The organism is Lactobacillus helsingborgensis (genome assembly GCF_003173695.1).
In the GTDB taxonomy this organism is placed as follows: Bacteria; Bacillota; Bacilli; order Lactobacillales; family Lactobacillaceae; genus Lactobacillus; species Lactobacillus helsingborgensis.
On sequence record NZ_CP029544.1, the window covers coordinates 1 to 57,671 of the forward strand.

47 protein-coding genes, 1 tRNA gene and 1 pseudogene (1 of these 49 running past the window's edge) are annotated in these 57,671 nt (G+C 36.7%); 40 read left to right on the plus strand and 9 right to left on the minus strand.

What is annotated here, in order from left to right; translation table 11 throughout:
* Window positions 1–571 precede the first annotated feature (571 nt).
* From dnaA to DLD54_RS00065, 13 genes are all read left to right on the plus strand, one after another.
* Window positions 572–1,939 (plus strand): chromosomal replication initiator protein DnaA, encoded by a 1,368-nt coding sequence (gene dnaA, locus DLD54_RS00005; RefSeq protein ID WP_038520426.1) that lies wholly within the window; start codon window positions 572–574, stop codon window positions 1,937–1,939.
* A 172-nt stretch (window positions 1,940–2,111) separates the two neighbouring features.
* On the plus strand, window positions 2,112–3,242 hold the full coding sequence (gene dnaN, locus DLD54_RS00010; RefSeq protein WP_046326469.1) for a DNA polymerase III subunit beta: 1,131 nt from the start codon (window positions 2,112–2,114) through the stop codon (window positions 3,240–3,242).
* A gap of 224 nt (window positions 3,243–3,466) precedes the next feature.
* Window positions 3,467–3,676 carry a S4 domain-containing protein YaaA gene (yaaA, locus tag DLD54_RS00015; RefSeq protein ID WP_109917805.1) on the plus strand — a complete coding sequence of 70 codons (210 nt, stop codon included), beginning with the start codon at window positions 3,467–3,469 and terminating at the stop codon, window positions 3,674–3,676.
* Window positions 3,677–3,682: 6 nt separating this feature from the next.
* Window positions 3,683–4,822 carry a DNA replication/repair protein RecF gene (gene recF / locus DLD54_RS00020; protein WP_109917806.1) on the plus strand — a complete coding sequence of 380 codons (1,140 nt, stop codon included), beginning with the start codon at window positions 3,683–3,685 and terminating at the stop codon, window positions 4,820–4,822.
* A complete protein-coding gene (gene gyrB / locus DLD54_RS00025) occupies window positions 4,812–6,776 on the plus strand; it encodes a DNA topoisomerase (ATP-hydrolyzing) subunit B (protein WP_109917807.1) in 1,965 nt (654 codons plus the stop codon). The genes recF and gyrB overlap by 11 nt, the downstream gene beginning before the upstream one ends.
* Window positions 6,777–6,785: 9 nt before the next feature.
* Complete coding sequence (gene gyrA / locus DLD54_RS00030) at window positions 6,786–9,272, plus strand: DNA gyrase subunit A (RefSeq protein ID WP_109917808.1); 2,487 nt, start codon at window positions 6,786–6,788, stop codon at window positions 9,270–9,272.
* A gap of 205 nt (window positions 9,273–9,477) precedes the next feature.
* A complete protein-coding gene (gene rpsF / locus DLD54_RS00035; protein WP_034978626.1) occupies window positions 9,478–9,771 on the plus strand; it encodes a 30S ribosomal protein S6 in 294 nt (97 codons plus the stop codon).
* Window positions 9,772–9,825: 54 nt separating this feature from the next.
* Window positions 9,826–10,335: a single-stranded DNA-binding protein gene (gene ssb, locus DLD54_RS00040; protein ID WP_038520442.1), complete on the plus strand. Its 510-nt coding sequence runs from the start codon at window positions 9,826–9,828 to the stop codon at window positions 10,333–10,335.
* Between the two features lie 22 nt (window positions 10,336–10,357).
* A complete protein-coding gene (gene rpsR, locus DLD54_RS00045) occupies window positions 10,358–10,597 on the plus strand; it encodes a 30S ribosomal protein S18 (RefSeq protein WP_038520445.1) in 240 nt (79 codons plus the stop codon).
* 282 nt (window positions 10,598–10,879) lie between these two features.
* Window positions 10,880–12,901: a DHH family phosphoesterase gene (locus tag DLD54_RS00050; RefSeq protein WP_109917809.1), complete on the plus strand. Its 2,022-nt coding sequence runs from the start codon at window positions 10,880–10,882 to the stop codon at window positions 12,899–12,901.
* Between the two features lie 12 nt (window positions 12,902–12,913).
* Window positions 12,914–13,369, plus strand: coding sequence for a 50S ribosomal protein L9 (gene rplI / locus DLD54_RS00055; RefSeq protein ID WP_038520452.1), 456 nt, complete (start codon window positions 12,914–12,916; stop codon window positions 13,367–13,369).
* Between the two features lie 36 nt (window positions 13,370–13,405).
* The gene (dnaB, locus tag DLD54_RS00060) at window positions 13,406–14,785 is read left to right on the plus strand and encodes a replicative DNA helicase (protein ID WP_038520455.1); all 1,380 of its coding nucleotides are present in this window, start codon (window positions 13,406–13,408) and stop codon (window positions 14,783–14,785) included.
* 169 nt (window positions 14,786–14,954) lie between these two features.
* Entirely contained in the window at window positions 14,955–15,113 is a 159-nt protein-coding gene (locus DLD54_RS00065; RefSeq protein WP_109585634.1) for a CsbD family protein, read from the plus strand.
* 78 nt (window positions 15,114–15,191) lie between these two features.
* Here DLD54_RS00065 and DLD54_RS00070 read toward each other — a convergent pair whose 3' ends face one another.
* Both DLD54_RS00070 and DLD54_RS00075 read right to left on the minus strand, forming a co-directional pair.
* Window positions 15,192–16,391, minus strand: coding sequence for a DUF2974 domain-containing protein (locus DLD54_RS00070; RefSeq protein WP_109917810.1), 1,200 nt, complete (start codon window positions 16,389–16,391; stop codon window positions 15,192–15,194).
* A 116-nt stretch (window positions 16,392–16,507) separates the two neighbouring features.
* Complete coding sequence (locus DLD54_RS00075; RefSeq protein ID WP_109917811.1) at window positions 16,508–17,209, minus strand: MgtC/SapB family protein; 702 nt, start codon at window positions 17,207–17,209, stop codon at window positions 16,508–16,510.
* Between the two features lie 154 nt (window positions 17,210–17,363).
* On the opposite strand from DLD54_RS00075, the gene DLD54_RS00080 reads away from it, so the two are divergent.
* The 5 genes from DLD54_RS00080 (at window position 17,364) to DLD54_RS00100 (ending at window position 21,280) form a co-directional block, all read left to right on the plus strand.
* Window positions 17,364–17,436, plus strand: a tRNA-Thr gene (locus DLD54_RS00080).
* A 1,295-nt stretch (window positions 17,437–18,731) separates the two neighbouring features.
* Window positions 18,732–19,784: a Fic family protein gene (locus tag DLD54_RS00090; protein WP_233559179.1), complete on the plus strand. Its 1,053-nt coding sequence runs from the start codon at window positions 18,732–18,734 to the stop codon at window positions 19,782–19,784.
* A gap of 223 nt (window positions 19,785–20,007) precedes the next feature.
* Window positions 20,008–20,346 carry a hypothetical protein gene (locus DLD54_RS08950; protein ID WP_233559180.1) on the plus strand — a complete coding sequence of 113 codons (339 nt, stop codon included), beginning with the start codon at window positions 20,008–20,010 and terminating at the stop codon, window positions 20,344–20,346.
* Window positions 20,346–20,531: a hypothetical protein gene (locus tag DLD54_RS08955; RefSeq protein ID WP_233559181.1), complete on the plus strand. Its 186-nt coding sequence runs from the start codon at window positions 20,346–20,348 to the stop codon at window positions 20,529–20,531. The genes DLD54_RS08950 and DLD54_RS08955 overlap by 1 nt, the downstream gene beginning before the upstream one ends.
* Before the next feature lie 485 nt (window positions 20,532–21,016).
* Window positions 21,017–21,280 carry a hypothetical protein gene (locus DLD54_RS00100; protein WP_109917812.1) on the plus strand — a complete coding sequence of 88 codons (264 nt, stop codon included), beginning with the start codon at window positions 21,017–21,019 and terminating at the stop codon, window positions 21,278–21,280.
* A gap of 94 nt (window positions 21,281–21,374) precedes the next feature.
* On the opposite strand, the gene DLD54_RS00105 is transcribed toward DLD54_RS00100, so the two are convergent.
* Window positions 21,375–21,950: a hypothetical protein gene (locus DLD54_RS00105; RefSeq protein ID WP_109917813.1), complete on the minus strand. Its 576-nt coding sequence runs from the start codon at window positions 21,948–21,950 to the stop codon at window positions 21,375–21,377.
* 243 nt (window positions 21,951–22,193) lie between these two features.
* Between DLD54_RS00105 and DLD54_RS00110 the strand changes: the two genes are divergently transcribed.
* The 5 genes from DLD54_RS00110 to DLD54_RS00130 all read left to right on the plus strand — a co-directional run bounded on the left by DLD54_RS00110 (window position 22,194) and on the right by DLD54_RS00130 (window position 27,065).
* Window positions 22,194–24,140, plus strand: coding sequence for a M13-type metalloendopeptidase (locus DLD54_RS00110; protein ID WP_109917814.1), 1,947 nt, complete (start codon window positions 22,194–22,196; stop codon window positions 24,138–24,140).
* A gap of 127 nt (window positions 24,141–24,267) precedes the next feature.
* Window positions 24,268–24,483 carry a hypothetical protein gene (locus DLD54_RS00115; protein ID WP_109917815.1) on the plus strand — a complete coding sequence of 72 codons (216 nt, stop codon included), beginning with the start codon at window positions 24,268–24,270 and terminating at the stop codon, window positions 24,481–24,483.
* 16 nt (window positions 24,484–24,499) lie between these two features.
* Window positions 24,500–24,913, plus strand: a complete 414-nt coding sequence (locus tag DLD54_RS00120; RefSeq protein ID WP_338033546.1) for an NAD(P)-dependent oxidoreductase — start codon at window positions 24,500–24,502, stop codon at window positions 24,911–24,913.
* 76 nt (window positions 24,914–24,989) lie between these two features.
* A complete protein-coding gene (locus tag DLD54_RS00125) occupies window positions 24,990–25,241 on the plus strand; it encodes a helix-turn-helix transcriptional regulator (protein WP_109917817.1) in 252 nt (83 codons plus the stop codon).
* Between the two features lie 252 nt (window positions 25,242–25,493).
* Window positions 25,494–27,065, plus strand: coding sequence for an ATP-binding cassette domain-containing protein (locus DLD54_RS00130; RefSeq protein WP_109917818.1), 1,572 nt, complete (start codon window positions 25,494–25,496; stop codon window positions 27,063–27,065).
* Between the two features lie 90 nt (window positions 27,066–27,155).
* On the opposite strand, the gene lacZ is transcribed toward DLD54_RS00130, so the two are convergent.
* Together lacZ and DLD54_RS00140 are read right to left on the minus strand one after the other, a co-directional pair.
* On the minus strand, window positions 27,156–30,188 hold the full coding sequence (gene lacZ / locus DLD54_RS00135; RefSeq protein ID WP_109917819.1) for a beta-galactosidase, LacZ type: 3,033 nt from the start codon (window positions 30,186–30,188) through the stop codon (window positions 27,156–27,158).
* 76 nt (window positions 30,189–30,264) lie between these two features.
* Complete coding sequence (locus DLD54_RS00140; protein WP_038520491.1) at window positions 30,265–31,815, minus strand: MFS transporter; 1,551 nt, start codon at window positions 31,813–31,815, stop codon at window positions 30,265–30,267.
* Window positions 31,816–32,191: 376 nt separating this feature from the next.
* Between DLD54_RS00140 and DLD54_RS00145 the strand changes: the two genes are divergently transcribed.
* From DLD54_RS00145 to DLD54_RS00180, 8 genes are all read left to right on the plus strand, one after another.
* Window positions 32,192–34,675: a hypothetical protein gene (locus DLD54_RS00145; RefSeq protein WP_109917820.1), complete on the plus strand. Its 2,484-nt coding sequence runs from the start codon at window positions 32,192–32,194 to the stop codon at window positions 34,673–34,675.
* Between the two features lie 26 nt (window positions 34,676–34,701).
* A complete protein-coding gene (locus DLD54_RS00150) occupies window positions 34,702–35,619 on the plus strand; it encodes an ROK family protein (protein ID WP_109917821.1) in 918 nt (305 codons plus the stop codon).
* A gap of 119 nt (window positions 35,620–35,738) precedes the next feature.
* Entirely contained in the window at window positions 35,739–37,427 is a 1,689-nt protein-coding gene (locus DLD54_RS00155) for a polysaccharide lyase family protein (RefSeq protein ID WP_109917822.1), read from the plus strand.
* Window positions 37,428–37,454: 27 nt separating this feature from the next.
* A complete protein-coding gene (locus DLD54_RS00160; RefSeq protein ID WP_038520502.1) occupies window positions 37,455–39,005 on the plus strand; it encodes an MFS transporter in 1,551 nt (516 codons plus the stop codon).
* Between the two features lie 8 nt (window positions 39,006–39,013).
* Complete coding sequence (locus tag DLD54_RS00165) at window positions 39,014–40,537, plus strand: SGNH/GDSL hydrolase family protein (RefSeq protein ID WP_109917823.1); 1,524 nt, start codon at window positions 39,014–39,016, stop codon at window positions 40,535–40,537.
* Between the two features lie 27 nt (window positions 40,538–40,564).
* The gene (locus tag DLD54_RS00170; RefSeq protein ID WP_109917824.1) at window positions 40,565–41,509 is read left to right on the plus strand and encodes a phosphatase PAP2 family protein; all 945 of its coding nucleotides are present in this window, start codon (window positions 40,565–40,567) and stop codon (window positions 41,507–41,509) included.
* An 18-nt stretch (window positions 41,510–41,527) separates the two neighbouring features.
* Window positions 41,528–43,048 carry an alpha-N-arabinofuranosidase gene (locus DLD54_RS00175; RefSeq protein ID WP_109917825.1) on the plus strand — a complete coding sequence of 507 codons (1,521 nt, stop codon included), beginning with the start codon at window positions 41,528–41,530 and terminating at the stop codon, window positions 43,046–43,048.
* A 40-nt stretch (window positions 43,049–43,088) separates the two neighbouring features.
* Window positions 43,089–44,117, plus strand: a complete 1,029-nt coding sequence (locus tag DLD54_RS00180) for an aldose epimerase family protein (RefSeq protein ID WP_109917826.1) — start codon at window positions 43,089–43,091, stop codon at window positions 44,115–44,117.
* Between the two features lie 34 nt (window positions 44,118–44,151).
* On the opposite strand, the pseudogene DLD54_RS08960 reads toward DLD54_RS00180, so the two are convergent.
* A pseudogene (locus DLD54_RS08960) lies at window positions 44,152–44,259 on the minus strand (LPXTG cell wall anchor domain-containing protein); the annotation flags it as partial.
* 193 nt (window positions 44,260–44,452) lie between these two features.
* Between DLD54_RS08960 and DLD54_RS00190 the strand changes: the two are divergent.
* The 3 genes from DLD54_RS00190 to DLD54_RS00200 are packed head-to-tail and all read left to right on the plus strand — an operon-like array spanning window position 44,453 to window position 47,701.
* Window positions 44,453–45,571 (plus strand): ABC transporter permease subunit, encoded by a 1,119-nt coding sequence (locus DLD54_RS00190; protein WP_109917828.1) that lies wholly within the window; start codon window positions 44,453–44,455, stop codon window positions 45,569–45,571.
* Entirely contained in the window at window positions 45,568–46,830 is a 1,263-nt protein-coding gene (locus tag DLD54_RS00195) for a tellurium resistance protein TerC (RefSeq protein WP_109917829.1), read from the plus strand. Before DLD54_RS00190 ends, DLD54_RS00195 begins: the two co-directional genes overlap by 4 nt.
* A 1-nt stretch (window position 46,831) precedes the next feature.
* Complete coding sequence (locus tag DLD54_RS00200; protein ID WP_109917830.1) at window positions 46,832–47,701, plus strand: ABC transporter ATP-binding protein; 870 nt, start codon at window positions 46,832–46,834, stop codon at window positions 47,699–47,701.
* Window positions 47,702–47,703: 2 nt separating this feature from the next.
* Here the strand turns inward: DLD54_RS00200 and DLD54_RS00205 are convergent, their stop codons facing one another.
* Window positions 47,704–48,540 (minus strand): helix-turn-helix domain-containing protein, encoded by an 837-nt coding sequence (locus tag DLD54_RS00205; protein ID WP_109917831.1) that lies wholly within the window; start codon window positions 48,538–48,540, stop codon window positions 47,704–47,706.
* A gap of 141 nt (window positions 48,541–48,681) precedes the next feature.
* Here DLD54_RS00205 and DLD54_RS00210 point away from each other — a divergent pair, with 141 nt between their 5' ends.
* From DLD54_RS00210 to DLD54_RS00230, 5 genes are all read left to right on the plus strand, one after another.
* Window positions 48,682–50,280, plus strand: coding sequence for an ATP-binding cassette domain-containing protein (locus DLD54_RS00210; RefSeq protein ID WP_109917832.1), 1,599 nt, complete (start codon window positions 48,682–48,684; stop codon window positions 50,278–50,280).
* On the plus strand, window positions 50,270–50,548 hold the full coding sequence (locus DLD54_RS00215) for a DUF2087 domain-containing protein (protein WP_162542251.1): 279 nt from the start codon (window positions 50,270–50,272) through the stop codon (window positions 50,546–50,548). Before DLD54_RS00210 ends, DLD54_RS00215 begins: the two co-directional genes overlap by 11 nt.
* Before the next feature lie 446 nt (window positions 50,549–50,994).
* The gene (locus DLD54_RS00220) at window positions 50,995–51,636 is read left to right on the plus strand and encodes a hypothetical protein (protein ID WP_109917834.1); all 642 of its coding nucleotides are present in this window, start codon (window positions 50,995–50,997) and stop codon (window positions 51,634–51,636) included.
* A 779-nt stretch (window positions 51,637–52,415) separates the two neighbouring features.
* Window positions 52,416–53,177, plus strand: coding sequence for a hypothetical protein (locus tag DLD54_RS00225; protein WP_046326505.1), 762 nt, complete (start codon window positions 52,416–52,418; stop codon window positions 53,175–53,177).
* A 15-nt stretch (window positions 53,178–53,192) separates the two neighbouring features.
* Window positions 53,193–53,885: an ATP-binding cassette domain-containing protein gene (locus DLD54_RS00230; RefSeq protein WP_109917835.1), complete on the plus strand. Its 693-nt coding sequence runs from the start codon at window positions 53,193–53,195 to the stop codon at window positions 53,883–53,885.
* 273 nt (window positions 53,886–54,158) lie between these two features.
* On the opposite strand, the gene treC is transcribed toward DLD54_RS00230, so the two are convergent.
* Complete coding sequence (gene treC, locus DLD54_RS00235) at window positions 54,159–55,811, minus strand: alpha,alpha-phosphotrehalase (protein ID WP_109917836.1); 1,653 nt, start codon at window positions 55,809–55,811, stop codon at window positions 54,159–54,161.
* Entirely contained in the window at window positions 55,808–56,539 is a 732-nt protein-coding gene (gene treR, locus DLD54_RS00240; protein ID WP_109917837.1) for a trehalose operon repressor, read from the minus strand. The genes treC and treR overlap by 4 nt, the downstream gene beginning before the upstream one ends.
* Window positions 56,540–56,747: 208 nt before the next feature.
* Here treR and DLD54_RS00245 point away from each other — a divergent pair, with 208 nt between their 5' ends.
* Window positions 56,748–57,671, plus strand: partial view of a PTS sugar transporter subunit IIABC gene (locus DLD54_RS00245; RefSeq protein ID WP_109917838.1) — the beginning only. Its footprint extends 1,056 nt past the window's final position; only the first 924 of its 1,980 coding nucleotides appear in the window; the start codon lies at window positions 56,748–56,750; the stop codon falls past the right edge of the window.

A 57,671-nucleotide genomic window follows, 5' to 3' on the forward strand; every position in this document is an offset into this window, starting at 1 on the left:
ATAAACAAGGAATATAACTTATATCTTATTTAGCATTTTCTATAGTTAAAAAAATTGCAGACTCTAATACTAAAGTTATACGAAAAATAACTTATAAGCTATTAGTTATTAAAAGCAGCAATAAGCTTTTAAATTAATGATTATTACCTTTACTTTTCCCTCCGAACTAAAAGTTAATCTTTTTATGTTATGACAAAAGATTTTGTTCTTAATAGGCTAACTATTTTGCACTAAGTCTGTTTACATTTTCGCTCTAAAAATTATCCACATTTTGCAATTAACATGATTTTCCACACTTTTATCCACAATCTACACGCTGTTTAAAATTTTATGCACAGTATGTGGATATATTGTCACCCAATAATGCTCTTTTACTGTCATAGCAGTATAAAATTTCCACAAATTTATTGTACATAAATAATTAATTAGCAAAATTCAGCATTTTTTTGTGCATTTTCGCTTTTAATCTATCCACAACTTGTTAATTCTGAATTAATGTTGTTCACTTGTGGAAAACATTTTTATTAGATGGTAAAATATGTGTTGCTCAACGTAAGCGGAGGGAAATATTTTGTTTGATATTAATAAATTTTGGCATCATTTTATTAGCGAAATGCACGAACATTTTAATGAGGTAGCTTATAACGCCTGGTTTAAAAACACCAGGCCTCTTTCCTATAATAAGGAAACTCATGAATTGAAAATTGCAGTCCAAAATCCTGTAACTAAGGGATATTGGGAAAAAAATTTGGCGTCGCAATTAATTCAATCTGCTTACGGGTATGCCAATATTGAAGTTATGCCAGTTTTTCAAATTGAAGGTGATAAAAGTACAGAAAGACTAGTAACTCCAAAAGTGCAAACTCAAGTAGTTTCTGAGAATACCCGCCCACAAACAGATAATGCATTTGTGCGCAGCCTGAAACTCAATGAAAAATATACTTTTGACAACTTTGTTCAAGGTGAAGGAAACAAATTAGCAGCAGGTGCTGCCTTGGCAGTAGCTGACAGTCCCGGTAGCTTTTATAATCCCCTTTTTATTTTTGGTGGTGTCGGTTTAGGAAAAACGCACCTGATGCAGGCTATTGGCCATCAAATGCTGGCTGAGCGCCCCAATGCAAAAGTCGTTTACATCCAAAGTGAAACTTTCGTTAATGACTTCATTAACTCAATTAAGAACAAAACTCAGGATCAGTTCCGCGCTAAATACCGCACATGCGATTTATTATTAGTTGACGATATTCAATTTTTTGCAAAAAAAGAAGGTATTCAGGAAGAATTTTTCCATACGTTCGAAACGCTTTACAATGACCAAAAGCAGATAGTCATGACAAGCGACCGGCTTCCAACCGAGATACCAGATCTGTCCGAACGTTTGGTATCAAGGTTTACCTGGGGCCTACAGGTTGAAATCACCCCACCCGACTTAGAAACCCGAATTGCAATTTTACGCAAAAAAGCTGAAGCCGAAAACTTAACTATTGATGACAATACTTTAGACTATATCGCTTCTCAAGTTGATACCAACATCCGTGAACTTGAAGGTGCTTTAGTAAAAGTCCAAGCACACGCCACAATTGAACATGAAGACATTAATGTCAATCTAGCGCGTGAGGCGCTGGCTGATCTCAAATTAGTCCAGAAAAATCAGGGCTTGCAAATCTCTAAAATTCAAGAAGTAGTTGCAAATTATTTTCAAACTTCAACGCACGAACTAAAAGGAAAAAAGCGTGTACGCCAAATTGTGGTACCACGACAAATAGCAATGTATTTGTCCCGTGAATTAACTGATTCCAGCCTTCCTAAAATTGGCCAGGAATTTGGTGGTAAGGATCACACAACCGTTATGCATGCTTATGAAAAAATCAGCCGGGAAATAAAAACTAATTCCGATATTAAGACCGCTGTCTTTGATTTAAAGCAGATGCTTGACCGTTAAAAGTTATTCACTGTGGAAAAATAGCGGAGTTGTGCACATTTTCTTAACCGCAATAATTACGTTATTTTAAGGCTGTGATAACTTTTCAACATAAATCACAGGACCTACTAATACTACTAATTAAATATATAATTAATATAAAGGAACTAGACAAAATAACAGGAGGCTCCAAATGAAATTTACCGTAAACAGAAATCTTTTTCTAGACAATTTAAACAATGTAATGCATGCCATTTCTTCCAGAGCAACTATCCCTATTCTCAGTGGAATCAAGCTTAACTTATCTGAAGATGAATTACTCTTAACTGGTAGTGATACCGATATTTCAATAGAAATTAAAATTCCGGTTAGTGAAGATCTAACTGTGGGCTCTACCGGCTCAATTGTGTTACCAGCACGCTTTTTTAGTGAAATTATTAGACGATTACCTGGAAAAGAATTTTCTTTAGAAGTTAAAGAAAGTTTTCAAACCCAAATTATCTCTGAAAATAGTGAGTTTACAATTAATGGTTTAGATGCCAATAACTACCCAAGATTACCGGAAATTCCTGACGAGTCCTCTTTTGTTATTTCGGGGAAAACTTTCCGCGAAATTATCAATGAAACTCAATTTGCTGTTGCAACTCAAGAAAGCCGCTTAGTATTAACGGGAGTGCATTTTACTTTTAGCCCAGATAAGATTCATGCTGTAGCCACCGATTCCCATAGGTTGTCCAGCCGGGCCTTAGCTTTAGAAAATGGTCCGCAATCCAAGACTGATCTGATCATTCCTGGAAAAAGCTTGCTTGAGCTTGCTCGGATTATTGGTGAAACTAATCCTGAAATTAGAGTATGTCCGGGAGAAAATCAGGTTCTTTTTGAAATCGGCAATATTCTGTTTTATTCACGTTTACTTGAAGGCAGCTATCCTGATACTGAGCGCCTAATCCCAACAGATAGCACAACAACTGTGGAATTTGATTTAATGGAACTTTCCAGCGCACTAGATCGGGCAAGTTTACTGACACATGCTGGACGCAATAACGTAGTTGATTTAACTCTTGATGTCGACAAGCAAATTGCCAAACTGTCTGGTGAGTCCGCTGAAATTGGTAATGTTGAAGAAGATGTTGGCTTTAAAAAGCTGACAGGTAAAAATCTGAAAATTTCATTTAATCCTGATTACCTACGTGACGCCTTGAAAGCTTCAGTAACTGACTCAGTTGTGATGTCATTCACGCAACCGCTGCGACCATTTACGGTCAACCCAGATAAAAGCGATATTGATTTTGTCCAACTGATTACCCCAGTTAGAACATTTTAATCATTAAATTGAGCATAAATAAAAAGTCATCATTTGATGGCTTTTTTTAGAGCCAACTTTTTATAATCGACCGAAAATGCTTGTCAGTTTATTTTTAATGTCATTTACTATGAATTGTTTATTTTAAAAAAAGCCGTTTATATGGCTTTATACGGGCTTTTAGTTGTTTTTTACTTGTGAAACGAATATACTTATTATAGGTATTTAAAGTGGTGAAGGTGGTTATGATCAAAGAGTTTAAGTTAACGAGTGAGTACATCACTCTGGGGCAATTTTTAAAAGAAGAAAGTATCATTTCTTCTGGTGGTCAGGCTAAGTGGTACCTGCAAGATAATCCAGTTTTACTGAATGGGGTCAAAGAACAAAGACGCGGCAAGAAATTGCGCTCTGGCGACAGGCTTGAAGTAAACCAAGAAACTTATGAATTGCGGTAGCATTAAATGTATCTCAAGCATTTTATTGCACAAAATTACCGTAATCTGCAGCAGTTTGAGGTTGATTTTGATCCCAACGTCAATATTTTTATAGGTCAAAATGCGCAGGGCAAAACTAACTTACTCGAAGCAATTTACTTTTTAGCTTTAACACGTTCTCACAGAACTAGTAATGACAAAGAATTAATTGCTTTTGGTCAAGATTATGCCAATGTATCTGGCCATGTATATAAAAGCCAAATTGGCTTATCTCTGCGGGTTCTAATTACTAAAAAGGGTAAAAAAGTTTGGGTTAATCGGATTGAACAAGCGAAGTTGTCCAAATATGTGGGACAATTGAACGCTATTTTATTTTCTCCAGAAGATTTAGATTTGATTAAAGGCGCACCCAGTCTGAGAAGACGCTTTATGGATCAGGAATTTGGGCAAATTAGTGCAGAATACCTCTATTTTGCGGGCAAGTACAAGCAAGTCTTGCAGCAAAAAAATAATTACTTAAAGCAATTAGCAAAGGGTGATGCGCACGATACCATGTTCTTGGAAGTTTTATCTGATCAATTGGCTGGAGTTGCTGCAGAAGTAGTTGTTCGCCGTTTTCAATTCCTAAAAAGCTTAGATGAGTATGCCCAAGATGCCTATAATCACATTAGTACCGGTGCAGAAAATTTGCAGGTAACTTACCAACCGTCAGTTAAGGAAATAACAGAAAAAGATAGTGTTGAAGAAGTTTATCATAAGTTACTGACTAACTTCCAAAAAAATCAGAAGGTTGAAATTCTCAAAGGTACTACTTTGAGTGGTCCTCACAGAGATGATATTGAATTTACGCTTAATGGCAAAGATGCGCATTTGTATGGTTCTCAAGGGCAGCAAAGAACCATAGCACTTAGTCTTAAACTGGCCGAAATACAGCTTGTGCACCAGATAACTGCTGAATATCCATTATTGCTGCTTGACGATGTTATGAGCGAACTTGATCATAAACGACAAAGCGCCTTACTTAATTACATTCATGGTAAAACACAAACATTTATTACGACGACAGATCTTGCGGGTATTTCCTGGGAAATAATTAAAAAACCGAAAATATACCAAATTAAATCTGGACAAATTTATTTAGAAGAGGGGAAATTGCATGGCAGATAATGAAAAAGAAAATCTCAATCAAATTAAGCAATATGAAAAAGAAGCCGATAAATATAATGCCAGTCAGATTCAAGTCTTAGGCGGACTTGAAGCAGTTCGTAAGCGTCCAGGAATGTATATTGGTTCTACCAGTTCTCAGGGCTTGCATCATTTGGTTTGGGAAATAATTGATAATGGTATTGATGAAAGTCTAGCCGGTTTTGCCACTAAAATTGAAGTTACTATCAATGAAGACGGCAGTGTTACTGTCCAAGATGATGGTCGTGGTATTCCGGTAGATATTCAAAAGAAAACCGGCCGGCCAGCTCTGGAAACTGTTTTTACTGTTTTACACGCCGGTGGTAAATTTGGCGGTGGCGGCTATAAGGTTTCTGGTGGTTTGCACGGAGTAGGTGCGTCAGTCGTTAATGCTCTTTCAACCAAACTGGACGTTACGACTATGCGTGACGGTAAAAAATATTTTATTGATTTTAGCCGTGGCCGTGTAGTTGACGAAATGAAAATGATTGGGACAGTTCCATTATCTGAGCATGGTACTATTGTCCATTTTTTCCCAGATCCAGACATTTTTACTGAAACCACTTCATTTGATGATAAGATCCTCAAAAACCGTATCCGTGAGTTAGCCTTTTTAAATAAGGGCCTGAAATTAACGTTTACAGATAAGCGTAAAGAAAGCGCGGAAACCGATGTTTATCACTATGAAGGCGGAATCCAGGAATACGTTTCATTCTTAAATCGGGATACAGAAGTATTATTCAATGAGCCGATTTATGTAGAAGGTAACGATAACGAGATCAACGTTGAAGTTTCTTTGCAGTATACAAAAGGCTATAAAACAACGTTAATGACCTTTGCCAATAATATCCATACTTATGAAGGCGGAATGCACGAGGCAGGGTTCAAGACAGCCTTAACGCGGGTAGTTAATGATTATGCCCATAAGACCAAGTTATTAAAAGATAGTGATGATAATCTTTCAGGAGAAGATATTCGTGAAGGAATGACTGCTGTTGTTTCAGTTAAGCACCCTAATCCGCAATTTGAAGGTCAGACTAAGACCAAATTAGGGAACTCTGATGCACGGACTGCAGTAGATCACGCTTTTTCTGAAACCTTCAACCGTTTCTTAATGGAAAATCCGCAAGTTGGCCGGAAGATTGTTGAAAAAGCACAACTGGCTGAACGTGCTAGAACGGCAGCTAAACGTGCGCGTGAAGTGACACGTAAGAAATCCGGATTGGAGATCGCTAATTTACCTGGTAAGTTAGCTGACAACACTAGTAATGACCCCAGCATTTCTGAATTATTCATAGTTGAGGGTAATTCGGCTGGAGGCTCTGCTAAACAGGGTCGGTCACGATTAACACAGGCGATTTTGCCAATCCGTGGTAAGATTTTGAACGTTGAAAAAGCGTCAATGGACCGCATTTTGGCTAACCAAGAAATTCGGTCACTGTTTACAGCTTTAGGAACCGGTTTTGGCGCAGATTTTGATGTGTCTAAGGCTCGTTATCATAAATTAATTATTATGACAGATGCCGATGTCGATGGGGCTCACATTCGGACACTGCTCTTGACCCTCTTTTACAACTATATGCGTCCGATGATTGAAAAGGGCTATGTTTATATTGCACGTCCGCCTCTATACCAAGTGCGTCAAGGCAAAGTTGTCAGATATTTAGATACAGACGAAGAATTGCATGATTATCTGGGCAGTTTGCAGCCGAGTCCCAAACCGTTGGTACAACGTTATAAGGGATTAGGTGAAATGGATCCTGAACAATTATGGGATACGACTATGAACCCTGAGAATAGACGGCTTGACCGTGTCAGCCCGGAATATGCTAAAAATGCCGATGAGGTCTTCGAATTGCTGATGGGTAATGAAGTAGGACCACGGCGCAATTTTATTGAAACTAACGCTAAATACGTTGAAAACTTGGATGCATAGGAGGTTTAAATGGATAACGACAATCAAGGTCAAGATCACAGAATACGAAACGTTGATTTGACCAGCGTAATGAATAGTTCATTCTTGGATTATGCCATGTCCGTTATCGTCGCACGGGCTTTACCCGATGTGCGTGATGGCTTAAAGCCGGTTCAACGCCGGATTTTATATGGTATGAGTGAACTAGGTGTTACACCAGATAAACCATACAAGAAGTCTGCCAGAATTGTAGGGGAAGTTATGGGTAAATTCCACCCTCACGGTGATTCCTCAATTTATTTGGCAATGGCTCATATGGCCCAAGACTTCAGCTACCGCTATATGCTCGTTGACGGACACGGCAATTTTGGTTCGGTTGATGGTGATGAGCCCGCCGCAATGCGTTACACTGAGGCACGCATGAGCAAAATAGCCGTTGAAATGCTGCGGGATATCAATAAAAACACTGTTAATTGGCAACGTAATTATGATGATTCTGAAAATGAACCGGTGGTATTGCCGGCTAGAATACCAAATCTTTTAGTTAACGGCACTAGCGGTATTGCGGTTGGTATGACTACCAATATCCCGCCACACAACCTTTCTGAAGTGATTAAGGGACTGCACATGTTAATGAATAATCCTGCTGTCACTACTAAAGAACTGATGAAGGCAATCCCAGGTCCTGATTTTCCTACAGGCGGAACGATCATGGGTCGCGGCGGCATATATCGCGCCTATGAAACTGGTCGCGGCAATATTGTTGTCCGTGCTAATACCAATATTGAAACTGAAAAAAGTGGCCGTGAAAGAATAGTTGTCACTGAAATACCATACTTGGTTAATAAAGCAGAACTGGTTAAGAAAATTGCTGATTTAGCGCGTGCGAAGACAATTGATGGTATTACCGGTGTGCGGGATGAATCAGATCAAACGGGGATGAGAATTACCATTGATATCCGCCGTGATGCCAGCGCTAGTGTGGTTTTAAATAACTTGTTTAAACTGACACAAATGCAGGCTAACTTTGGTATGAATATGGTAGCAATCGTCGATGGCGCACCGCACTTTTTAAGCCTCAAGCAGATGCTGCAATATTATTTGGAGCACCAAGAAGATGTTGTTACCCGTAGAACTAAATTTGAATTAGCTAAAGCCGAAGCTAGAGCACACATTCTTGAAGGTCTCAAAATTGCCCTTGATCATATTGACGAAATCGTCCACATCATTCGGCAGAGTCAATCAAGTGATATTGCTAAAGCTGCCTTAATCAGTCGTTTTGGTCTTGATGACAAGCAGTCACAAGCCATTTTAGATATGCGCTTGGTACGGTTAACGGGTCTTGAGCGTGACAAGGTTGAAGCTGAATATAAAGAACTACAAGCTAAAATTGCCGACTATAAAGATATTTTGGCAAAGCCGGAGCGCATTAATGAAATAATCTACAATGAATTGCTGGATATTCAAAAGCGCTTTGGTGATGATCGGCGGACTAAGATCGGTGCCAGTGAAGTTGTTTCAATTGAAGATGAAGATTTAATTGAAAAACAAGATGTTTTACTAACCTTAACTCATAGTGGCTACATTAAGCGGATGCCAATTACTGAATTTAAGACTCAAAATCGTGGTGGTAAAGGTATTAAAGGCATGGGCGTTAAAGACGGTGACTTTATTGAAAACCTCATTTACTCCAGTACGCATGATATGTTACTGTTTTTTACCAACAAGGGTAAAGTTTATTCAAAGAAAGCCTATGAAATTCCGGAATTTGGCCGTACAGCTAAGGGTCTCCCGATAGTCAACTTATTGCAACTGGAAAAGGGCGAAAAAATCCAGACAATTGTCAATATTCCTGAAGATGCGGATGACCAATACTTATTCTTCATTACAAAGATGGGGACGGTCAAACGGACACATGTCAGTGAATTTGGCAATATCCGTAACAGCGGCCTAATTGCTTTAACCTTGCGTGATGGCGATGAGTTGAATAATGTCTTGGCTACTGATGGCAAACAAGATATTTTAATTGGTACTCACTTAGGTTACGCCGTGCGCTTTAATGAGCAGACAGTTCGTTCAATGGGCCGCACAGCAGCTGGCGTTCGCGGAATTAATTTACGCGAAAATGACTATGTAGTTGGCTCTGGCGTCATTAAGAATAGCGATGAAGTGTTAGTCATTTCTGAAAAGGGTTACGGCAAGAGAACAGCAGCTGCCGAATACCCAACTAAAGGTCGCGGCGGAAAAGGTATCAAGACTGCAAATATTACCGAGAAAAATGGTCCACTCTCTGGTGTAACAGTGATCGATGGCAGCCAGGATATCATGGTGATTACTGATGATGGTATCATGATCCGCTTTAAGACAAAGGATGTTTCTCAAACAGGTCGCAGCACTTTGGGCGTTCGTTTGATCAAAGTTAATGACAACAATAAAGTTGCCAGTCTTGCGGTAGTTCCTGCCGAAGAAGATCAAGAAGTTGCTGCAGCTGAAGAAACTGACAGTGAGCAGGATTAACTACTAAAATAAAATTTTAAAAAATTAGCAAATTATTTAACGTATTTATTAGTAAGAGATGAAAATTTCTTAGTGGATCACGTGAAGATAGTTTGGTAATTTTTTATTTATGTGCTAGAATTAGAGATTGCGAGTAATAAACTTCATTACTCCTTGTTCTTGATTTTTAGCAAGAACCATTTAGTCCAGAAGGAGGTGCACTAGTATGACAACTACTAAGTACGAAATAACTTATATTATCAAGCCTGACATTGATGAAGAATCAAAAAAGGCGTTGGTTGAAAACTATGATAAAGTTATTACCGATAATGGTGGTACGATGGTTGAGTCAAAAGACTGGGAAAAGCGTCATTTCGCATATGAAATTAATAAATATCGTGAGGGATTATATCACGTTATGACTTTCACTGCTGATAACGCTGACGCAGTTAACGAATTTGACCGTTTATCCAAGATTGATACTGCCGTTTTACGTTCAATGACTGTTAAAGTTGGATAATTAAGAACAAAAACGTTATCGTTTTCGTGATTTAGGAAAGGAAGGACCTAAAGTATGATTAACAGAGTTGTACTTGTTGGCCGTTTAACACGTGATCCTGAATTACGTACTACTGGGAGTGGAATCTCGGTTGCTACGTTTACTCTTGCCGTCGATCGTCAATATACTAACGCTCAAGGTGAGAGAGGTGCAGATTTTATCAGTTGTGTCATTTGGCGCAAAGCAGCAGAAAATTTCTGTAATTTTACGTCTAAAGGTTCACTTGTTGGTATTGATGGCCGAATTCAAACCAGAAACTACGATAATAAAGACGGGCAAAGAGTATATGTAACGGAAGTTATCGTTGATAATTTCTCATTGCTTGAATCACGTAAAGATCGTGAAGCCCGTGGTCAAAATGGTGGTTACACACCAAATAATAATGGTAATTATGGTAATCAAAATACCAATAACAATCCTAATATGGGTACGCCAAACCAGAACAATGGCCTAGATAATACTCAGGATCCATTTGCCGGTTCAGGCGATACCATTGATATTTCTGATGATGATTTACCATTCTAAATTGATAGAAAGGACCTAGGATATGGCTCAACAAAGAAGAGGCGGCGCCCATCGTCGTCGTAAGGTTGACTACATTGCTGCCAACCATATTGATTACGTTGACTACAAGGACGTTGATTTGTTGAAACGTTTTATCTCCGAAAGAGGTAAAATCTTACCACGTCGTGTCACTGGCACCAGCGCTAAGAACCAACGTAAAGTAGCTAAGGCAATTGAAAGAGCTCGCATTATGGGCTTGTTGCCATTTGTTACTGAAGACTAATAAGAACAACTAATTAACAGAAATTAAGTAGTGCTACTGATTACTTAATATCAAAATATAGACTGTTAATGAGATAAATCTCGAGATTAAGCTTACTTAATTTCGAGATTTTATTTTACCTAAAACAGGGTCGCAGTAATTTAGCAATAGTGCAGGACGTGAATTTAGAGTAACTGAATACATAATAATATTTTTAACCTTAATATTGAGGAGTTTCTTATCCAGTCAATCCAATGTATAATAATAATGATGTATTATACATTAATTTAGGAAGGACCTTACATGAAAGATTTTTTACGTAAGCTTGAATTTCCTGCTTTTATTAAAGATTCCAGACTAACAGCTTCTGTTATTATCATCTTAGCCTTGTCGCTTTTAGGCAGCATCGTTGCCATGATTATGAGCCCATTATTTGGCTTGGCTATGGTCTTGATCTTTATTTTGACTGTGGCGTGTGTTGCTTATGGCGCATATATCTTAGCTGGCAATGCGAATAACTTTGCTGTCAGTTTATCTTATCGGATTAAGCGCAGCGAGCAAGAAGCAATGATTAAAATGCCTCTGGGCATTTTGCTATATGATAAGGATCGTCAAATTCAGTGGGCGAATCCTTATTTACAACTCTATTTAAAAAATGAAGAATTAATTGGTCACACAATAGCAGCGGTTGACCCTGAACTAGATAAATTAATTGATGAATCGTTAAAGGCAAAAACTGCCGAAAATCATATAGTAAATTGGGATGGTCATCAATTTGAAATGGTTATTCAGGACAATCTCGGCGTTGTTTATTTGCTTGACATTACGCGTTATGCCAAAATTGAAGAACGCTATCAGAATGAATTATTAGCCATCGGACAAATATTTATTGATAATTATGATGAGCTAAGTGAAACAATGCATGATCAAGAGCTGACTGCCACCAGTGTCTATGTGCAGAATACTCTGAGTGATTATGCGAAAAAATTCAACGCCTATCTTAAACGCATCGACGAAGATCATTTTTTGCTTTTGCTTCATATGCAAGATTTGACTCAGATGGAAAAAGATAAATTTTCTGTTTTGGATAAGATACGCTTAGAAACAAGTCGTAATAATACCCCTTTGACGTTATCTATTGGAATTGCCTTTGGTAGTAGCTTAATTACCGAATTAGCTGATCAGGCGCAATCTAACCTTGACCTGGCACTGGGTCGAGGCGGCGATCAGGTTGTTCTTAGTCAGCCAGGAAAAGCTGCCCGTTTCTTTGGTGGTAAATCTAATCCAATGGAAAAGAGAACCAGGGTCAGAGCCAGAATGGTTTCACAAGCAATTAGCGAGCTTTTTAAAGAAGCGGATCGCGTTTTTGTAGTTGGTCATGCCAGCCCAGATATGGATTCGGTTGGTAGCGGAATAGGCGTTGTCAAAATCGCCCGTTTGCACCATGTAAAAGCTAATTTTGTCCTAGATGTCAATAAAACCAACTATGATGTCAGTCGTTTAGTTGCGAAGATGGCAAAAGTAAAGGAAGATAATGATATTTTCATTTCCCCAGATGATGCACTAAATGAGTTGACCGCTAAGTCAATGTTGGTCATGGTTGACCATTCGAAATACTCTATCACATATGCAAAAGAATTATACGAACGGCTTAGAGACAGAATTATTGTGATTGATCATCATCGACGCGGCGAGGAATTTCCGGAAAATCCAATGCTGACATACGTTGAGCCTTATGCTTCGTCAGCTTGTGAGCTGGTAACTGAAATGGTGGAATACCAGCAGCCTAGTTCTGGTAAGCGCGTTTTAACAGATCTTGACGCTACGGCAATGCTGGCAGGAATTACGGTTGATTCCAAAGAATTTTCATTGCGTACGGGTACTAGAACGTTCGATGCAGCCAGCTATTTACGTTCAATTGGTGCAAGTACGATGGGTGTTAGTGAGTTGCTAAAAGAAGATATTGATAGTTTCTTGCAGCGCACTCGTCTTGTCAGCAGCTTGCAGATGATCAAGCCTAAGATGGCTGTTTTATGCGGACCTGATGACAAGGAAATAGATCCAATTGTTACTGCTCAGGCTGCGGATACTGCTCTGGATTTGGAAAACGTTGAAGCTAGTTTTGCTATTACTCGGCGTGACAAAGATACAATTGGTATATCAGCCCGTTCAATGGGTGATATTAATGTCCAAGTGATAATGGAAAAACTCGGTGGCGGCGGTCATCTGTCTAATGCTGCCACCCAAATTAAAGGGATTACTGTTAAGGATGCACTTGCTAAATTACTTGACGCAGTGGATACTTATGAACAAGAAAATGAATAAAAGGAGAGCACAATGAAAGTTATTTTTACTAAAGATGTTAAAGGTCGCGGTAAACGTGGAGAAGTTAAAAATGTTCCTGATGGTTATGCCCAAAACTTTTTATTTAAAAGAGGATTAGCTAAAGCAGCTACCAAAGCTAACATGCACACTTTGGAAAGAGTAGCTGCTAATGAAAAAGCAGCATACGAAAGTGAAAAGGCTGAAGCTGAAAAAATCAAGTCTGAACTTGATAAGGATGAAACAGTCGTTAATTTCAAATCTAAGGCCGGTTCTGACTCACGGTTATTCGGTTCCATCTCAGGAAAAAAGATTGTGGAAGGCTTGGAGCAGCAATTTGGTATTAAAATTGACAAGCGCAAATTGAACCTGCCTGAACCGATTAAATCATTGGGCTACACTAATGTACCGGTTAAGTTATTCAAGGGCGTAGAAGGCAAAATTCGCGTTCATATTACTGAACAGGATTAGCCCTGAAATAGATTTTGATAAAAGTGGGCGTGATTAATGGATAATATTGTCTCACAGCAAATACCGCACGATGATGAGGCGGAAAAGGCAGTTTTAGGTGCAATTTTTATTGATCCTGATGCAATTGCTGATGCGAGTGCAGAGGTTCAACCCGACGATTTTTATAAAAAGGCCAACCAGCTGGTTTTTCAGGCTATGCTTGATCTATCTGATCGTGAGGATGCAATTGACCCGTTAACTCTGCAAGATGAATTAACTAAGAAAAATCAACTAGACGATATTGGCGGTATTGCTTACGTTTCTGAATTAGCTATGGCAACACCGACAGCTGCCCATGTCACTTATTATGCTAAAATCGTTCATCGAAAGGCGCTGCTGCGGCGGCTTATTTCTGCCAGCCAAAAAATTATAACGAATGCAATGCAGGATTCTGATGATGTTACTGACATTTTAGATAACGCCGAAAGCGAGATCATGAATGTTTCATCAGAAAATAACGCCAATGGCTTTCGCAATATCAAGGATATTGTTAATTCAGCTATTGATGAAATCAATGATATTCCAGAAGATGGCAACATGGTCACGGGACTGCCCACTGGATTTGTTGAGCTTGATAAAATGACTACTGGTTTTCACGATGATGAACTGGTAATTGTGGCTGCCCGTCCTGGAGTAGGTAAGACTTCTTTTGCGCTTAACGTGGCGCAATATGTAGGCTTGCACACAGATAAAACAGTGGCAATGTTTTCTTTGGAAATGAGTGGCGAACAGCTGGTCCAAAGAATGCTGGCATCAGAAGGCTTGATTAATTCGCAACATTTGCGAACTGGTCAACTGGATGAAGATGAATGGCCTAAATTGGTTGCAGCTTCGGGTTCTTTAGCAACAGCCAGCATTTACATTGATGACACACCCGGCATTAAAATGAGTGAAATTAGAGCGCAGGCGCGCAGGCTCGCCAAAGAAAAAGGTAATTTAGGGTTAATAGTCATTGACTACTTACAGCTAATTGAGGGCCCTCACAGTGAATCACGCCAGCAGGAAGTTTCAGCTATTTCACGGCAACTAAAGAAATTGGCCAAGGAGCTGCACGTGCCTGTGATTGCCTTGTCACAGCTATCGCGGTCAGTTGAACAAAGACAAGATAAGAGACCAGTTTTATCTGATATTCGTGAGTCCGGTTCAATTGAACAGGATGCGGATATTGTTTCGTTTCTTTATCGTGATGATTATTATCGTGATGAGGAAGATGGTAATAAGGATAAAGAAGTGGCGGCAGAAGATGATAACGGTGAAGTGGAAGTTATCATCGAAAAGAACCGTTCAGGTAGTAGGGGAACAGTCAAGTTAATGTTTTCCAAACCGTATAATCGCTTTTCAAACCTCGATTATAGTCATGATCAGCCTAATGAATAATAAGTAATAAAAGTTGTGGTAATTTGGACTAAAATGCCACAGCTTTTTGTTTTAATTGCATTTTTTAACAAAAAATAAAGCGTTTTTGATGACAATATTTTTACAACATTGTACTATTAAGGTGTGAATAGAAAATTTTCGCTAATTTTTTGGGAAAGGACCGATTAAGATGGCCGATAAAGGATTTAAAGACAAGGTAGCCGGCAAAGCTAAAGAAGTCAAAGGCAAGGTTCAACAAGCTGCTGGAGATGTTAAAGATAAGGCACAAGAAGCTACTGAAAACGTCAAAGATAAAGTTGATGACGTTAAGGATAAAATGAAGAAATAACTAGTTAATTAGTTAAATAAAAGAGGCTGGAAAACATTTTAGTTTTCCAGCCTCTTTTTGGGTTACACATGAAACAATTTACTTTAATTTACGTAGAACACTTTCTGGTAGTTTAAGGTTCGGACGATCTGGGTCGTAAAATTCGTAAAACACTGGTGCTTTATTTGAATCATTGCTTTTAGGATAAAGTTCATAATTGCTGGCCATCAGAGGCAAAGTCATATTCCTTTTATATGAATTCCAGATATTGCTCAAGACTTGGGTCAGCAATTTTCGCTCTTGGGGTTCAAGAGAGAGAAAGACGCGGCCAAAACGGTATGTTCCCACTATTTTATTACTGGTTAATTGGTTTAGTTCATCAATATCATAATTTTCAAAAGCCTCAAATAGATCGGAAAAGGCAGTGCCTCTTTCTTGGTCAGGGATAGAATTATTAAAATTAATGAGCGCGTGTCTAATTACGCGACTGCCTGATGAGAGTCCGTCAGCTAAGGTAAAACTGTCTCTACCTACAGACCAGCGGCGCGGGTCATGTTGGTTGCGCATTGGTACTGTACTTTTGACCACTAAAGTTTGTTCGGGATGATCAAGCATAGCACCAAAAATTGAACCCTGAGGGATATAGGTTTTCATTTTAGACATTGAAGCGGTAAACCCAGAACTCGTATATACTTTATGGAAAAAGCCCGGTCCGTCAAAACTAATCGCTTTTATTACCCGGTTCTGAATTTCAGGCTCAACAGCGCTTAGAGCATATTGAGCAAAATTGCCGCCCTTTGAATGACCAAGTAAAAAAATCTTTTGGTTAGTAAATTTTTCTGCAATAGCGGTGAGATACTTGGCTGCGACATCTTGACCGTAAATTTCCGGCAGGTAATTCATGCCCATGTCTTCGTTTAAGCCAATCATGGTACCATCTGTTCCGCGAAAGGCAATGGCAATGGTATCTGAATCAAGCGAAAAGGTGGCAGCAGTGAATTGCAAGGGATGAGGGTCTTTTGCTAGTTTGTCTGTCCAATCTAAAATTTTAATATTTCCAATTCGGGGACTTTCAGGTAATAAAAAAATTTCGGTTGCCGTCTCTGTATGCATTTGATGCTGAAAAGAGGGCAAATTGCGGAGTTTTTCTGCCACTTCTTTTAGTGTATGACCGTTGGCAGAACTGTCAGCTGGTAAATAAGCAATAGATGATAGCAATGATGCATCAACACTGTTAAATGGTTTTTCAGAAAAAGTTAAATCACCACGCCAACGTAAATAGTCAAGGGAACCAGCCATAACATTTCTCCTTTCGAATAAAAACTTATATTAACATTGTAATAAGTAAAAGTAATTAGTAGCTAATTAATGCAAAAAAAACAATAGAATTAACTATTGCTTAAAGATTATTTGTACTATTTGTCTATACTGGCATAACTGATGCGCTTAATATCAGGATATTTGCGTAGAGCCATAATAATATCATTTTCATCAATATTATTGTTAATAATACCATCTACAAAAAAGATAATTCGTTCGTCACTAACAAACAGTATCTTGACGGAAACATTTTCAACATGATTTGCCTCAAGCTCCTGCTCAATAGTGTGCAAAATATTCGGCTTATTAACCGCTTCTATTTGAATATTAAAACGAATATGCATGATGATTTTATCAATTATAGCATCATCGTGAAACATCATTTGAATGACAAAGAGCAAAGCCGTTGCCAATATTCCGATAAAATATAAACCTGATCCAATTGCCATGCCGATTGCGGCTGTGGCCCAAATACCAGCTGCCGTGGTTAAACCGGAAATTTGCTGCTTTTTAACTAAAATAGCACCAGCGCCAATAAATGAGATACCGGAAACTATTTGAGCTGCAATTCTGGAAGGGTCTAAAGCGAGATCTGACATTTTTAATAAATCGCCAAAGCCGTACTTTGAAACTATCATGAATAGTGCGGAAGAAAAGGCAACTACAATATGTGTTCGCACTCCGGCGCTTTTCCTTTGAATTGCGCGTTCATAACCGATTAGCGCCCCGCATAATGATGCAACTATAAGTCTTAATAACCAGGGAAATTGCGCGTTAATCGCTGCAAAATTTGCCATTACATCCACTCCATTTCTAAATCTTTTATTATATTATACTCTTAAAAAAGTACGCCAAAGTTTAGTTATAGCAAAAACCGAGAAAAAGTCAAAAAGTGCTTGCGTAAACTGATAGAATATGTTTTAATTAATATCGTTGTCGAGATATGACAATGCTGACTTAGCTCAGTTGGCAGAGCACGTCACTAGTAATGATGAGGTCGGAGGTTCGAATCCTCTAGTCAGCATTCGGAAGAGTAAAATTAGTAAAATAACCTTGATATATCAATATTTTCTGTTGGTAAGTTAAGGTTATTTTTTTGTTTAAAGATATACGGTACGTGGTAAAAACGCTGTATACCAAGAAATTCTTTGAGTTCAGAATAGAGATTGCTAGAGCCTTATTCTATAGGCGCTCAGTTGTGTTAGCAAATGAAGTAACAACTTCGCTTGATCCGGTACTTTCAAGGAAAATTTATAATACTTTTTTGCATGAATATCTTTGAAAAGTTGTTGAAGTAGCGCATCATCTTATTCCTAAGGAAAAGACGATATTTAACAAAATAATTCACTTTAAAAATTAGGCTTATTTGGAGTAGCAATATCATAATCAAGTAGATAGTTACTTACTTATATTTTTCAATCCAGTAGCCAATAGATATAATTATATTAATAAAAACTGCTGTCACTAGCTGAATTAATAGTATTATTGTTAATTTTATTTTGTTGATTTAAGACTTGTTTAATGCTATTATTAAATAAATATAAATTTGTAAATAATAGTTGGTACAAATTTTATAACTAGTAACGTGTTATATGGGTTAATACTGCCAGTGGGCTTTCATTTTATTTATTTTAGGATTTTTGTACCGAAAGCTTATGGTAGTGTGATGAAACTATATTTTTTAGCTTATAGCAAATGTTGTAGTTCTTCTGACATCGTTTATAGTAAAAATCAGGTTACTATACATAAACTTTCTTTTTGTTAATTATTTTAATCTTTGTTTTAAAAAAAGGGATGTGAAAAATCATGAATTATTATAAAGCCTTTAATGCGGGAAGTAGTATATATCTGGTTGTATTTATGATTGATTATATTATAGAGCTGTTTAGTATTAACAGTTCTGGTATCAAGACAACAGCATTAGGACTGAAAATAATTACAACTATGAATGAGCATTCCTTAAACACTACTTTTTCATTAACATGGGAAGTGTTAATTTCGTATTTGATTTTTATATTATTTTTTATGCTCGCCTTTTATTTTTTAAAAAAGATAAAAAAACAGATGACTATATGGTAATGTCAGCTAGAATAATAGTCTTATTCAGAAGAATCATTTGACTCGATTAGCTTTGACCTATCAGCATTTCGCGCAGATAAGTTAAGGCTAATTTTTTGTGTGGTAATAAATATTTTTCGGTGCAATAAACAAATTTACGGTGCAAAATAATTAAATTTTGCACTGATAAACTTTTAAATACACTGATACTTGGTATAAAATATGTAGGAAGAAACTAGCTTATAAAGGAGACATAATATTTTGAAAGTTTTTGATTATCAAACTTTAAATGGTTTGAAATTAACCACGAAGATGATTGAAAAACTCAATCTGATCTATGAGTTGAAAGGTAAAACGGATCATATCTCCTTAAAATCAAAAGACATAATGAATAAGCTGTTAGTGGTCGCAAAGATTGAGAGTACAGACTCATCAAATCGAATTGAAGGAATTGCAACAAGTGACGTACGGCTTAAGAAATTAATGGAGCAAAAAACGACTCCGAAAAATCGCAGTGAAGAAGAAATTTCTGGCTATCGTGATGTTTTAGCTATAATCCATGATAATTATAAATATATCAAGATTACGCCCAATAATATATTGGCATTACATAAGCAATTATTTAATTTTACTGAAAGCAGCTGGGGCGGTCAATTTAAGGACATTGATAATGCAATTATTACTACCTTTGCAGATGGTCATAAAGAAACTCGCTTTACTCCACCACCAGCTTGGATGACACCCAAATTAGTCCAAAGTTTATGTGAAACTTATAATGATGCAATTTGTGATAATTCTTTCCCGCCATTAATACTGGCGGCAGCATTTATGTTGGATTTTGTATCAATTCACCCATTTAGAGATGGTAATGGCAGAATGTCACGCTTGTTAATGTTACTTGAATTACAACAATTAGGTTTCGGAGTTGGTAAGTATATTAGTTTGGAACGTTTAATTGAAAAAACTAAGGCGCAATATTACCGGACTTTGTTAGAAAGTTCAGGTAAAGCATGGATTAATAATGAAAACGATTATGGACCATATGTTGACTACTTTTTGAGTATCGTATTGCAAGCTTACCGTGAATTAGATTCACGAATTGATTTCACTAGTAATACGGAAAAGGATCCGGAATCATTGCTATTGAGTAAAATTACTAATAGTTTAAAACCGCTATCTAGACAAGAACTAATGAATTTGGTACCGCAATATGGTGAAAGTACTATTAAACATGCTTTAGCTAGGTTGCGTAAAGAAGGAAAAATAGGTTTAGTAGGCAAAGGAAAGGCAAGTCGCTATATTGCCAATGACTAAAGCAGTATAATAAACAAGTTATCGGTGCAAAATTTAATTATTTTGCACCGATAATATCAGAGACTTTCTGATGTTTCTATAAATCATTTTTTCTATAATAACTTTTTTCAGTCATGCACCTTTGGTTCATATTACCAATGTTTAGTAAAGTGCTGAAATTAAGCATGCCTAACTAAAACTAATTATGTTGTCTCTAATCTTTAAATTTAAAAAGTTAATATTTTTGAACATTATAAGGGTAATTAATTATGAAAAAGTTACATTTTTTCAACATTACTTCGATCTGCTTTTAGCGACTTATAAATTGTTTTTCAAGGCAGCTCGCAGTTTAGCTGCTTTTGTTGTTTTATTGGCACCTATCCAAGCAATTGCTTCCGTTCTTGCAGTCAATGTGGGACAAAATGTCATTAATGATGTTTCTAAACACCAAAATTTTGTTGTTAGTCTAATAATTTGGATTATAGCTACCGCTTTAACGCAGTTATTGCCACCTGTAGCTACTTCTGTTCAGGGCATTTTAACTGATAAATTAACGGGTTTTATCAATGTCAGCTCAGCCTAATGACTAAATCCCAAGATTTACAGTCTCTTAGCATTTTTGACGACAGCTTCTACTATGATGATTTAAAGATGTTAAAAGACGATGCTTCATGGCGACCAGTAAATTTGATCATGTTTGAAGTGGCAGTAATTCAGTCTGCTTTAATTCTACTTTTTATGCTGTTTCTTTTGGCGCGCTATAATTGATGGATTGCAGTTTTACTGCTATTAGTCATGGTTCCTCAAAGTTTGAGCTATTACCGTATTCAACAAGAGCCTTTGAAACAATGGTCACCCGTAGTAAAAATACGTCACACTATTTCAGGATAACAGAAAAGATGTGGATCAAGTCCGTAAAAAGCAGATGGGCATCAGCACTTTTTTCCTCGCGCTTGTCTGCGGTGGAATATGCGGATAAGATTTTCTTTTTACAAAATGGTAGAATTCTCGGCTTTGACACACAAAAAAATTAATCAGAACTAATGCTGATTATCGTAAGATGTACAATTTACAAAAAGAGGCTTATGTCTAAATACAGGTTGGTCTGAAAAGTGCTTTTTGTTAAAATCAAAGTAATTCAGTAAAAAATACTTTTGGTAAGAAAAATCCTAAAGCAACAATAAACTTTTGCAATTAAACTATTTTAAGTAAGCATTGGCTATATACACTAGCGGAATAGAAGGTGTGACAATATGAATTCCATCAAAAAGTTTTTAGATTGGCTAATAAGTTTATTACTGATTATAGTGGTCGGACTGATTTTGATCACACTTTTTTCTGCATATTATAGTTTTGGCACAATGATTTTTGGGGTCCATGAGGCAAGCGCAATAAAGGATTTTTGGTTCACAGAAATCATGTTGGGTACAGTTTATGTATCTGTAGTTATGGTCATTGCTATATATACAGCAATAACTCGTTTTTTGAAGAAAAGAAAAAATAAAGTTTCTAGTTAAGTTGCTAAGATCACAATATAGTAAGGTAAAGGCAGATAGTTAAGTGAACTATCTGCCTTTTATTGTTCTAATTCCTATTTTTAAAAAGCGTTTACTAATATAAAAATCCTTTATAGTGGCGCTTGTTCAACTTTTTAGCAAGTTTAACTGAGCGATACCAGTGAGACGTATTATGTATACTTGTTCCATCAATCGTGTTTGCAATTGATAATACCTGGTGGCCCTTAAGTTTGGAGACGTTGAAAAATTCACCGCCATTTTCACCCCAGCCGCCGTCTTCACCATCATCACCAGTATCTGGTATACCGATGCCAGCAGGTTCGTTCCATTGTTTTACATTTAACCAAGTAATACCTCTTTGTTTCTGATAGCCAGGGATGAATACCCAATCTGCTCTTTCAAAATCCGGTTTATCATGTGGTATATATTTATGTATTACTTTAGGTGTATATTCACCTAAAATATACGTTGTTTTAGTTATTTTTACTTTACTGAGATATTTTCCAGCCCCGTCAGTATAATACTGGTACCAAGTTCCGCGCATGTTCTTAGGAAAAACAGTAGGAACTCCTTTTGCTTGAGCAGTATTTGGAGTGTTACATACACTTCCGACGCCAATAGCTACAGCGATTAATGCCAATATTGTGAAAATTCTTTTCTTTAGTTTCATTTTCTTTCTCCTATTTTTACTACTAAATTGTATTATATACTACTAATCACTAGTATGAACCAAATTAATAGTAATGACGAAAATATTTGGCAAGATGTCTAACTTTAGCAACATAGCGGCCAATCTTTTTAAAAACTACCATAACAAAAAATTAAAAATGTCGAATACGACAATTTCCTCTTTGCTTTTCTACCTGAATGTACCATTAAGCTAATAAAAAATTAAAAATAAGGAGAAAAACAAATGACTAAATTTAATATTCGTGGTGGCTTTGGCGATTCTACTAAACCTGATGTAAATATTCGTGAGCAAGATAACCTTTATTTAGCGGTTAATTCAAAATGGCTGCAAGAAAACCCTGTTCCTGCCGGTAGACCAATCATTGATGGCTTTAGCGTGGCAGAGAAGCAGACTCGCAAAAACTTAGTAAAAGATTTTACTGATTTTTTAAGCGGGCAAAAGTCAATTCCGCACATTAAGAATTTTAATAAAGCGGTAGAGTTTTACCGGGTAGCTAAAGACGAGCAAAAAAGAACGGCCGAAGGTGCAGCCCCAATTAAGCAAGATTTAGCCTTTTTAACCAGCCTCAATAATTTAGCTGATGTCAATGAGAATTTAACGAAACTGTTGCTAATGGATAACTTGCCGTTCAAATTTGAAGTGGAGCCAGATTTCAAAAATGCACAGTTGAATATTGTCACTTTTTACCGGCAAAATTTGATTTTGGCTGATACCAGTTATTATGGTAATGAAAAAACCACTAACCTGCTTGACGTTTGGCAAAAGCAAACTGCTAATCTGTTGGTAATGAGTGGCATTAAGCAGGATGAAGCAGAACAATACGTTAACGGCGCAGTTAAGCTGGACCAGCGTTTGGCGCAGGTTTATCAATCAGCAGAATATAACTCTGAAGTTGAAAACATATATCACCCTCTGAGTGTGGCAGAATTTACAAACCAGAGTAAAAATATTCATTTAGCTGATTTACTGAAAGAAACTGGTCTTGAGACCACTAAGAAAGTTAATGTTACTGAACCAGGTTATTTAGATAAATTTGATGAATTGTTTAATGAAAAACATTTCTTCGAATTAAAAGGTTGGCTAATTGGTCATTTTATTAATCAAGCGGCACGGTATTTGTCACGTGAATTTCGGAAAGCAAGATTACCACTAAGAAAAGCAATGTACGGCATAGATTCTTTAGCTGCAGATGAGCGTTTTGCGTATGACCAAACAATTGCAATGTTTGGTGATGTTATTGGTCAGTATTATGGCAAAGAATACTTGGGCGCTGAAGCCAAAGCTGATGCTACTAAAATAGTTAAAAATATGATTGCGGTTTATCAAGACCATTTAAAAAACAATTCTTGGCTGTCAGATACCACTAAGAAAAAGGCATTAAAGAAGCTAGATACTTTAGTCTTAAAAATCGCTTATCCAGAGCATGTTCAAAGATTTTATGACGAGTTCAAAGTAACAGCAGCTCTAGCAGGTGGCAGCCTATACAGCAATATTAAAGCCAATAATCAAGTTAAACTTAGGGCTAACTTTGCAGATGTTAACAGCCCGGTTGATAATTCACTTTGGGAAATGGCAGCAGTAGAAGCCAATGCTTGTTATAATCCGCAAAGTAACGACATTACTTTTCCGGCACTATTATTACAAAAACCTTTTTATGATTTACACCAAGATCGTGCAGCTAACTATGGCGGTTTTGGTGCAGTGGTAGGACATGAAATTTCACATGCGTTTGATAACAACGGGGCACAGTTTGATGAATTAGGTAATATGAAAAACTGGTGGACTGATGAGGATTATGCCGCATTTAATAAACGGATCAAAGCCGAAATTAAGCTGTTTGATGGCGTTGAAGTTGGTACAAGCAGAGTCAACGGTAAATTGACAGTTTCGGAAAATATTGGTGATCAGGGTGGTCTAACAGTAGCCGTTGCAGCTAACAAGCAAGAAGGGGGAGACGCCAAAACTTTGTTTGAAAACTATGCGCGAATTTGGGCGACAAACGCTAAGCCTGAATTTTGGCAATTAATCGCCGCGTCTGATGTTCATGCACTTTCTCAGGCTCGAGCAAATGTGCAGGTGCAATGTCAAGATGAGTTTTATCAGGCTTTCAATGTTAAAGAAGGAGATGGCATGTGGCTTGATCCGGATAAACGAGTACAAGTCTGGTAAAATTTGATACTATAAATTAAGTATTTTTTAAGAAAATTAATTCCTGCTTTGTGCTAAAACAGATATAAGTCCAGCACGTGATGCTAGAAAAATAGTAAAATAATTTTTTAGGTAGGAGAAAATAATAATGAAAAATGTTCAAAGACTAACTTCTATATTAGCGATTATTTTGTGGGTTGTCGTGATTGGCATTTTTGTTGTGGCTGTTGCTAACAATCAGCTGTGGAGCATGGGACCGGTTATAACACATAATAGACCGCAAAACGCCCTTGGCTGGTTAATTGTAGCTGCTATTGCGGTAACGGCAGTCAGTGTAATTTTAAGATTGACTAGAAATAAATAAGACATAAATAAAAGTCGTGCGACTAAGATTGGGCAAACTGAGTAGGCGATCTGCAAAGACAATTGACATTTTCTCCTGCACCAATAACTTTTTGGGGGCAACACCTGCAACAACTGGCGTTTTCAATAAACAAGTTTTCCAGCAAATGAAAAAGACAGCTTATATCATCAATGCTGCTCGGGGTAAATTGATTAAACAAACTGATTTGATTGCCGCATTGCAAAACGGAGATATTGCCGGGGCAGGTTTAGACGTCTATGAAACCGAACCGGAAGTACCATCAGCTTTGCGTGCTTTAGACAATGTAGTTTTGTCACCGCATGCGGGTGCAGGAACCCAAGAAGCCCGCATATCTGTTACTGCTGAAGCTGCTCAGAACCTCATTTCTTATTTCCGAGATCACAGATTGATAAATCAGGTAAATAAGTAATTACTATAATTATTAATAATTAAAAGCCAAGTTTTGCTTGGCTTTTTTTGTCGTAATATAATACGAAGCTAACTACATGAAGTATACTTCATATTTTGAAGAAGGTGAGATTATCAAAAATTTAGTTAAGGAAAATAGGAAAAAGCTGCACTTAACGCAGCATGAACTCGCTCTTAAAGTGGGTGTCACTGAACGAACGATTATCTCAGTAGAAAAGGGGAAATATAAACCCTCACTTATCTTGGCGTATAAACTAGCGCAAGTTTTTAGAACTGATATTGAAACCTTGTTTTGTTTAGAGGAGTATTTAAAAGATGAAGAAGAATAAGAAAAGGAAGATCAAAGATTATATTGTGGAACATACTATTTTTAATTGAGATAATTATAGGTATTACTAATGAATTTAGAAATTAAAAACAGCAAAAAGGGCATTGCATTTTAGTACAATATTTTTTCCACTTGCTTTCCTGATAGTGACCTCTTAGTTAAATAGTATTGTAATCAAAGCCTTTCTCAAGTTTAATTAATTTATCATCTTTATGAATGAAAAAAATATTCACAAAACTGAGGGAGAAAAATAATGATTTACCATAACTATTCACATTTAAAATTCTTTTGGCTCAATGTTTTCGGTTTGATATACAGTACTTTAAATATCTTTGCTGCTTATATGCTTAGCAATTTGATCAATATGGCAACTAAGAGACAATTTTCAGTCTTACCTTCTTTAGTGACGCAGATCATAGTAGCGTTGACTTTAATCTTAATTTCAGGCTTACTATTTAATTACTTAAAAACCGATGCAGTTAAGCAGATTAACACAAAGTTGAGATCTAGAGTGCTGAAAGGGATGCTGCAAAATAAAGAAGAAGATAGTGCTAATTTAGGTTTTTTAACTAACGACTTTAAGTTATTAGAAACTAACCGTTATGAAGCTGAAATCGAAATGCTGATCTATGCTTATACCGTTATTTTGGCGCTAGGTTATGCTTTATATCTAAACTGGTTTGTTACCTTGATTTATTTCGTGGGCTCAGCAATCCCTACAATCGTCTCCAACTTTTTCCAAAAACCAATTCAAAAGGCTTCAAGTGATTGGACTAAGGCTAACGACAAGTATGTCAGCCAAACCAAAAACATTTTAGCTGGCACCAGTACTTTTAATTTATACGGCGAGCAAGACAATGCTGTTAAGCAAAATAAGAGTGCCGTTGAACGCCTGGAAGAAAAATTGGCCAAAATGAATCTGCTAAATAATAATACTAATACCTACCTTAATATTATCGCGATTGCCAGTGCCTTTTTACTACCATTTGCTTTTGGGACATTACTGGTAGTCAATGGTCAAATAACATTGGGAGCATTATTTGCCATCACCCAGCTTTCTAACTCTTTTGTTAACCCTATTCTGCAAATTTTAAATGAACGAAACAATTTATCTACCACTAAGGGTATCGTTAACAAGATCAAGCAGTTTATTGCTAAAGGTGAGCAAAAACCGCAAAGCAGTGTTGCCACTGACGACTTTAAGCAACTAGAAATAAAAGATCTAACTTTAAAGCGTCAGGGTAAAGAATTAGCTAGTCAAATTAATTTTGCAGTTGCAAAAGGACAAAAAGTGGCGGTCATTGGACCGTCCGGCTCTGGTAAATCCACCATGCTTCAATATTTAATGTATGGTGATTACGGCCAAGCACAAGAAGAGTTGCTTAATCAAAAAGCAGTACAACCAGGCACTTTTACCAACCTGTTTGCATATTCAAGCCAAAGTGCGGTTATCTTTGCCGACTCATTATGGTTTAACCTTACGTTAGGTGCGAATATACCACGAGAAAAAGTTACGGACGTGTGTGAACATTTAGAACTGGGTCAGCTGGTTAAAGAAAAAGGTTTTGACTATCAATTAGGTGATAATGCTGATCAATTATCGGGTGGGCAATTAGCCCGAATTGAACTGGCAAGGGCTATCTTAGCCAAACGACCAATTTTATTACTAGACGAAGTCAATGCCTCATTAGATAAGGCAACTTCTCAAGCAATTCATGATTACTTGTTTGCTTCAGACTTCACTTTTATTGAGGTTATTCACCACTATGAACCGGCAGAATTAAAGCGGTACGATACTGTAATCGACTTTAATGATTATATTTAAGATATGACATCATAAAAAAACTTATTTTCTTACGATAGAAAATAAGTTTTTGTTTTTTTATGTAAAACCAAAATTATTAAGTTCAAATATTTATTGGCTGTCACTGAAACCTTGGAACTTAAAAGTTAGTGTGATTGGGCTATCAGCCTTAATTTGGTATTGTGCGTGAACCGGTGCGCCCCAGGAGTCATCCCCGCCAACACCCATTTGTTTAGCCAGAATTCTGACCCTCGTGCAGTATGGTTGAGGCAACTCATAATGATGATATGCATTTTGAATTTCATATTCACTGTAAGGCAGAACGCTTTGTTCAAATGGTTTATTGAGTGCAGTAAATTTTAATCCGCGGCCATTGTTGTCGTACACTTTGAGCCAGCGTGTTGCACCATGATTTCCTGCTTCCTGCGGTACTAAATACGGGGTGAAATTAGCTTGAGCATTACCTTTAAAAATTCCAAGTTTAACACCATTATTACGATCACTATAATTTTCATCTGGTCCCAAACCGTAAAATTCGTAATGGTTAAATTGTAACGGTAACTTGAAATCCACTCCGATAGCAGGAATATTAGGCAAATTTTTGTGTCCCGGATAAGAAAGAGTAACTGTTACTGCCCCGTCTTGAGTTACCGTATAAGTGATGGTATTAAACACTTTTTCGGGCAGAGCCAATTGATATTTAAAGCTCATCGTAACTGTTGTCTCAGTTTGTGCAATGTCACTATCAATTAATTTTTGATATTTGCCGGCAATAGACCACATACCAAGTTCAAAGCCACCATTGTAGCCATCGTCATTATTGGTTAATGCGCGCCAATAACTGGACTTGGGAATTTCGGAAATGTATTCTTGTCCGTCATATTTATAGGAACTCAAGCCGCCTTTGGCCTTTGATAGTTGTAAGCTAAAGTGTTCTCCGCTGACACCAATGTTGGTACTGCCGTTAACCAAATTAAGTTTGCTTTTTTGGGCTGCTGGTTTGTTAATAGACTTAATTAACTTTTGGGCAAAGCAGATTTCATAATTTTTTGGTGCCCACAGAGTATCATTTTTAAGTTTAGCCGCAACTTCTGCAACATATTCTCCGGGTTGGGTACCAGTTGACCATGGCAAAGACTGCTGCAAACTCTTTCCCGGTTCGACAACTAGGTTAAAGTCTCGTTCTTTTAAAAGCTTGCCGTCTTTTAGTACTTTGGCAGTAAAAATCAAATTGGCAGTATCAATAAACAAATTTTTGTTTTTAATAGTAAAACCGTCCTGATCAATTCTAATTTTGATATTGGAATAGTCTTGCTTAACTTCAGCCGCTTTAGGAGAAGGGGTCCGATCAGCCAGCAGAATCCCATCGCCACAAAATTCATAGTCGCTTGGTCGATCTGTCCAATCACCGCCGTACGAAATACATTTCTGCCCGCGCGGATCGGTTGTTAAAAGACCTTGGTCAATAAAGTCCCAGATAAACGCCCCTTGGTAGTTGGGGTACTTGTCTGCAAGTTCTGTATCTAATTTCATACCACCAGTCGAGTTACCCATTGAATGCATGTATTCGCATTGAATAAAGGGCCGGTCAGTGTGTTTCTCCAATTGATTAATAATATCTTGGGGTTTCCAGTACATGTGGGTCTCCATGTCAGAATACTTCTGGTTTGCGCCGCCCCTAAAGAAGCCTTCATAGTGAACTAATCTTGATTGGTCATGCTGATGAAACCAGTTGGCACTTGCGACTAAATCTTTACCTGTGTATGATTCGTTTCCCAAAGACCAAATTAGGATTGCCGGATGATTTTTATCCCGCTGAAACATAGAATTGTCCCGATCAATAATTGCTGGGAGCCATTCAGGATGATCGCCGGGAATATTCCAAGATTTTCCTAAAGCATCAATTTGTAACCAGCAGCCATGAGTTTCTAAGTTAACTTCATCAATCATATAGATACCATATTGGTCGCAAAGCTTATACCAGAAAGGATGGTTAGGATAGTGGGAAGTCCTGACGGCATTAATGTTATGCTGTTTCATAAACTTAACGTCGAATATCATATCTTCTTTAGTGACGCTGTGACCAAAGCGGTAGTCAAACTCGTGGCGGTCAATGCCCTTAAAGACAATCCTTTTTCCGTTTAACAACATAATGCCGTTCTTTTTTTCAAATCTTCTAAAACCAATTTGAGTAGATGTGATTTCAACAAGATTTTCCTGATTAAAAATGCTAAGAACAGCGTTGTATAAGTTAGGTTCTTCTGCACTCCATAACTTAGGGTGAACTACCTTAAATACTGCTTGGGCTAGTTCTTTATCAGATAAAGTCTGCTCTAGCACTTTATGCTTGTCTGGAGCGAATAATTCAAAGCGAAACTTGGTTTGCTCATTTTTATTTTCAACTTCAGCAGTAACACTAACCTTGCCTTCTGAAAAGTCGGCGTTAAGAACAGGCTGATAATGCAGGTCCTTGATATAGGTAGCGGGTACGGCGTAAAGGTAGACGTCACGGAATATCCCAGACAATCTAATCATATCTTGGTCTTCTAGCCAGCTGGCACTGGAATATTTGAATACTGCCACTGCCAAGCGATTGGTACCAGATAGTAAATAATCACTAATATCAAACTCACTGGGAGTAAATGAATCCTCACTATAGCCCACAAAATGACCGTTCAACCAGACATAGAAAGCTGTTTGGACACCTTGAAAAGAGAGAAAAACTTTTTTATTTTTCAGATTGTCCTTGAGTTCAAATCTCTTTACATAGCTTGCGACCGGATTGAATTTTTGCGGAATAGCGGGAGGCACCAGCTGTTCATGTCCATCCCACGGATATTGCGTATTAACATATTTAGGGTGATTAAATCCTTGTAATTCTAATTGTCCAGGGACTTTAACGTATGAAAAGCCACTATCATTAAAATCATTCTTGTAAAAATTTAATGGTGCAGTAGATAGATTTTGAGCAACATGCACTTTCCAAGTGCCATTTAAACTTTGCTTTAAACTGGTTTTTTTACTCTGAAATTCTGCTTGATTTTGATAAAAGGCAAAATCCGCGTGCGCTGGCAGGCGATTAATTTGAAAAACTTGCGGATCGCTGAGCCAATCTAAAGTAGGGTTTTTAATTTTTGCCGTCATTTTGTTAACACTTTCTCTATTTTTATAAAAAATAAGAGACGGAAAAAGTTTTTCCGATCTCTTAAATCATTAAAATTTAGTTATTTGAATTTTTAGCTTCTGGCCAAACTTTATCGTAATCAACACCAATAATGTCTTTAGTGGTGCGCTTTACTTCATCAGTAGCATCAGCTTTAGAACCGCCGGCACGAAGTCTGGCAATTTCGTTGATTATTATGGTATGGCTCTTCTTATTTAGCTTATAACCAAATGAGATAAGTAATGCTAAGAAAATCAATATACCAGAGCCAAACAAAATAACATTTAAGATTGCGTTTTGAGTAGCAATTGGCTGAGTAGCTGCATTTTTGGCAAAGCCGTTGTTATCAAGATACATACCAACAAATATACCGGATAGTCCTGAAGTTAAACCACGGACAAAACTAACAACTGCTTGGAAAGTACCAGCCTTGTTTTCGCCAGTGAGCAGTTCGCCTAAGTCTGGCATAAATGGGTACATGTTCCAAGGAAGGAACCAGTCAATAGCTCTGGAAATTATGAAGAGCATCATGATGATAAATAATAATACGAATGTGTTCTTGGGTTGCAGTTTGCCTAGAGCATAAAGAATGATAAATGTAGCCAAGTCAATTGTTAAAGTTACGCCATAAATTTTTCTAGGACCGAATTTAACAACAGCCCAGCCACCAATTAAAGTACCAATAAAACCGAAACCGGCAAATGACATGATGTAACCGGCAGTTGAGGCGCTGCCGTGCAGACAGAAAATAACATAATATGTCCAGACCATGCTCATAACATCAAAGCCGGTGAATGACAGCAGGTAAATCAAAATTTGCTGAGTATATGATTTAACCCGGAATACGCGAAGGTAATCCAATAACTGTCTTCCCAATATCTTCCAGAAAGAACCGTGAACTTTTTGATGCTTTTTTTGTTTGTTTTCTTCAGCCTCTTTGTCAGCCACATTTTCGACTTGGTCAACAGGCATTTCCCAAGTATTAAACGCTGTCAGCCAGAGGCCGAGCAAGTAGACTACACCAAAGAAGACAGCATTAAGAGTCAACGCCATAGCGCTGTGTTGCCCAAACACCTTAAAGAGTTGTGCGGGAATGAAGTTGGCAAAGAAGTTTGAAAATGCGGCAAAGACCAACCTGGTGGTAGAAAGTAACGTACGTTCATTAAAGTCGGTAGTCATTTCGTTTGGCAGAGTTGAATAAGGTACAGTAATCATTTGTTGGATCAGCAAAAATGCTAGATAAACAAAGAAGTAGTACCAGTAGTTCAAACCGCCGAACCACAGGCAAATGTAGGAAAGAATTAATGGTGAACCAAAGATTAAAAAGAAATGGCGTCTGCCAAATATTTTTCCTAGTTTAGTGTGATAAAAGTTGTCGGTAATACCACCAGCAACCAAACCAAAAACTGCAGTTACCCAACTACCAATAGCAATAATTGAAGCACCTTGTGTAGCAGATAAATTGCAGAATGATGTGAAGAAGTAGAGCATCCATGCTGACTGAACGGCTTGCGCCCCACCACTACTGAAATCAGTTAAACCATAACAGATAGCAGTCCAAAGAGTGACTTTCCGCTTAGTATAAATTCGTTTTGAAAGTTTATTCATTTTACATTCTTACCCCTAAATCTATTATAAATCGAATCTATTAAACTATTAGGAAGCGGTTCCACTGAAAATTGTAAACATATTTTGTTCAAAAAACCAGAAGTTTTTAAAAAGTTTTTTGTAAAATAAGCTGGCTGTGGATAGCAATTTAGTATACTTAAACTAGTTTTATATATTTTATTTAAAACATTTTTGCGAAAATGGTCTAGACCGTAACATAACAAAAAAGCCTAATAATTTAGCCATAAAATAACTATTTTATAAAAGCGGTCTAGTTTTACTATCTGTGAATAAAGTTGTTTTGCCAAAATTACTATGCTAAATTAAAAACATGGAAGCGGTCACAAAAAATAAAAAGGTTAGGAGAAATATTTAAATGGATTCTAAGAAATTTACGGTTTCACAAAATGAATCTTTAACTAATTTTCTACTTTCACCAATTACCTATGAGCGCCAAACTACAGTTCCGCCACGAAAATTTCGCAGTGGGCTTCGGCCTAGCCCTTATGAGTATGAAATGAAAGGCATTGATAATGAGTATCCGGGTAGAGCTTATTTTTTAACTCATAAAGTAATTGACCACCAAGATTTAGCTAAGAATATCAAATATACTAAAGTGTATTCCGGCTTTGAGGATGACTTTATTACTTTATCGACTGAAGTTCCGGTACCGACAATCTTAAGATGTTGGGCTAAAACTTATATTGATATGGATGAAGATGCTAAAGTTCCATTCCAAATGTCAACACCTGGCGGCATGAAAATATGGGTTAATGATAAGTTGGAAGTAACTTATAAAAATTATACGCGGAATACAACTAAGGCTAAGAACTGCGAATTGTCTTTAGCACAGGGTACTAATGAAATAGTCGTTTATTTTGACGATTTAGCTGAAAGAGACGCCGATTTTATCTTTTCTCTGGTCAATTTAGGCACGAAGAAGCTCCATGGTCATATTCCGGTTAAAGATGCTGCTGCTCTTGAACATGCACAACATTTACTGGCATCTATTCATTTCTTGAAGGATTATTACGCTCAAGGCGACATAAAGTTTTTTGTAGATTCACCAGTAGATACTGCTCTAAGAATTAGGTTTAATCCACCTGCTGAAGATCCGTATAGTGATATGCAAAGCGGCAATATTACCGAATTCAAGCAGGATGAGCGCAAAGTAACAATTACGCCAGGTGCACATGAATATGTAATGGGCAACACGTATGATTTTCAATTTGCTTCTTTAACCAATGTTGAATTTGGAGTTAAGTTGCCCGATGGTTCGTGGGTTACCAGAATTATTACGTTAACAGTTTATAATACTAAAAACTATGAAAATGTGATTACTGGTAAAACGCTGGCAGAACGTAAAAGACAAGCTTTAGAATATTATGCTAGGCAAAACCTTGATGATATTAATGTTGCTATGGCAAAGATGTATCTGAATAAGCCACTTACTTATGAAAAAGGGCATAAGCTGCCTTTTGAATTAGAAAGTGCACTTAATTTAGTCAATAATCATGGGGATTGTTCCGACTTTATTTTGGCGCCTTTGTTAAGCTTTATGATTAAGTATCCGGACAAGATGCCCCCAGAAATTAAGCAGACGCTTAAGGAAACAGCGCTAAAGTTCAGATACTGGATAGATGAGCCGGGCAATGACGTCATGTGGTATTTCAGTGAAAATCACGCATTCTTATTTCATATTGCACGTTATTTTGCCGGTTATCTGTATCCGAGTGAACAATTCACGGTCAGTGGTCATAAAGGTAAAGAACAATATGAACTGGGTAAAAAGCAAATTGAAGACTGGTTTGATGAGTTTTTCAAGTATGGTCTGGCTGAATGGAATTCGTTAACTTACATGCCAATTGATTTGATTGGACTGTTCAGTTTATACAATGCGGCACCGGATGAAAGTATCAGAAATCTAGCGCAAAAAGGACTAGATTTTTGTTTCCAAATCATTGCGATCAACTCATTTGGTAAAAATTATGCCTCAACTTATGGTCGCGTTTATGAGCACAATTTAAAAAATATCTCTCTCAGTGAAATTGCCAGTTTAGCTAAAGTCGCGTTTAATATCGGCTGTTTTAATGATGCCTTAAGAGATGCTGCCCCGTTTTCACTCTCGGATTACGTACCACAAAGTAACCTCAAAAAGTACTTTATTCCGACTAAACCATATAAATTTGAGTATCTTCAAGGGATTAATCAGGCTCATTCATATATCTATAAAACTCCCGCATACGCAATGGCTAGCGTGATTAACTACCAAGTTGGTCAGCACGGAGTGCAGCAGCACAATATGAATATTGCTTTGAAAGACATGATTACAAACGTCTGGATTACAAACCCTGGTGAGCGTAAGTATAGCGGTGATCATAAACCAAGTTACTGGGCAGGTAATAATAGAGAACCTCAAATCAATCAGTATAAAAATTACATGTTTATGACTTATAATTTAACTAGGGATGACTTACTTTTTATTCATATCTATTATCCATTCTGGGAGTTTGATGAAGAATTAGCTGGTGAAAATTGGTTAGCCTTTCGTAAAGGCAATGCTGCTTGCTTTATTCACTTTTCAAATCCGATCGTAAAAACTAAGTTTGGTCCCGAAACGGATCGTGAATTTATTAGTAACGGCACGAACCACTTTGTTTTTATTACTTGTTTTACAGTAAACGGTAAGCTACCCTCCAGCGCTGATTTACTTCAACGTTTTAAGGTAGACGATGTAAAAAGAGCAGTAGTAGCTGACGGGCGACACTTCAAAGTAAGACCAGAAAAATTAACTGTTGATAATGAAGAAGTGCCGACTAATACTGCCAGCTATTTAAAAATTGGTGGTTTAACAAATTAAAATTTTAGTAAGTAGCGGCGATAAATATGGAAGATGTTGTAATTGGCATTGATTTTGGAGGAACAACGATTAAGTTCGGCTTGGTTACTAGAACCGGTCACATAAAAAAGCAATGGTCTATAGCTACTCCTGCAAAAACTGCACCAGAAACCGTTATGGCAGAAATTGTTCAGGAAATAAAACGGCGAGTAAGTAGTGCAGAGCACCTTTTAGGTGTTGGTCTGGGTATTCCGGGATCGGTGAGACCCGATACTTTAGCTGTCTATGACTGCAACAATTTAGGTTGGAATAAAGATACGGATATCCTAGCACTGCTGCAAAAAGGCTTGGATATACCGCTTGTAATAGAAAATGATGCCAATGCTGCAACTATTGGCGAGAAGTGGCAAGATAGCACCAGTAAAGACAACCTCATGTACGTTACGTTAGGGACTGGCGTAGGAGCTGGAATTGTATTAAATGATCAGTTGGTTCATGGGTTTGCTGGTGCTGCTGGTGAACTAGGACATGTTATCGTTGACCCAAAGGGGTTTAAATGTACTTGTGGTAATCGCGGCTGCCTTGAAACGGTATCATCAGCCACTGGAATAGTACGTCTTTATCAAAAAGAGAGCGGACAAGATGAAGTCTCAATCACAGCAAAAGAAATTTTTGACCAGGCAAAGCAAAACTCTCCTTTAGCCTTAAACGTGGTGGATCAAGCTTGTGATTATTTAGGCTTGGCTTTAGCAAATGTCGCGAATGTTCTTAATTTGGAAGAAATTATTATTGGTGGCGGCGTAGCTGCTGCTGGTGAATTTTTAAGAGCAAAAGTTGAACGGGCTGTGGATAAGTATCTTTATTTTAGCGCTCAAAATCACATTACTATTAAATTAGCAAGTTTAGGCAATGATGCAGGAATTCTAGGCATGGCAAAATTGGTTTTGCAAAAAGTAAATAAATAATATTCATATTTTGGTTATAGCAGCTGCGCCTATAGGTCTGGGTCATGCTGATCATTTGCTTTTAAAGACGAGGTAGAGCTTGTGCTTTATCTGGTCTTTTTTAAAAAGGTGAATTAAAAATGAAAGCGAATCTACGGTTAAAAATTAGTGGCAAAAATTCACGCGCAGCTTTAATTGATAATGGTCAATTACAAGTATCTTTTGATGAGCAAGGCAAAGTAAAGCATCTACGTTATCAGGGGTTGGAGCTGCTTACCAGCCTTGCCGGCGAGCCGGGTGATCCCGATAAAAGGCATAGCTTTTATTGTGACTATCATCAGGCTGGAAAAACTGTTAACTTGCAGCCGTCAGCCCTAAAAATTATTGAGAAATCTGCCGCACGAATACATATTGCATATATTGATGATACAAACGAATTAGGTATTGAATATCATATTATTATTAATAATGACGATCCCGCAATCTATTCTTATGTCAAAGCATGGAATAACGTGCACCGCAAATTTAAGATTAATGAATTACGCACGGTTTACCGCTTAAATCGTTCTTTAGTTCCTGTGAGTTATAACGGCGAACGAACTGGCTTGCAACCAACTTCTGCGCACATGATGCAGGGGCAAAAATTGCAAGATGAAACTTACCTCATGCCGGATGGCTCGCTTTATGACAGCAGCATGATTTATTCAAAATATGATTATGCCGGCTATTTGAGTAAGACAGATTTGTGGGGCCAATTTGGTCAAAAATTAGGTTTTTGGCTAATTTTACCAGATAAAAGTGCTTATGGTTGTGGTCCTCTTAATCAAGATTTGTTGGTCCATTATGATGCGATAGTTCTCAATTACATGGTCAGTGAGCACTTCGGCAAGGGCGTGTTTGAAGTCCAGCCTGATTTTAATAAAATTTTTGGCCCCTGGTGCATTTATTTAAATAATGGTGACTTAGCCGATGCTAAAAAAAGAGCGGATCATGAAAAAACGACTTGGCCTTATGATTGGGTTAAAGACCCTGATTATGCCCAAACTCTTTATCAGGTACAGGGCAAAATCTATTCAGAATATCGTCATCAAAACTGTACGGTCATTCTGACAGATACTAAGGCGGATCAGGTGCCGCTTAACCAGCAAAAGGCTGGTTTTATGTACTATACGGATACGAATGCTGCGGGTGAGTTTAATATCGCTCACATCAGACCCGGCAAATATTTCCTATATGTCTATGAAAATTATGCAGATGATTTGGCAACACATCTTTTAAAAGAGGTAATAGTTACTGATCACAATTTAGATCTGGGCTTGTTAAAGATTAAGCGGACAACAACAACTATTTGGCAAATTGGTCTGTGTACTCATACTACAGCCGGGATGAAATTCAGTGAGCAGCTGCGAAATTATAGCTGGCTTGATTTGGTTCCTGCAAACTGGGATTACGACATTGAAAAAGATGCAGAATGGTACTATTTGCAAAATGATCGTGGTCGATGGCAAATTCACTTTAGTAAAAAATCCCTGCAATTCGATGGTCGGGACTATGAATTGCAGTTATCTTTTGCCGGGACATCTCAAAAAGATATGACAAATGATAATGGCTGCACGGTAAAAATTGCTTTAAATGGTACTACAATAGCGACTAAAATTTTCCCGAATGATCGTGCCGCTTACCGTTCAGCCATGAAAAGCGGCGGTTATCATCTATGGCAGATAAAATTACCTGCCGCCGCCGTTTTAAATAATAATGTTATTAGTATTACGACTGATGGGTACTTAATGTATGACACTATAAGTTTAGTTAAATCAATAATTGATTAGTGCTTTTTCGGTATGAGGAGGCAAATTATGAGTAAAGAAAAGAAAAACACCCAGTACCTTTCTACAGGTGGTGAAGGAGTCAAAATTCCTTTATGGCGCAAAATTGGTTTTTCGGCTTTTCAATTGTCTAATGTAATGATCACACTGGTGACTACATGGTTGATGTATTACTACACGACTTTTCTTAAAATTCCAATTGTGGTTGTTACTTTAATGTTTACGTCTGCTAAGATCATTGGCGCTGTCTTAACCCCAATATATGGCTATATTTCTGATCGTTTGTATCAGACAAAGTTTGGGCGCAAACATGGACGTAGAAAATCAATGTTTTTAATAGGAATTCCGTTAAAGTCTTTGACCTATATTTTTATGTGGATTCCAGGGATGCCGCAACCATTATATTTTATTTTCTTTTTGTTATATTTCCTTATTACCCCCATGCTGTCAACTTCGCAGTTAACTTTGACATCGGAAATGTCGGAAGACTCTGATCAACGGGCACAGCTAGTAGGTTTTAATCAGGCTGGAGCTGCCACTTCCGGAATATTTGCTTCTTTATTTATTGCTTGGATATTCAAGATTTGTGGTCAAAATAACGTTAATAGTTTTGTAATTGCTGCTGTAGTCTACGATATTGTAGGTACATTGATGCTCATTCTTTTTTACAATTCAGTTTATGAAAGACCGGTTGATGAGTCGACAGTGCTTGAACAAAATAAGATTAGTTTGTGGAAGCGTCTGGTTAATATTTTTTGGAATTTTATTAGTGCTATCAGAATAAAATCTTATTGGACGTATTTGTTAATGTGGCAGTGTGAGGAACTGTTTCGGACTATTCGGGGAGACATTAATACGTACTTCATTATCTTTGTCTTACTGTTAAGCCCCACAGAAGTCGCTGTTTCCACGAGTGTAGGCTACTTTTTTGGCATTATCTTTCTCGTGTTCTTCATGTGGCTGCAGGCCAAAACAAATGGTATGTTTTCATACCGTGTGGGTGCCTGGGGCGCAATCGTTGTCTTTATTGGTATTTTCATGTTGGCCGTTTTAAAACCGGCACATTTAAATATGTGGTGGATTATTGCCATGGTAGCGTTAAACTTTGGGATTACTGGTGTGGTCAATTCTTCGCAATATATCTTTACTTTTTTGCCCGATGTAGATGAAATTGTCACTGCCAAAAGGCGAGAAGGAGAATATGCTGGTGTGAACACTACCATTGATACTATTCTTGATTCACTTTTTACCTTAATTATCGGCATTATTTTACAAATGACCGGCTTTAAGGCCGGTACCAAAGTACAAGCGCCAACCACGGTCAAGGCCCTGCTTATTTTATATTGCGTTGTTCCGATTGTTTTGCTGCTTTTGGGCATAGCCTTTTCTTATATATGTAAATTGAATGTGGAAAATCATAAGATTATTCTGCAGGAGATTAAACGGCTTAGAAATGGCGGCGCCAAAAAGGACGTCACTCCTAATACTAAGGCGGTTGTCGAGAATCTAACCGGAATGCCGTATGAAAGATGTTGGGGAAATAACAAAGTTATGGACATTACGCGAAGTATTAAAAAGTAGTGGAGAAAATGAAAGACATTGTACTTGATTTTGAGAAGAAAAGTTTTACTGCTATTCCGGAATATTATTGTTGTGAATACCCTAAACCCGCTGCAGGATGGCACGAGCAGGTTTATTATCCCAGATCTATTCAAATTACTAATAATTATCCCGTAAAGACTGATTTAGAGGGCTTAAAAATGACCAATAAATCGTGGGATGAAATTGGCGCAGCGCTAAACGATGATGTCAAAACCTGCCCGCATTACACTTACGCTGAAACAGTACATTTGGTGCTTAAAGTTGCTAATGCCAACTATCAGCTTTTCTTAACTGTGGCAAATTACGAAGAAGTTGATCAGAAAGTAGATATTGTTATCAATAAAATTAACGAAAAAACCATATTAGTTCCAGCTGCAGGGCAGGTAAGGGTGAAGTTGGAAATTGCATTGTCACATACCACTTTTGATTTATCCTTGATTACTCATAATCGCCCTGATAATGCGCAAAAAGCGCATCCAGCAACAGTTTATTTGAATTACTTAAAGTTAAAGCAACAGGCGTTAAAGCCAACAAGCACCAAAATAGGTATTTATATTGCCTCTGACTCTACTGCGCAAACGTATTCTTTAACAGAATATCCGCAATCAGGCTGGGGAGCAGAACTGTATCACCAATTAAAGGGAAAGACGGTAAAAATAAAGCCGTCATCTTTTTATCCGCAAGCGACAATTTATGAATGGGAAAATGCTTTTGTCGATAATCGCTCAATGGGAGCAAGGTCCTCCAAGTCATTTATCTTAGAGGCAAGACTTGAGGCAATTTTAAAAGATATTGCCCCGGGGAATTATTTACTAATTCAATTCGGTGATAACGATGCCACGTCGTATCGTCCTAACCGCTATGTTGCGCCGAAAAAATTCGCTGAATATTTAGTGCAATACATAGATAGTGCATTGGCAAGAAAAGCAATTCCAATTTTAGTCTCCCCGCCAGCGCAATTTAAATATAATGACCAAACAAAGCGTTTTAGCATCTGCTTTGATGATTACCGCAAAGTTATGTTGCAAGTTAGTCACCAAAAAAATATTCCGCTGATTGATTTGGGCAAAGAGTCAACCGCGTTATTGAATTATTTAGGCTGGGATGCAGCACACATGCTTTATTTACAAACAAGTAAAGCAGATTATCCCAACCTTAGTGAAGATAAGCATGATATAACTCATTTTTGTTCTTTTGGTGCTTTCGCCTTGGCTAAAATTATTGCTCAGCATTTAAGCAGTATTATCGGTGCAGAATACTTTGAGTTAAAAGAGTTTAAGCAAGATTTAAGACCAATTATTGACCAGCGCATTGGTATGATTCATTTATCCTGGCCAGAAGTTAAGGGTGCAGAATTTTATGTCGTAAAAGAATGCGGCCAAGAAAGGCATTATCTTGCTACTACGTTTAAAACTAGTATTTACGTCAAAGATAACAGACAAAAGCAATTGGCAATAATTCCCTACCATGGCAACCAACCATTGGCAAAAGAGTTAATAATTGAAGTCTAGAAAGGTTAAAAAAGTTATTGATTAATTATGGATACTGAGCAGGAATTGGGGTCAGATTACAAAGTTTTTTCCAAAAAAACAATTACCGTTACCCTGATTGTCATTTTAATATTATTTGTTATTGGTACTGTTTGGGATCAACCACTTTCTCAGTTAGTGGGAAACCAGAATGAATGGTGGGCAGCTATTATCCAAGATATGGGTGCTTTTCCCAATGTAGTGCTGTGTTTTTTAGGAGCAGAAGTCATTTTCCAAAAAGGGACCAGGCTGCAAAATCGTCTGTTGAAATATATGACGCTGCTTTTTAGTTTTATGTTTGGTTTAACCAAAACCTGGGATTTTTTTATCGAAGCCAGAAGTCAAATGGGACAAGCATTTGCTAATGCTACTAAAAACTTGCCGGTAGGTGCTGGCAATGACTATTCATTTATAGTTACTAATAAAGAGCTCTATTTTGTTGTGCTATATATCATTGCTTTTTATCTCATTCATAAAGCTGTGCAGCTGGCTTGGCTCCAAAAAGTCAGTGACCGTGATCTTGCAAGACTAGTAATCGTTGGGTTAGCTGGAATTGTAATTGATACAGCAACAGGTGAAATACTTAATCAAATTAAAAATATTGTCAGCAGACCGCGTCCATTTATGAATTTGACTAAAAACGAACCGTTTAAATCATGGTTTATGGTCAACGGCATGTTAGGTTCTGATGATTTTGCATCTTTTCCATCGGGTCATACCAGGTGCTTTAGTATGGCACTTTATTTTTCGCTGTTTGTTAATACCAATAACGCAAAATGGAAAAAAATTTGGAAATATATTGGTTTTACCTATTTAATTATCGGTGGTTTTTCCAGAATGGTCATGGAAAAACATTATCTTTCTGATGTAGCAATGGCTGCCTTTATTGGTTTTTTAGGCATTACTGTTTTGGTAAAACTACTCCATTTAGAAGAAAATAAATTTGATTTTTAAACTGATGAGGGAGAAAAGATGTTGGAAGCTAGTTCGAAGATTGATGATAACGCGATTGTAGGCAAAGTTAAGCCAAGAGTGTTTGGTACTTTGATAGAACAGCTTGGTAGAGGTGTCTATGGCGGACTTTATGATCCAGATTCAGAATATGCTGATGAAGAAGGCTTTAGGACAGATGTTATAGAGCTGGTAAAAGAACTGGGGATAACGACTGTTAGGTGGCCGGGAGGAAATTTTGTTTCTGGCTATAAGTGGGAAGATGGCGTAGGACCAAAGGATAAGCGCCCACGACGACTAGATTTAGCTTGGCATTCTACAGAAACTAATCAATTTGGCTTGCATGAAATGGAAAGATGGCTACAAAAGGCAGGCAATTTAGAACTTATGGCCGCGTTAAATATGGGTACGCGCGGTTTACAAAGTGCACTCGACTTTTTAGAGTATGCCAATATTCCCAGCGGTACTGCTTTAGCAGACCAGAGAATAAAAAATGGTGCCCCAAAGCCCTTTAATATTCGTTTATTTTGTTTAGGAAATGAGATGGACGGTAAGTGGCAGCTCGGTCATTTAGATCAAGTTGAATATGCCAAAAAAGTGGCAAGAGTGGCTGCGGGTATGAGACAAATGGACCCTCATTTGGAACTTATCGGTTGTGGGTCTTCTAATCACGGGATGGCAACCTTTGGTGAATGGGAAGATACTTTATTGCAATATGCTTATGATGAGATTGATTTTGTTTCCTGTCATGCCTATTATCACGCTGATCCCGGTAAATTAGCTACTTTTTTGGGCTCAGCTGTTGATATGGATCGTTTTATTGATGAGGTCGTTTCTTGTATTGATGCCAGCAAAGCTAAGTTAAGGTCGAATCATCAAGTTAATATTTCTTTTGATGAATGGAATGTATGGTATCAAGGATCAGAGCCAAGCAAAGTTCCAGAAGGTCTAAATAATTGGCCGGTTGCACCACATTTGCTGGAAGATATTTATACAGTAACTGATGCAGTTGTAGTAGGAGATTTTTTAATCACTTTGTTGAAACATGCTGATCGGGTAAAAGCTGCATCCATTGCCCAACTAGTTAATGTGATTGGACCCATTATGGCGCCGGCACACGCTCCTGCTTACCGCCAAACCACCTTCTATCCGTTTGCTGAAACAGCTTCTTTGACCAAAAACGGACGGGTGTTAACAGAAGTGTCTACTTTTCCTAAACTCAAGAATGAAAAATATGGCACGATAGACGTCATTGACTCAGTGAGTGTCTATTGCGCGAATAATTCCTTAGCTATCTTTATCGTCAATCGCTCAACAGATGAAGATATTAATTATAAAATAGCTTTACCGGCTGATCATAAATATTCGGAGATTGTTAGGGCGCAAACACTGCATGATGACAATTTTTACGCGCAAAATACTGCTGAAAATAATAGTCGCGTCATTTTGAATGATAATGATAGTATTAAGCTAGATTTGCAACAAAAAAAGTTGGAAATTAATTTACCTAGAAATTCATGGACAGTTATCAATATTAAATGATTTAATTTTAACTATCTAGATAGTAAAGGAGGTAGTTTAAATGAAAACCTTAGTACAGAAATATGACAGAATGAATGGCAAGGACCTTTGTGAGATAACTTTGATTAATGATCACGATGTTAGAGCTAAAGTTCTTAATTATGGTGCCACTTTAGAAAAGTTGGAAATTCCCACAGGCAATAATAAATGGGAAAACATTATTATGTCTCTTGCAACTCCCAAAGATTACGCTAAAGAAAGAAATTTCTTAGGTGGGACAGTTGGCAGAGTTGCAGGTCGCATTAAGGATGGTAAATGGCAACACGGAAACCAAATTACCCAATTTAAATTAAATGACGGACAGAATTCACTTCATGGTGGTGGAGAAGTAGGTTTTGATAACAAACCATGGGATTTTAAAATAAGTAGTGATAAAGATACGGCTAGTGTACAGTTAATTCTATTTGATCCTGATGGAGAAAATAATTATCCGGGAAACATGAAGATTATTGCTACTTACCAGTTAGATAATGATAATAATCTGAATTATAATATCACTGCTTTTACGGATAAAACGACTTTGTTTAACCCTACCAACCACACATTTTTCAGGCTGGATGGTCCACAGAGTAATGTTGAAGACTTAAATTTACAGCTTAACGCTGATTATTATGTACCAGTTGATGATGCAACTATGCCTGTTGCGGGAATGGCAAAGGTGGCTGATACTGTCTTTGATTTTCGCAAGCCTAAGAGATTAGGTGCTATCATAAATTCTACAGCAGAACCGCAAATAAAAAATCGTAATGGGTTAGATCATCCCTTTATTCTGAATGGTTATAAGCCAGCAGCTGTCTTGTCTTCTAACAAAACGAACAGGAAGTTAATCATGTCTACGGATGCACAAGCGGTGGTCGTTTTTAGCGCGAATACTTTTAACCATCAGGGCGCCGCTAAAAATATCGGCAGGCATGATGGTATAACATTGGAGGCACAAGCCGCTCCTGAAAGTGACTATAGTCTATCTTCCTTTACATTAGTTCCCGGCGAGAGATTTTCCAGAACTATTAATTGGCAAGTAGTTTACTAAGTTAAAAAAACAAGTTCAATTCTGAACTTGTTTTTTATTCTTCTGGCTGTTTTCTTTTAAACCATTTGATTGCAGCAACTGTCATGGTGATTAACACACCAATAATTACCAGCAAGAAATTAGACTTTTTGTTTTCCCCTGTTTGTGCTAATTGCTTAGCATGATTTTTGGTGTTGGGTTTTTATAAAAGAGTGCTTTTAAACGCGCTCTGGTGATAGTGTAATAAAAATTATTATGCTATACATGTAATTAAGCTGATAAAAATATGATAATATTATTATTAATAACTTTTTTACAGTCACTGGTTAATTTCATAAAGTCAGGCGGTGCTTTTTATGAAAAGAACATATTTTAAAGCTAATTTTAATATTGCACGGAAATCTAGGAAAAACATATTGCTAATGGTGGCACTAGTTTTATTTATGGTTCTCTTTGTCCTAGTGGTTGAAACTCAAAATCTGGGAGATAATTACCGACAGTGGCAGTCATACCATGATTCGCTTGAGATTAATATTAGCTATTTTGATAGTAATTCATTACATAAAAAAGAATATAAAGAGACGTATTACAATCTAAATAATCAAGAAGCCTGTATTGCCGGTTTACAAAATGGAGAGGTTTTTAGTGCGCCGCAAACCTATTTAGAGAATTCAATCGGCTTATTTCAAACCATGCTAAAGGGTTACCGTAATAATTATTTGGGAGCCAGTACCTTAAATGTGCCACCAAAGTATCAATTACATCAAAGGTTGGTGACTTACAAATATCTTTACCGCCACCACATACCAGCAGTGATGAATTCTAAATCATCTGTAACATATTTGATTTATATCCTAAATTTTGTGGCTGTTTTTATTTTCTTTTATGTTTTGCTGATATCTAGTGATGTATGGATGATCAAACTAGACCATGATACAGTCTTGCGCAATATTCCGTATCGTGTAGAAGACGAAGTGAAGGGCAAAATCCTGATTAATCTGGTTTTAGTCTTGGTTCCCATACTTATCGGCTTAATTGGGGCATATCTTTTCGCGGGTTTTCGCAACGGTTTTCGGAGTTTAAATTACCCCAATGTTTTTTATTTCAATAAAATTAGAGCAATCCCTGTATGGCTGGATTGTGTCTACTTTTTACTTTATACGGCAGTATTAGTCATTTTTGTTACCAGTTTAACGTTATTTTTAAATCAATTAACTAAGAATGTTTATTTAAGCATATTTATTGGGATTGCGCTATATGTTTTATCCTATACGTCTAATCAGCTCTCTAAGTTTATTGTCTGGCTGCCATCCGAGTACCTTAATGTTAACAATGTTCTTAATGGTACTGTAGCAAGCAAAACGGGCTTTGCCGGTTTAAATTTGGTAACGGGAGCTGTTATTTTATTAATCTGGTCTTTGATATCAGTTGCAGGGTTTAGATATTTAATCAATAAGGGAGGAACACTGAGATGAAATGGCGTTATTTTCTTTTTCAATTAAAGTCGTTCCTAGTTAATCCTAAAAATGTCGGTTTATTTATTATCACTATAGTTTTGTCGCTTTATTTCGGCTTGGTTTCCGTACCTAACCATACGGTAATTGAGCAAGTCAATCCTCGGCCAATTCGAAAAGAATATATTGACAATAAAGCTTTTCTTAAAGTAGCACGCGGAGAGGTCGCACTTGCGCACAAGCCGGGATATCATTATTTTCCTAGCAAACGAGCAAATGATGCTGTATACACTTATCCAAAAGTTTTAGCATACGACCGCAAATTGCTAGGTGCTTTAAAGAAAAATGATATGAATGCTTATGCTCGCTACGCTAGTATGCGCTACAAGTACGTAGACGATTTAATTTTTGAAAAAAGTAATCGGGCTTTTTTATACCCAGCTGCATATAATAAAAATGAAAGTTATATATTGGAGGGACATTATGGCTATCAACGGACACTTCACTTGTATAACGCACTTTTAGAGAGTAATAAAGATAAAAAAACACCATTAAATAAAAATATTCTGGAAGAACGAACCGCTTTACAAGTAATGCAAAATTCTCTTTCGGGCTGGACGGTATTATTACTAGTGGTGATGGTATGTTTCTTTACTGCTGATATTGTGACTAATGACCGCAAATATTACACTGTTTTAGAAAATATTCCTTTAACTAAGCGCACTATTTTATGGCTGAAGACCGGAGCCGTTGAGGTAGGAGTTTTGCTAAATTTCGTTGTAGCAGGCATAATTGCTCTTTTCTGCATTGCCCCTAAGTATGGCTTAGGCTCACTAAAGTTGAATACGGTTGATTATTTAGGACAAATAAACTTTAAATCTACTTTCAGAACAGAAACATTGGGTATGTATTATTTGCAGTTTATAATATTTGCAGTCATTATCACTTTTATTTTTATCAGGCTTACAATTCTGTTATCAATTGTCTTACGCAATGAATATGTTGCTGGAATAATTAGTAGTTTGTTTGCTATTAGTGCGAAAATGCTTTACTTTTCGCTAGGAATGGGTTTTGCTTATCCAATTTTGGAAAAACTGCCCATGACGTATTTTTCTATTGGCGATAGTACAACGGGGAGTTTGGCCTATTTAATGGATGTACCTGGCTGGAGCTTTACTGTGGGTATCAAACCCCTGCTTTACCTGGCACTTACAATTGAAATATTATTATTTTTGTTCACTCAAATTAAAAGTATACCTTTAGTTAGGCGTGGTGATTAAAATGCTAAATTTAAAAGATGTTACATTAGCTTTTGGCAAAAATGTTGTTTTAGATGGTATAAACTTGCAATTCAAACAGGGAGAAATAGTGGGTTTGGTTGCGCCTAACGGAACGGGTAAATCAACTTTAATTAATGTCATTTTGCATAATTTGACCCCGCAAAAAGGCTTCATTGAGTATGAAGGTACGCGTTATCAGACTCAAAAAGATACGATTAAATTGCACCAAGAAATTTGTTCCTTTCCTGAGCAAAACGACCTTTTTCCTTTTATGTCGGGAAGGGACCATCTTAACTTGTACGCCGATCTTTGGCATAATTCTGAAAAGCCCGTTGAGCAAATAATTACTGACTTGCAAATGACAGACTATGTTGGCCACAAGGTTGAGACTTATTCATTAGGAATGAAGCAGCGGCTTTGTTTTGCGATGGTAGTAGCGGCTAACTCTCCTGTAATGCTTTTAGATGAAGTAATGAATGGTCTTGATCCCCAGAATGTAGCTTTAATTTCGCACATGCTTCTTGATCTAAAGGGTGAGAATAAGTTGATCATTATGGCTTCGCATTTGCTTTCCAACTTGCAGAAGTATGCAGACAGGGTTTTGTTTATGGGTCACGGTCAAATAATTGAAGATTTAGATAATAAAGAACAACATAATCGTTATTTGAAAATGCAGTCCAGTCCTAAAGCAGTAAAAATACTTTCCGGATATGATTTCGAAACTTTGCCCAATAACTTGATCTTGTTACCTTTAGCAAAAATTGGGCAGGAAAAGCTAACGCAAATTTTAACGGAGTTAGTTGACGCTGATATTCAATATTCAGTTGAAAGAATTGATATCGAGGACTTATTTAACAAGTTCTATAATTAAAATTATTTAACCTGGTTTAATATCTTTAAAAAATAAGTAGCCGTAGTCTGCATATTCATACTAGTTAAAAAGTGAATAATCGAAATAGCAACCGTATCATTGGCAGTATTGTGAAATGTCAAAATGGCGTTTAGGAAATTGCGGCCAACGATTAGCAGCATTTCATTATCTGGCAAGTCAATCTGATTTATTCGTGTAAGTAGTTGGTCTGCAAGTTTAAATTGATTTCTGGTAATTAAGCCAATGACGGCTTCAAAAAGTGCTGCTATACCGAAATGAAAGGTGTTTTCTCCCGCTTTTTTAATAAAGGAAATATTGCTGCTGATTTGAGCAGCGGTCTGATAGATAATTCTGGGACTAATAATAGGAATGATGTTGGCAAAGAGTGAGAGAAATTCATGCCCCCAAACCGTTACTTTATTTAATTGGCGGTTTAACTCATTTTGTTGAGTGATAGGAAAAATATTGTGCTGAGAACTCTTATAATACAAACTGCAGGCAATTGCTGCATAGTCCAAGTCAAAAGGATCTTGACTTAATTGATATTTGTTTAAAGCCGCTTGAGCCAGTTTTTCCAAATAGTCTTTGTCGTGGTTACTCCAAGACTCTTCTAAAATTTGGGCAATATGATCCTGTGGGTCGAGTTTAGCAAGTGCAATATATTCAGTTGCTGATAAATTAAGCTTTTCACACAGTTTGAGAACGCGGTTAAAATCCATGTGTCCTTGATTATTTTCCCAGCGGGAAAGCATTTGAATGGAACAAATGCCTGCGGCAGCTTCTTTAAGGGTAATATGCTGCATTTTTCTTAACTGTTTAAATTCATTCCCTGATTGCATGATGCTTTTGTCCTTTTTAAGATATTATGGCACTTTTTTCTCATATATGAGAAGTAAAAAAATCTCAAAAATAATTCATGCTTTAATATGCTTAATTTAAAACATTACAATCGTTTTTAATAGTAAAAAAGGAGTAACAAAATGCAATCTTCGTTAAAATTTGCATCTAAATGGAAACTTGGTGCCTACACACTTTTAGCAATGATCAGTGCATTTGGCAATGTGGTAATTGCGTATGTCACTAAGATCATGTTAAATTCAGCGCAGTACCGTCAGGGTAATAGTACTAATTTAATTAAAATTGCCGGTATTGGTGCTGCAACCATCTTAATCATTATGCTGTCCAACTTTGTATACCGCTATATCAAATGCGCTATTATTCAAGATGTTAATGTTTATCTTAAAGAGAAAACGATGAGCTATCTGATTGAACAGCGTAGTGACTCACAAAAGGATGGTTTAAGTCTGATGACCAACGATCTGAAACAAATTGAGACGTCTAAGACTACAAATGAACTAATGATTATTGCAGAATTAGCTTCTTTTGTACTGTCAGTTGTGGTTGGTTTAATCAATTCTTGGATTTTAACTTTAATTTTTATGGTAACAACTTTGATTCCTGGACTAGTGCAAAGAGCATTTACCAAAACAATTCAAGCTAAAGCAAAAGTTTGGGAAACGAACAACGTCGCATACACCCAGAGTGTGAATGACGGATTAAACGGGGCGCAAACTGTCGGCTTATACGATGCCCAAAGTTCGACTATTGTTAAAGTCGTTAATAGTGCCAAGAGAATGGAAGAAGCATTAAAGAACTTAAACTTCACACAAGCCGCTGCGGGAGAAGTTATTATGGCTTTTGCGGATATTTTTAGCTTTATATTACCATTTCTAGTAGGTGCCATTTTAATGCTGCAAGGTCAGATTGGTGTTGGTACTTTAATTATGATAGTGCAACTATCTAATGAATTTATTAACCCGATAGTTAATATTTTTGAACAATTGAATGCAATCAAGTCTACTAAACCAATGTGGGATAAGGTAGAGCAAGCCTTATCTTTTTCAACCAGTAAAGTTAAAAGCACCAAAGTTGGTCAGTTTACTGGTTTGAAAGTAGAGGATGCCTCTTATAGTCAGGGTGGTAAAGCAATTTTTACTCACCTTAATTTGACAGTTGCTCCGAACGAAAAAATCTTACTTATGGCACCTAGTGGTTGGGGCAAAACCACGCTGTTAAATTTAATGTTAGGAAAAATAAAGCCTAATACGGGTCATGTCTTTATTGATGATGAAGACGTCACCGGTAATTGGTCCGCAGCCCACGATAATTTCAGTTACGTTAACCAAAAGCCGTTTATTTTTGATGATACAATCAAATTTAATATTCTATTAGGTCGAAAGGTTTCCCCAGAAAGTTTGGCTGAAGCAGTTGAATCGGCGGGACTAACTGAACTCGTGAATGAAAAAGGCTGGGATTATCAGGTTGGTGAAAAGGGGGCAAATTTATCCGGAGGACAAATCCAAAGAATTGAAATTGCACGTGCTTTTTTGTCTGAACGTCCTGTATTGCTCGCTGATGAAGCTACTAGCGCGCTTGACCCAGAACTGTCACTTGCAATTCATAAAACGTTATTAAAAAAGCCTAATTTAGCGGTAATTGAAGTGGCTCATAAAATTTCTGCTACTGAAAAGTCGTTGTTTGATCGAATAATTAATTTGAATGAAAAAAATGGAGAATAAAGAATTATTAATGCGTTATATTGACGCTGATGGTGTTGTTAAAGTATGGCCTGGTAAAGCCAAAAATCGGTTGTTAATTTTAAAGTATTTGGCAACTAAATTTGAACCAACAAAAAAATATTCTGAGCAGGAAGTGAATTTAATTTTAATGCACTTTGTGTCAGACTATGTTACTAGAAGACGAGACCTAATTGAGAATCATTTTTTGAACAGAACGGATGACGGCAGAGTTTACTGGCTGAATGAAGAAAATAGAGTAAAGGATTAGGATATAATTGATACTGAAAAGCGGGTATATAAAAAGGGTATTAAGACCATAGTTGATGACTATCAAACTAAATAATAAACAGTTTAAAAGGACAAATGGCTGCATGTCGTTTGTCCTTTTTTGGTGAAAAGCTAAAAGCTGATGTAGCAGCCTCTTATGAAGATAGACGACAAGATGGCAAGACTTAAAATTTATATTTAATTTGATATTATGATACATTCCTAAAAAATAATAATTAAATTTATTGGTTGAAAAATGATTGAGACCCGCAACTTTAAAAATTGTCAGTTTGCTTTTTAAACATATTTTTACCTTTTTATTGAATGCAGTTAATTAAAGATATATAATCTCAATATTAAATTATTATTTTAATATATGATTACAGTTAAATTGATAATTAAATGGAAAAATATTATTAGTATTAAATCAAAGTAGGTTGGGTAAAAATGAAAAGATCACTTAGTATAGCAGCAATTTTAGCTGTTTTTGGTGCAAGCTTGATATTTAGTGCAACAAGCAGTAATTATGTGCCTGTTAAAGCAGCTGACGTAAGCGATACAAATACTATAGTCAATAATCAGGGTGTGTCTGATAAAACATGGTCTAAAAAATTAGCCAAGGCTGGTTATGTTTTCAAGTTAACTAAAGATGAAGTTTCTGCTGATGGTGGATTGTTTCAAAGAAAAAATGGTTTGTCTAAAGAATATAGTGTGAAGTATGCTAAAAAAATTTTTGCTAAAAACATGTTATTCAAAATAGATCGCGCTATATCAATAAAAAATGGTTCCTTAGTACATATTGTGTCGCAAAATGGCAAATATAAGTTTTGGACTAACTTTTTAACCGGGACATACAATGTAAATGGTCTAAGAAAAGCGCTTAAGCCATTAATAAAAGCCGAAGCAGAAGTAATCCACACTACTTCTAAAGAGAAAAAGACAAAAATGCTAGTCACTGCCGAAAAATTGGCTAATAAATTAAAGGGTTCAGATAAAAAATTGGCTCAAGAATCAATTACCCAATTGAAGCAATGGATTGATAACGAAGTTTATGCTAATATTCCTACTCTTTTAATCGGTAATTTTTAGTTGTCTGATTGTAAATAAGGAATGTAAAACCCTGTGGATCCAGACTGTGTTTAAGCAGCTTATACTAATTTAAATTAACATAAACTTTGAATGCGAAGATTATTAAATGGAGATATAGCAAGGTGACGCGAAAAGCGGTGCAATTATGTTTGATTGAAATTTGAGTCTAATAAAGAAATAAAATTTCTAAAGGTCTCAAAAAAGATTGCGACTTAGATTATAGCTTTAAAAATTGGTAATTTTCTTTTATACATTCATGTTAGTTTTTCGTTACCTTTGTTTTCTTTTTGAAACAAATTCATCCTAAAATTTAAATGTATAAATAGTTTAGCGGTTCCACTGGAATCACAGAAAAAATTTTATCCTAATTGATATGACCCCCAAATTTAACACAAATTTGGGGGTATTTTTGTGACTAAATTATCTAAGCAAGATACTGTCAGCTTTAGTATGATTATCAAATTTGTCCTGGTGAATTAAATTGGCATTACCAGGTTGGACTACCTAATATTATTATGCGGCCTTTTTAGCAAGTTTTTTAGGACCTTAAATAATAAAAATATGAGATTTAATTGACCAATATGGTAAAATAACATATAATTTTCATAATTTATCGTACAGTGAAGGCTAATAGTAAACTGACTATTGTTGCTAGATTGAGAATCTATTTCAAATGAAAATTATCTGAGTTTTGATTCTTAGCTAAATTGGGGTTACATCTTTTAGGCGATAAGTTTAATCTATTTCAAAAATGTTAGGTAATATTCACGGAGATTTCTATGAAAAAAAAGTTTTATGCGCTCTACAAGATTTTTCTTATTAATGCTTTTAGCAACAAAATTGCATTAATGTTTAACATTGTCTTTCCAGTTATATATTTTGCTATATCTAATGCTCCGGTCTTGATTAATAATTATACTGTCAGTAAGGATAAACTAATTAGCGCAAGTGCATACTATTTTGCCTATATTGCCTTAACAACTACTCTAAATTCAGTGATTCTGGCAATGGTTGAGTATCGTGATTATGGTTATTATAAAGTTATTTACATGGTGACCAATTCAAAGTATCTAGTATTGATCAGTCAATTTTTATCGCAGTGGACGTTTTTAATAATAGAATTATTCCTTTTTAACTTAATCACCACACTAATGTTTAAGTCCCTTGCTTATCTGGGCTATTTACTGTTGACCACAATAATAGCTGCGATTGTGTTTGTTTTACCTTTAACTATGGGCTTATATTTTTTACTTACAGTGAAATTAAGGTTGCAAACTTACAATATTGTGATTACGTTAATTATTTTGCTCTCTTTCATGGTGTCAGCTTTTGAAGCAAAAAACGAAATATTAAATTTATTATTGCTATGTACGCCTGTTAAATACCTAATGACTGGGTATGAAGTAATAATGCAAATGATGTTTTCTAGAGTAAATTGGGCAAATCTTATTAATTTATTGCTCGTTATTTTAATTTATGTCCTATTTGGAATGATTTTTATTGCAAAACAAAATATTTCTACAATTTTTGAAAAAAAATAGTTGGAAGGTGACAATATGGAAATTAAGCATTTGAACTTCTCTTATAAAAAGAAAGAAATCTTTGCCGATTTTAACGCAAAATTTATTGGCGATCAGTTAAATGTGATCATTGGTAGTAATGGTGCTGGTAAAACGACTTTACTTAACCTAATTTATGGCTTTATTGACCGTCCTGCTGCAGCTATGATAGATTTTCCTTCTATGTCTAATATTATTTATAAATTTCAAAACATGTCTTTCTTTGATGAACTGACGGTAAAACAAGTAATAAATTTTTTTAAATCGATGAATGATCATACTGTTGCAGTCACTAATGCACAAGTTAGTTTTTATAATGAGATCATAAAGGAATTAATAAATACTAAACTAAGGTCTTTATCCGGTGGAGAATATCAATCTGTCATGGTTTATTGTACTAGTATAATGGAGCGGGAATTATATTTGTTCGATGAACCTCTTAGTGGAATTGATAGTTATATTGAAAATTTGATTTTAGACTTAGTTGAATCTTTAGTTGTTGAGAAAAAGAAAAAAGTAATTATGACTTTGCACCAGTTGGCTAAATTAAACTCTTTGCAGGCGCACATTGTATTCGTTGGCAACAAAAAGTGTGTTTTTCAAGGTAATCTTAGCCAAATGCTGCAGGCGGCAGATACAGATGATATTGATATTGCATTTAAAAGAATGCGTCAGGCAGTATCTTGTTAAATCAAGAGTGACTATACTTTTAATTTATAAGAGATATAAAATTGATTGAGCTAAACCAACTATTTTGGTTAGGTTTGCTTGGCGTATCAAGCAGAAGCGTATTACTTATATATAAAATGAGGTGACTTAAATAGTATTTTTAAGTCACCTCATTTTTTTAGTCAAATTAATAATAGTGCTACATGAGCAATTCATCTTAAATTCTGATGGTAATTTTTTGACTGCAGTATTTTCTATGTTAGATTTTCATAGCAAAAGAAGTTATTCTTTTAGCTATATTAACAAAGCCAGCGATTCATAAGGCTGTAAAGCTAAAGTCTTTGGTACTGCGCTTAAATTCCTATTATAGTTGCTAATTAAAGTTTGCGCTTTTTGTCCTTGATAAGAACCAGGTAAATCGTAGGTTACTTTTTGCCCGTAAAAATTATTTATTACTAGTAAGGTTTGTCCCTGATAAAGTCTGCAATAAGCAAAAATTTGCGGGTGATCCAAATCAATGGGTTCATAGCTTCCCTTAGCGATAATGGGATAATGTTTTCTCAAGTAAATCAGCTTTTGATAATAGGGGAAAACTTCACCGTGATCAAGTTCAGCCGCCACGTTAATTTGTTCTTGATCTTTAGGTTTCAGCCAGGGAGTACCAGTAGTAAAGCCGGCATTAACACTATCATCCCAGTGCATTGGCGTTCTGCTGTTATCTCGTGACTTCGCCTGAATAATTGTCAGAGCTTTGGCGTCACTTAAGCCTTGTTTTTTAAGGTCATCATAAGCATTAAGTGTTTCTACATCCACATAATCGGTTATCTTCTGGTAGTTAGGATTAATCATGCCGATTTCTTCGCCCTGATAAATATAAGGGGTACCGCGTAACAAGTGCATTACGGTAGCCAGCATTTCAGCGGATTTTTCCCGATAATGTACGGGATCACCAAAACGGCTCAGAGCCCAGGGCTGGTCATGATTATTCCAAAACAGAGCATTCCAGCCGCCGCCTTGACTCATTCCTACTTGCCAGTCATTTAGGGCCTTCTTTAAAGCAGAAAAATCAAAGGTCATCTTGGTCCATTTTTGTCCATCTTGATAGTCAACTTTTAGATGATGAAAAGTGAAAACCATTGAAAGTTCATGATTTTCTTTTTTAGTGTAAGCAACAGAATTAGCAATGGTCGTTGATGACATTTCACCCACTGTAATGGTATCGGGTTCCTGACCAAAAGTCTTCTGATTTAATTCTTTTAGATATTGGTGGACTACCGGTTGATCCGTATACATTAACTTGCTGGCAGTGTTTTTAGGCGCGTCAGTAAGCTGTTCATCTTTGCCAATAACGTTAATCACGTCAAAGCGAAACCCTTTAACCCCTTTGTCACGCCAGAAATTAACTACTTTAAAGAGTTCTGTTCTAACTGCTGGATTATGCCAGTCGAGATCGGCTTGAGTCTTATCATATAAATGAAGGTAGTATTTACCAGTTTTACCAAACGGTGCCCAAGCGGAACCACCAAATTTAGATGTCCAGTTGTTAGGCAAACTGCCATCTGCTTTAGGCTTTCTAATGTAGAAAAATTTTTGATAATATTCGTCCCCGGCTAAAGCTTTTTTAAACCAAATATGATCAGTGGAGCAGTGATTTAACACCATATCAAGCATCACACCAATATGGTTTTGCGCAAGCTTAGCGACTAATTCTTCAAAATCAGCCATTGTGCCAAATAACGGATCAATACCATAATAATCGGCAATATCATAACCATTATCATTTTGGGGAGATACAAAAAAAGGATTGAACCAAATCATATCAATATTTAGTTTCTTTAAATAGGGAATTTTCTGAATAATCCCCCTTAAGTCCCCGGTACCGTCACCATTACTGTCATAAAACGATTTGGGATAAATTTGATAAATAACTTTATCTGCCAAACTCATAGAATAAGACCCCCATTTTTGTTTTTCCTGTGTGCAAAGTCTACAAACTTAAATTTATCAGGCCGATGTTGCGAAATAGTGTACTGAAAAAAAGATGTGTCTTTTAAGTAAGTTAAGCTGCGTACTACTACGACTAAATTGGTATTGGTAAGCTGCAACTGCTTGATTACACTTGCACTAGCTGGCTCTACCGTAATAGTTTTAGTGGCATAATCAATTTCAAGCCCTAAATCATGCTCAAAATAGTGGTATAACGAGCTTTGTGCCTGCTGCGGCGAAATTTGGGGCACGTATTTTTTTAAAATATAATCTTCGTCAACTACTATTGGTTCATGATTGATCAAGCGCAAACGTTTTACATAAGTCGCAGCAGTTTCTGTTAAGGATAAATGTTTACTGATGGTAAACGGCACACGTGCATCTTTTAACTCAATAATTTTAGTTGCCGCGTGCATTTGTTTTTGCTTGTTGAGTTCGTCAAAAGATTCAATATTAGAAACTGGGAAGGCAATACGAGCGGCATTAATAACCACTGAACCTTTACCCTGTATTTTTTGAATTAAACCGGCATCTGCCAGTTCAGTCAAAGCTTTCCTAATCGTTTCACGTGAAACATTATATAACTGTGATAATGTCGGTTCGCTTGGTAAAAAATCACCGGCTGCATATTGCTCGTGTTTAATTTTATTCGCTAAATCAGCTGCAATTTGGATATACTTAACTGCCATTATTAAAGATCCACCTTTTTTTATTTAATCATACCACCTTTCTTAAAATTATAACCTGTCTAGTATAGTTAACAAGCATAAAATAGACTATTACAACAATATAATAATCAATATGTTGACACTTGTCTATACAATATATATAATTTTTTAGGAAAGCGTTATCAATATATGACGAACCATTATGCAGTAATTTCATGGAGGTTTAATTATGAGTAATACGATTAAAATACTGGCACCTGTTGCCGGTCAGGTCATTAATCTTGAAGATGTTAATGATCCGGTTTTTTCTCAGAAAAAGTTGGGGGAAGGCTTTGCTGTTAAACCTAGTGCAGGAGAAATAGTTTCGCCTGTAACTGGGAAGGTGGTAATGGTTGCTAAAACAAAGCACGCACTTGGTTTGCAAACTGCAGATGATGTGGAAGTGATGATTCACCTTGGTATAGATACCGTTGAACTTGACGGCAAACCGTTTGATTTGCAAGTGGCAGCCGGCTCTAAAGTAAAAGCAGGGCAGCAACTGGGGACAATGGATCTGCAGGCAATTAAAGATGCCCAAAAAGATGATACCGTCATTCTGGCGATTACTAATACCGCTGATATTTTAGCTGGTATCGATCTTGCTCTGGGCACTAAGTCTGCCGGTGAATCGGCAGCCACTATTACATTGAAACAGACTAAGTCAGCACCGGTTGCAGCTAACAAAAAAGAAAATAAATACCAAACTACAGCTCGTGAAATTGTTAAGGCAGTTGGTGGCGCTGATAATGTTAAAAGTGTTATGCACTGCTTTACTCGTCTGCGCTTTACCTTAAATGATAATAGTATTCCGCAGGATGACGAGGTTAACAACATTAAAGGAGTAATAGATGTTACCCGTGCAAATAACCAATATCAGATAGTAATTGGTCAAACGGTAGAAGACGTTTATGATGAATTAATCAAACTACTTGGGCCAAAATACGCTGGGCAAGGTGAGACTACAGCTGCTGCTCCAGCTCCAGAGGCTAATCAATCTATCGGTGGCAAGATTAAAAACGGCTTCTTCCAGTTAATAGGTGTAATTACCGGCTCTATGATGCCTGTAATTGGCTTGCTGGCCGCCAGCGGTATGTTAAAAGGTATTCTTAACATT

Excerpts from the sequence above, each read along its gene's own strand:
- dnaN (WP_046326469.1), top strand. The coding sequence starts at position 2,112 with ATGAAATTTACCGTAAACAGAAATCTTTTTCTAGACAATTTAAACAAT.
- yaaA (WP_109917805.1), top strand. The coding sequence starts at position 3,467 with ATGATCAAAGAGTTTAAGTTAACGAGTGAGTACATCACTCTGGGGCAA.
- recF (WP_109917806.1), top strand. The coding sequence starts at position 3,683 with ATGTATCTCAAGCATTTTATTGCACAAAATTACCGTAATCTGCAGCAG.
- gyrB (WP_109917807.1), top strand. The coding sequence starts at position 4,812 with ATGGCAGATAATGAAAAAGAAAATCTCAATCAAATTAAGCAATATGAA.
- gyrA (WP_109917808.1), top strand. The coding sequence starts at position 6,786 with ATGGATAACGACAATCAAGGTCAAGATCACAGAATACGAAACGTTGAT.
- rpsF (WP_034978626.1), top strand. The coding sequence starts at position 9,478 with ATGACAACTACTAAGTACGAAATAACTTATATTATCAAGCCTGACATT.
- ssb (WP_038520442.1), top strand. The coding sequence starts at position 9,826 with ATGATTAACAGAGTTGTACTTGTTGGCCGTTTAACACGTGATCCTGAA.
- rpsR (WP_038520445.1), top strand. The coding sequence starts at position 10,358 with ATGGCTCAACAAAGAAGAGGCGGCGCCCATCGTCGTCGTAAGGTTGAC.
- DLD54_RS00050 (WP_109917809.1), top strand. The coding sequence starts at position 10,880 with ATGAAAGATTTTTTACGTAAGCTTGAATTTCCTGCTTTTATTAAAGAT.
- rplI (WP_038520452.1), top strand. The coding sequence starts at position 12,914 with ATGAAAGTTATTTTTACTAAAGATGTTAAAGGTCGCGGTAAACGTGGA.
- dnaB (WP_038520455.1), top strand. The coding sequence starts at position 13,406 with ATGGATAATATTGTCTCACAGCAAATACCGCACGATGATGAGGCGGAA.
- DLD54_RS00065 (WP_109585634.1), top strand. The coding sequence starts at position 14,955 with ATGGCCGATAAAGGATTTAAAGACAAGGTAGCCGGCAAAGCTAAAGAA.
- DLD54_RS00070 (WP_109917810.1), bottom strand. The coding sequence starts at position 16,391 with ATGGCTGGTTCCCTTGACTATTTACGTTGGCGTGGTGATTTAACTTTT.
- DLD54_RS00075 (WP_109917811.1), bottom strand. The coding sequence starts at position 17,209 with ATGGCAAATTTTGCAGCGATTAACGCGCAATTTCCCTGGTTATTAAGA.
- DLD54_RS08955 (WP_233559181.1), top strand. The coding sequence starts at position 20,346 with ATGACTAAATCCCAAGATTTACAGTCTCTTAGCATTTTTGACGACAGC.
- DLD54_RS00100 (WP_109917812.1), top strand. The coding sequence starts at position 21,017 with ATGAATTCCATCAAAAAGTTTTTAGATTGGCTAATAAGTTTATTACTG.
- DLD54_RS00105 (WP_109917813.1), bottom strand. The coding sequence starts at position 21,950 with ATGAAACTAAAGAAAAGAATTTTCACAATATTGGCATTAATCGCTGTA.
- DLD54_RS00110 (WP_109917814.1), top strand. The coding sequence starts at position 22,194 with ATGACTAAATTTAATATTCGTGGTGGCTTTGGCGATTCTACTAAACCT.
- DLD54_RS00115 (WP_109917815.1), top strand. The coding sequence starts at position 24,268 with ATGAAAAATGTTCAAAGACTAACTTCTATATTAGCGATTATTTTGTGG.
- DLD54_RS00125 (WP_109917817.1), top strand. The coding sequence starts at position 24,990 with ATGAAGTATACTTCATATTTTGAAGAAGGTGAGATTATCAAAAATTTA.
- DLD54_RS00130 (WP_109917818.1), top strand. The coding sequence starts at position 25,494 with ATGATTTACCATAACTATTCACATTTAAAATTCTTTTGGCTCAATGTT.
- lacZ (WP_109917819.1), bottom strand. The coding sequence starts at position 30,188 with ATGACGGCAAAAATTAAAAACCCTACTTTAGATTGGCTCAGCGATCCG.
- DLD54_RS00140 (WP_038520491.1), bottom strand. The coding sequence starts at position 31,815 with ATGAATAAACTTTCAAAACGAATTTATACTAAGCGGAAAGTCACTCTT.
- DLD54_RS00145 (WP_109917820.1), top strand. The coding sequence starts at position 32,192 with ATGGATTCTAAGAAATTTACGGTTTCACAAAATGAATCTTTAACTAAT.
- DLD54_RS00150 (WP_109917821.1), top strand. The coding sequence starts at position 34,702 with ATGGAAGATGTTGTAATTGGCATTGATTTTGGAGGAACAACGATTAAG.
- DLD54_RS00155 (WP_109917822.1), top strand. The coding sequence starts at position 35,739 with ATGAAAGCGAATCTACGGTTAAAAATTAGTGGCAAAAATTCACGCGCA.
- DLD54_RS00160 (WP_038520502.1), top strand. The coding sequence starts at position 37,455 with ATGAGTAAAGAAAAGAAAAACACCCAGTACCTTTCTACAGGTGGTGAA.
- DLD54_RS00165 (WP_109917823.1), top strand. The coding sequence starts at position 39,014 with ATGAAAGACATTGTACTTGATTTTGAGAAGAAAAGTTTTACTGCTATT.
- DLD54_RS00170 (WP_109917824.1), top strand. The coding sequence starts at position 40,565 with ATGGATACTGAGCAGGAATTGGGGTCAGATTACAAAGTTTTTTCCAAA.
- DLD54_RS00175 (WP_109917825.1), top strand. The coding sequence starts at position 41,528 with ATGTTGGAAGCTAGTTCGAAGATTGATGATAACGCGATTGTAGGCAAA.
- DLD54_RS00180 (WP_109917826.1), top strand. The coding sequence starts at position 43,089 with ATGAAAACCTTAGTACAGAAATATGACAGAATGAATGGCAAGGACCTT.
- DLD54_RS00190 (WP_109917828.1), top strand. The coding sequence starts at position 44,453 with ATGAAAAGAACATATTTTAAAGCTAATTTTAATATTGCACGGAAATCT.
- DLD54_RS00195 (WP_109917829.1), top strand. The coding sequence starts at position 45,568 with ATGAAATGGCGTTATTTTCTTTTTCAATTAAAGTCGTTCCTAGTTAAT.
- DLD54_RS00200 (WP_109917830.1), top strand. The coding sequence starts at position 46,832 with ATGCTAAATTTAAAAGATGTTACATTAGCTTTTGGCAAAAATGTTGTT.
- DLD54_RS00205 (WP_109917831.1), bottom strand. The coding sequence starts at position 48,540 with ATGCAATCAGGGAATGAATTTAAACAGTTAAGAAAAATGCAGCATATT.
- DLD54_RS00210 (WP_109917832.1), top strand. The coding sequence starts at position 48,682 with ATGCAATCTTCGTTAAAATTTGCATCTAAATGGAAACTTGGTGCCTAC.
- DLD54_RS00215 (WP_162542251.1), top strand. The coding sequence starts at position 50,270 with ATGGAGAATAAAGAATTATTAATGCGTTATATTGACGCTGATGGTGTT.
- DLD54_RS00220 (WP_109917834.1), top strand. The coding sequence starts at position 50,995 with ATGAAAAGATCACTTAGTATAGCAGCAATTTTAGCTGTTTTTGGTGCA.
- DLD54_RS00225 (WP_046326505.1), top strand. The coding sequence starts at position 52,416 with ATGAAAAAAAAGTTTTATGCGCTCTACAAGATTTTTCTTATTAATGCT.
- DLD54_RS00230 (WP_109917835.1), top strand. The coding sequence starts at position 53,193 with ATGGAAATTAAGCATTTGAACTTCTCTTATAAAAAGAAAGAAATCTTT.
- treC (WP_109917836.1), bottom strand. The coding sequence starts at position 55,811 with ATGAGTTTGGCAGATAAAGTTATTTATCAAATTTATCCCAAATCGTTT.
- treR (WP_109917837.1), bottom strand. The coding sequence starts at position 56,539 with ATGGCAGTTAAGTATATCCAAATTGCAGCTGATTTAGCGAATAAAATT.